The following is a 56563-nucleotide window of genomic DNA, read 5'->3' on the forward strand; positions in this document are numbered from 1 at the left end:
TCCCGTGTGGTGATCCACTGCCGCGTAACTAGCCCTGCCTCTTTTTCTCGCCCCCACCCCCCCCCCCCCCGCAGACCCCCCCCACCAGAGCCCCCCCCCCCCCCCCGGGGCCGGGCAGGTGCTGCGGTCAGCTCGACGGCGGCACGGGCCCGTACACCGGCTGGACCTCGGCCATCTCGAGGTCGGCGGTCGCCTGGATGAGCGCGAGGAGCTCCGGGTCGGCACCCGGTGCGAACTCCTCGAACCGCTCCTCCGCGATCGTCATCGGCACACCCGCGGGGGCCTGCTCGGTCGCGTCGAGCTCGGTGCCGTCGTTCGAGGGCGACATGCCCCGGAAGATCTTCCCGGCCTCCGACTGGCTGGTCAGGTCGAACGAGTACTGCTTGCTCTGCAGGCCGAGGTCGAGGAGCTTCTTGACCTCGGGGAACTGCTCGGCGTTCGTCTTCGGGATCGGCAGCGTCTTCTTCCAGTCGACGCCGAGGGTCTCGAGGGCCTTCGCGTACGCGTTCTCGTGGGCCTGGTCGCGCACGATCAGGTAGGAGATCGTCGAGCGGGCCGTCTTGTTGTCCGTCATCTCGTAGATGCGGCACTTCTGCAGCCGGCCGGTCGACTCGAGCATGAGGTTGTAGAGCAGGTCGAGCACGAGGTTGCCCGAGTTGTAGACGTAGCTGCCGCTCCACGGGTTGCCCGCCGCGTCCACGGGCAGCGCGCCCTGGGCGGCGACGAGGTAGTGGTGGATGTTGCTCTGGTGCGTCGCCAGCTCGAGCGGCGTCTTCCCACCGGCACCCGGCTCGTCGAGCGGGTCGGTCTTCTTGCCTTGGTAGCGCGGTGAGCCGTCGAGCAGCCGTGAGATCGTCGTGCCGATCAGCTCGACGTGGCTGATCTCCTCGGTCCCGATCCCCTGGAGCAGGTCCTTGTACGGCTTCCCGGCGGGACCGCGGAAGTTGATGCTCTGGAACAGGTACTGCATCATCGTGCGCATCTCGCCGAACTGTCCGCCGAGCCCCTCCTGCAGCGCGTTCGCGGCGGCGGGGTCGGGCTCGTCGGGGATGATCTCGTTGATCAGGCGCTGAACGTGCAGGTACATGCGGGTGTCCTCTGTCCGAGGCGGTGCGGCCACGCGTCTGGACCACCCTGGCGACGCTAGGCGCGGGTGGGTCGGGTCGCCACCGGGGGCGGGCCCGGTGACGGCGCCCGCGCCCTCCCCATCGGGCTGACGTGACTGCACCTCCGGGCACCGGCCCGGGCGGGACGGCGTGCGCTGCCTAGTGTCGTGAGCGGTCCGGTGAGATGTCCCGGACCGCCGCCGCGGAGGCTCGGAGGCGGACGCCCCGACGGTGGCCGGAGCCGACCCAGGGGGACCCGATGCACCTCACCTCGACGGCGGGCCTCGCGCTCGCACTGACGCTCTCGGTCGGACCGGTTCCCGGACCGACGACCAGCCCGACGCCGGACCCCAGCCCGCAGCCGGTGCGGTGCGGCGCGACGCTCACGCAGGACACGACGCTCACCGCCGACCTCGTCTGTGCCGAGGGCGACGGGCTGCGGCTGGTGGGGCCCGTCACGCTCGACCTCGGCGGGCACACGATCCGCGGGCCCGGGACCGGCACGGGCGTCCTGTTCGACAACGCCGCGAACCAGGTGGTCCGCGGTGGGACCGTCGAGGGCTGGGGCTCGGGGCTCGCCGGGGGCAACGACTTCCCGGACGGCAGCGTCGTCCCGAGCGCGGTCACCGCCCTCGTGCTGCGCGGGAACGGCGCGGGCATCACCGCCTACAGCGCCGAGCTCGACGTCTCCCGGTCACGCTTCGTGGAGAACGGCACCGGGCTCCACGTGGCGCTCTACTCCGACGTGCGGGTCGACCGCTCGAGGTTCGCCCGCAACGACCTCGCGGTGCACAGCGGTGCGCAGGTGAGCGTCACGGACTCCTCGTTCGTCGACAACGGCACCGCGCTCGACGCGCTCGACGGCGGGATCGAGGCGACGTCGTGCCGATTCGCGCGCAACGCCACGACCGCCTACGAGCAGCTCGGGGGTCTCGTCCTGACCGACAGCACGATCACCGACAGCCAGGTCGGCGTCACGGGCACGATCCTCGGGTACGTCGTGCTCACGTCGAACACGTTCCGTCGCAACGTCGTCGCGGTGGACGCGGCGGACACGATGACGCTGCGACGCAACCTCTTCGTCGAGAACGGGACCGCGGTGCGGGCCGTCGACCCGAACGAGACCGGGGCCTACGCGGACCTCGACGGCGACACGTTCCGGCGCAACGGGGACGCGATCTACGCCACCGGGCCGTCCCGCATCGCGAACGTCACGGCCGTCCGCAGCTCCGGGTGGGGCATCTACGCGCCGAACGGGGTCGACGGCGGTGGGAACGTCGCGCGCGGGAACGGCAACGAGCCGCAGTGCGTCGGGGTGGTGTGCGCCCCGAGGTGACCCCGGAGCGCGCACCGGCGGCCGGCGGGGGCGGGCCGGCGGGGGCGGGCGGGCCGGCGCGGGCTGGCGGGCGCGGGCTGGCGGGTCTGCGCGGGCTGGCGGCTCGGCGCACGCGGGGCGAGGATGCGCGTGCGGCGGGCCCGTCGCGCCGCCCGAGGAGGACCCGTGGAGCGTGCCGCCAGTCCCGAGCCGGACCGGGGGCCGAGCTGACGCGCTACGTCGGGCTCGACCTCGCCTGGGGGTCCCGCGCCCGCACCGGTCTGGCCGCGCTCGACGAGCACGGGCGGCTGGTCGCGTCCGGCGCGGTCCGCACCGACGACGAGATCGCGGCGTTCGTCGCCGCGCACGCGCCCGGCGAGGTGGTCGCCGCGGTCGACGCCCCGCTCGTCGTCCCGAACCTCACCGGGCGACGCCGGTGCGAGTCGCTGGTCACCGCCGAGTTCGGGCGGTTCCACGCGGGCGCCTACCCGGCGAACCGCAGCAACCCGCTGTTCGACCCGCCGCGCGCCCAGACCCTCGCCGGCCGGTTCGGCTGGGCCACCGACCCCGGTGTCGAGCCCGGCGCCGGCACGTCCGTCGCGATCGAGGTGTACCCGCACCCCGCGACGGTCCTGCTCTTCGGGCTGACCACCGTCCTGCCGTACAAGGCCCGGCGCGGGCGCGACCTCGAGTCCCGGCGGCCGGCGTTCCGCGCGCTGCTCGACCACCTCGAGCGGGTGTGCGAGGACCCGCTGCGGCTCTCGGCGTCGCCGCGCTGGGCCGAGCTGCGGGCCGTCGTCGTGGGGGCGGTCCGGGCGAGCGAGCTCGAACGCGTCGAGGACGAGATCGACGCGGTGCTGTGCGCGTACCTCGCGTGGCTGTGGGGCACGCGGGACCCGCGCATGCGCGTGCTCGGCGGCGCGGACGAGGGGTACATCGTGGTGCCGGGGACGGTCGGGGGACGTGCGTGATCGCGGTGCTGCGCCGTCCCGTCAGTCGTCGAACACGTGCCAGCAGATGCCGCTCCGGTGGCGCTGGTCGTCGAGGACGAGCTCGCGCAGCCCGGCGGGGACCTGCTGCCGCTGCCAGTCGCGCTCCGCCACGCGGGCGGCCTCGCCGGTATCCGGCGGGGACGCCGCGACGACGGCGCGGATCGCGTAGGCCGCGGCCCCGAGCGCGTGCGCCGCGACGTGCGCGACGGCGACGGCCTGACCCGCGGCGAGCGCCGCGAACCGGGCCGGGTCGGGCAGCCCGCGCCCGGCGGCGTTCGCCACGAACGACGTCCGGTGCGCCGCACGCATCGGCACGGCCTCATCCTGCCTGCTCGACGGGCCACCGGGTCGGTGAGCGCGCGGGTCCGGGACGCGTCGCGGTCACGGACGAGCCGGGGTCACGAGCGCGCCGGGGTGAGCCCGAGCGACTCGTGCAGCCCCCGGTAGACCGCGGTGCGCAGCTCGATCGCGTACGGCTCCAGCGCAGGCATCCCGAGGCTGCGGGCGACCTCGATCTCCGCCTCGATGTCGTACGGCACGCGGACCACCTGGATGCCGAACGGGTCCTGCTCGGTGCCGCCGGGGACGCCCTCGAGGACCACGTACGACGCCGTCGGCTCGTCGAGCGGATTCCCGACGCTGCCCGTGTTGAACAGGGTCCGGCCGCGGAACGTCTCGATGTACGCGTCGTGCACGTCGCCGTACCCGACGACCGTCGGCTCCGGCCCGTCCCCGGTGAGCTCGGTCGCGGCGAACATCCCCGCGAACTCCTCCTCGGTGTGCCGGAACCGCACGCGCGTGTAGACGCTCTGCGCCGAGGCGTGGAACAGCCGCACCCGCCGCCCGCTCAGCTCCAGGTCGTGCGAGAGCGGCAGCGTCACGAGCCACTCCCGGTCCTCGTCGGTCAGCTCCTCGTGCCACCACACGAACTCGGGGTCCCGGTCCGGGTCCGGCCGCGGCAGGAAGTCGTCCCAGTTCCCCCGGACCGTGACCGCGCAGTGCTCGCGGCTCAGCGCCACCGCCCGCGACCCGCGGGGGCCCTTCCCGGCGACGTCCCCGAGGTTCAGCACGGTCGCGATGCCGCGGGCGTCGATGTCGCGCAGCACCGCCTCGAACGCGGTCACGTTCCCGTGGACGTCGGACACGACGGCGAGGCGATCCAGCTCCGGCACGGGCGCGACCCTTTCGCGGGGGAGTGAGCGGCCAGCGTAACCAGCGCGTCGGCGCGGTCCACCCGGTCCGGGACGCCGTCGCGGCACCGACGCGGCCTCAGCCCCCCGCCCCCGAGTCGCGCAGCGCCTGCACCACCGAGGCCCACCGGTCCCGGTCCGCGAGGCCGAGGTCCTCGAGGTGGTGGAGCAGGGCGCGCGCGTCGCGGGCAGCGTCCTGCTCGGGCGGGTCGAGGAGCTGCTCGTAGCGGACGTCGAGCGCGAACGACGGGCGGGACGCGTGCATCGCGACGCGGTCGAGGAAGACGGCGAGCTCGCGCGCGCGGTCGTCGTCGGGGTCGCGGGAGACGGCGACGTAGTCGAACCAGCCGCGCCACAGCTCGCCCTGCGCGGCTTCCTCGCTGAGCGTGAGGACGGTCCCGAACAGCGGCTCGCCGTCCTCGCGCGGGTTGCCGAGGAAGCCCCGGATCTCGTAGGCGAGCCGCAGGAAGTTGTCGTCCTGCATCGACGCGCCGACCACGAGCACGTGCTGCGTGAGCAGCAGCGACTGCACGAGCGCGCCCATCGGCCGGAACGAGGAGTCGAACCCGACGACGTCGCTGCGGCTCAGCACGATCGACGCCGGGTCCTCGCTGTCGCCGTGCATCTTGAGCAGCCACGGTGCGTGCGCGGCGACCCGGTGCGTCGGCAGGACGCGGATCGGCAGCGCACCGTCCACGTCGCCGACGGCGAGCTCGTACAGGCGGTCGTAGTTCGTCGTCACCGCGCGGCGGCAGCGCAGCGACGCGAGGAGGGCGTGCCCGACACCGTAGCGGGACGTGGATCCGACGTGGTGCGCGATGCGCTGCGCGAGGTCGGGCAGACGCATCCGCAGCAGCTCGGCCTGGTCGAGCGGGGACGCGAGCCGGGCCAGGGCGGTGCGCGTGCCCTCGGGGTCGTCGGTGTCGCCCGCGAGCAGGTCGATGAGCTGACGCCAGCCCGGCAGGCCGGCACCCATGCCGACGCCGGCCGCGATGAACAGCGCGAGGGAGCCGTCCCGGGCGCGCTGCGCGAGGGCACGGGCGCGCTCGTCGTCGACGCCCGCGGCGGCGTCCCCGAGCCCGGACCGCCGGTGGTCCTGGAACGCGGCGTAGTCCGAGGCGTTGCGGGCGACGACGACGACGTCGATCCCGGTCGCCTCGGCGGCCGAGCGGCACGCGGCGAGCTGGGCGTCGATCACGAGCCCGCGCAACGACCCGAAGTCCCCGCCGCCGACGCCCAGGGTCGGCAGGGCGACGAGCACCCGGCTGCGCCCGCGGCCCGGGCGGACGTCCGAGCGTGCGACCGCGCGGAGCACGTGCTCGACGCGGTCGGCGAGGGCGTCGGCCGCGTCCCTGCCGTCGAGCGTCGGGTCGCGCACGGAGTCGACGAACCACGTGGGGAGGACGGGCGTGCCGGTGCGCGTCGCGCGGGCGCGGCCGTCGCCGTCGGGCCAGCCCTCGGGGCGGAGGGCGCGGACGGTGTCCGGGTCGGGTCGCTCGGCGGCGCCCGGACCGGCGTCGTCCACCGCGTCGTCCCCTGCGTCGTCCCCCGCGAGCCCCAGGACCGGGAACCACGGGCGCTCGACGGTGAAGCCGCGGTCGGTGGGGAGCACCATCGCGTCGGCGTCGAGGTGGGCGAGGTTGCCGGGGATCACGAAGACGTGACCGGGGCTCGACGTGCTGCCGTGCGGAGCGGGCGGCGTCGGCGGTGCGGCTGCCATGGACCGACGGTACGTGAGCCGGCGGGGCTCCGCCGACGCGTCACTCGCCGCCGGTGAGCCCTCGCGCCCGCACGAGCACCGCGTCGAGCATCGCGGGCGTGAGCCGGCCGGTGAAGGTGTTCTGCTGGCTCACGTGGAAGCACCCCAGCAGCGTCAGGGTGCGGCCGTCCGGACCGTCGAGCACGACCTCGGCGCCGTGCCCGAACCGGGGTCGCGGTCGCGGCACGTGCCAGCCCTGCTCCCCGAGGGTCGCGAGCAGCGCCTGCCAGCCGAACCCGCCGAACCCGCCGAGCACGACGACCACGTCGGGGTCGACGAGCTCGAGCTCGCGACCGAGCCACGGCCCGCACGTCGTGCGCTCGGCGGGCGTCGGGGCGTTGGCCGGGGGAGCGCAGCGGACCGGCGCGGTCAGCCGGATCCCGGTGAGCGCGAGGCCGTCGCCGCGGTGCGTCGAGGTCGGCTGGTTGGCGAAGCCGGTGCGGTGCAGGGCGGCGAACAGGAAGTCGCCCGAGCGGTCGCCCGTGAACATCCGCCCCGTGCGGTTCGCGCCGTGCGCGGCGGGGGCGAGGCCGACGACGAGGATGCGGGCGCCCGGGTCGCCGAAGCCCGGCGCCGGGCGGGCCCAGTACGTCTCGTCGCGGAACGAGGCCCGCTTGACCCGGGCGACCTCCTCGCGCCACGCGACGAGCCGGGGGCACGCGCGGCAGTCGACGACGAGGGAGTCGAGCGTCGCGACGTCGGGGGCGGTGCGGGCGAGCAGCGGGTAGGTGACGTCGCCGGTGGCCGGGCGCTCGTCGGGCCGGGGGCGGGGCGGCAGGTCGGTCCGGGACTCGCCGGAGGTGGAGCTGGCGAGCGGCGTGCGCGGGCCGTCGGCGGGCGTGCGCCGGCCGTCACCCGGCGGGCCGGCCGTCGGGACCCCGCTCACTCGAACCGGCTCGGGTCCCCCGCCCCGACGCGGACGACCTCGGGCGCACCCTCGGACCAGTCGACGACCGTGGTGGGCTCGGTGCCGCACTCGCCGGCGTCGACGACCGCGTCGACCAGGTGGTCCAGCTCCTCCTTGACGAGCCAGCCCTCCGTCATGGGCGCCTCGGTGCCGGGCAGGATCAGGGTGCTCGAGAGCATCGGCTCGCCGAGCTCGCGCAGGATCGCCTGGACGACGGGGTGGTCCGGGATGCGCACCCCGACGGTCTTCTTCTTCGGGTGCGCGAGCCGCTTCGGCACCTCGCGGGTCGCCGGGAGGATGAACGTGTACGGGCCCGGGGTCGCGGCCTTGATCGCCCGGAACGCCGAGTTGTCGAGCTGCACGAGCTGACCGAGCTGCGCGAAGTCCGAGCAGACGAGCGTGAAGTGGTGCTTGTCGTCGAGCTGGCGGATCGAGCGGATGCGGTCCGCGCCCGTGGGGCTGCCGATCCGGGCGCCGAGCGCGTACGACGAGTCGGTCGGGTAGGCGACGAGCGCGTCGTCGCGCAGCATCGCGACGACCTGCCCGATCGACCGGGGCTGGGGGGTGGTGGGGTGCACGTCGAAGTACCGGGCCATGCGGTGAGCCTAGGGCGCGGGTGACGGCCGGGCGAGGGCCGCGGCGGTCAGCCCGGCGGCGTGCCCGCTCCTCCCCGAGGAGGAGGTCGGGCCGTGCACCGGATCGTCCGCGCGCAGGTGCTGCGCCCCCGCACCGCGTCCCTAGCGTCGACGACGGAGGGGCCGCGCGACCGACGCGGCCCGGGACGACGGGAGCGACGCATGATCCAGGTGGAGGCGCTGACCAAGCGCTACGGCCCGACGACGGCGGTCGACGGGCTCACGTTCACCGCGCGGCCCGGGCTCGTGACCGGGTTCCTCGGCCCGAACGGTGCCGGGAAGTCGACCACGATGCGGGTCGCCGTCGGGCTCGAGCGGCCCACGGCGGGGACCGTGACGGTCGACGGCCGGCGCTACGCCGACCTGCCCGCACCGCTGCACACGGTCGGCGTGATGCTCGACGCCCGGTCGGTGCACCCCGGGCGCTCGGCGTTCCGCCACCTGCTCGCCCTGGCGCGCACGCACGGGATCGGGCGCTCGCGGGTCGACGAGGTGATCGGCATGACGGGGCTCGAGTCCGTGGCGCGGCGCCGTGCCGGCACGTTCTCGCTCGGCATGGGCCAGCGGCTCGGCATCGCCGGTGCGCTGCTCGGCGACCCGGGGACGCTGCTGCTCGACGAGCCGGTCAACGGGCTCGACCCCGACGGCGTCCTGTGGGTGCGCGGGCTCGTGCGCGACCTGGCTGCCGAGGGGCGCACGGTGCTGCTCTCGTCCCACCTGATGCACGAGCTCGCGCTGTGCGCGGACCGCGTCGTCGTCATCGGCCAGGGCCGGCTGCTCGCCGACGCGTCGGTCCAGGAGCTCGTCGACGGCACGGAGCGCGCGGGCACCGTCCGCGTCCGCACCACCGAGCCCGACGTGCTCGCGGGGACGCTGCTCGCGGCGGGCGCCGACGTCACCGCGCAGGGGTCCGGCGTGCTGCACGTGCGCGGCGCGACGGTCGAGAAGGTCGGTGCCGCCGCGCGCCGGTGCGGCGCCACGGTGCTCGAGCTCGCGACGGACCACGGCTCGCTCGAGGACGCCTACCTCCAGCTGACCGCAGGGTCCGTGCAGTACCGCGGCCGCACCGCCGACGAGGCGACCGGCCTGACCGCCGCAGGGGGCACCCGATGACCGCGACCGCCGCCGTCCCCGCCGCGGCACCGGCGCGAGCGAACCCGGCCCGGCGGGGCCCGGGCGTCGCGCGGGTCGTCGCCGCCGAGTGGAGCAAGCTCACGAGCCTGCGCTCGCCGGCGGCGATCGCCGTCGTGACCGTGGCCGTCTCCGGGGTGCTGACGTGGCTGTCCGCGAACGCCTCGTCGACCGACCCCGGGTTCGACCCGATGGGCTCGGTCGCCACCGGGCTGCCGCTCGCGCAGGTCGGGCTGCTCGTGCTCGGCGTCCTGGTCGGGACGGGGGAGTTCAGCACCGGGACGTTCCGCACGACGTTCACCGCGGTGCCGCGCCGGCTCCCCGTGCTCGTCGCGCAGCTCGTCGTCACGGCGGCCGCCGCGGTCGTGGTGTCCGTGCTGGCCGTCGCGGCCGCGGTGGTGGGCCTGCTGCCCGCGGCCGGGTCGCGCGCGATGACGCTCGACCTCGCCGGCGGGGGGACGCCGCAGCTCCTGGCCGGCATGACGGTCCAGCTCGTCGCGATGGCGCTGCTGGGGCTCGCGCTGGGGGCGCTGCTGCGCCGCACGGTGCCGGCCGTCGTCGCGGGCGTCGTGCTCGTCCTGGTGCTGCCCGTGGTGCTCGTGCTCGCGTCCGACCCGGGGATCGGCGGCGCCCCGCCGGTCGGGGTCGCGGAGGTGGCCCGGCCCGAGGTGACCGCCGTGGGGACGGTGACGGCGGTGCTGCCCGGCGGGGCGGTGACGTTCCTCGTGCCCGACGCGGGGACGTTCGACGGTGCGCCGGACCTCGGGGTCGGGGGCGGCGTCGCGGTGCTGGCCGTGTGGGTGCTCGTCCCGCTCGGTGTCGCTGCGGTGCGGCTGCGCGCGCGTGACCTGGTCTGAGGGCGGACCGTCGATGAGACGGCCGCGGACGAGCCCGCCACCACCCCGGCCGACGACGCCACCCCGGGCGGCGCCACCCCGGGCGGCGCCACCGGAGCGGGACCGGCACGCGTCGTCCGACCTCCCCCGCGCGGTCACCTTCCCCCGGGTGCTCGCCGCGGAGTGGACCCGGCGCACGAGCGTGCGCTCGACGCTGTGGCTCCCGCTCGGCACGGTCGTCGCCGCGCTGACGCTCGCGTACGCGCTCGGGCTGTTCGTTCGGGCCGGCGACGAGCGCTCCGGGGTGTCGCTCGTCGTGGCGGGTCACGTGCTCGCCCAGCTCGGCGCCCTCGTGCTCGGCGTGCTCGTCGGCACCGAGGAGCACACCACGGGCACCGCGACCACGACGTTCGCCGCCGTCCCGCGTCGGCTCCCGGTCCTCGGCGCGCAGGCGCTCGTGACCGCGACGGTCGGGCTGGTCACGGCCGTGGCGGCGCTCGGGGCGTCGGCCCTCGTGACGTACGGGCAGCGTGCCGCCGCCGGGCTGCCGCTCGACCTCGGGGACGGCGGCACGGCACGGGCGCTGGCCGGCTACGTCGTCGCGCTGACCGGCGTCGCGCTGCTGGGGCTCGGCCTCGGGGCGCTGCTGCGCCGGTCCGCGGCAGCTCTCGTCAGCGGGTTGCTCCTGCTCGTGATCGCCGACCAGATGCTCCTGGCGAACCCCGGGAGGGTGACCGACACGCTGCGCGCGCTCCTGCCCGGTGCGGGGTCGCGCCTGCTCCTGGACGACGCGGGCCTCGCCGCCCTCGACGCGGCGACCCAGGGCCCGCACCTCGGGCCGTGGGGTGGCGGGCTCGTGCTCGCCGCCTGGGTCGCCGCGCTCCTCGCCGCCGCCGCCTACCGGCTCCGCCGCCATGACGTCACCTGACGGCGGGGCGGGCCGCCCCGACCCCCGATGGGAGAGTGGGACCGTGACGAACCTGCGCCCGCACGGACGCACGGCGTGGAGCCGCGACGCGGACGCGACCCCCGTGCTGACGGAGACCCAGGTGCAGCGCCGCGGCGCGCTCGCGCGGGTCGTCGCCGCTCGCCCGTGGACCGCCGACGTGACGGTCGCCGGGGCGGTGCTGCTCGCAGCCCTGGTCACGGTCGTCGTCGCGCTCGCGACCGTCGAGGGGTCCGTGGGCCTCGGGCTGTACCCGCCGGACACCCCCGCGCTCCGGCTGGTCCCGGGGTCGTGGCTCGCCGGCGCGGGGGCCGGCGCCGTCGTGCTGCTGGCCCGCCGCGCGTGGCCGCTCACCGTGACCGCGGCCCTGACCGTGCTCGCCGTGGTGTCGCTCGCGACGACCGGGGTGCTCGGCGTCCTCGGGCTGTGCCTCGCGTGCGCCCTGCACGCCGTCGCAGCCGCGCGGCCGGCGCGCACCGCGTGGGTCGTGGGCGGTGCCGTGCTCGTCGTGGTCTCGGTCGCGCTGTGGCGGTGGGAGGACGTGGGGCTCGCCGAGATGCTCCTGTGGAGCGACCCGATGCTCCCGGAGATCGACGACCCCGTGCACGACCTGACGGAGCCGCCGTTCTCGCCCGGTCGGCGCTCCGCCTCGGTCACGCTGCTGCTGGCCCTGCTCGCGCTGGGCGTCGCGACCGGCTCGGGGGTGCGTGCCCGCCGGCTGCACGCCCGCGACCTCGTCGAGCGCTACGCCGCGCTGGCCCGCGACCGCGACGCGAGCGCGGCCCTGGCCCGTGCCGCCGAGCGGACCCGCATCGCGCGCGAGATGCACGACGTCGTCGCGCACAGCGTCTCCGTCATGGTCGCGCTGTCCGACGGGGCGCGGGCCGCCCTGGACCGGGCCCCGGACCGCTCCCGCGACGCGCTGGCCGAGCTCTCCCGCACCGGGCGTTCCGCGCTCGGCGACATGCAGCGCGTGCTCGGGGCGCTCGACCCCGCGGACGACGGGACCGACGCGACCGCCGGGACCGACGGGCCCGGCGGCGCGCCGCGGCCGCCCGCGCCCACCGAGACCGACCTCGGGACCGTCGTCGAGCGCTTCCGTGCGGCCGGGCTGCCGCTCACCGTGAACGGGCTCGACACCCTCCTCCCCGAGGACACGACGCTGCGCCTCGCGGTCGTGCGGATCGTGGCGGAGGGTCTGACCAACGTGCTGCGGCACGCGCCCGGGACCCCGTCGGTGCACCTCACGGTCCGGCGCACCGGCTCCGCGGTCGAGCTCACGGTCCTCGACGAGGGCGGCACCCGGCCCGGGACCGGCGGCGGCACGCACCGGGGCATCCTCGGGATGCGGGAGCGGGCCGCGCTGCTCGGCGGCCACGTCGACGCGGGCCCGCGGCCGGAGGGCGGCTGGCGCGTGCTCGTGCTGCTGCCGTGGCACCACGACGGGGGAGGGGACCGCGCATGACGACGGTGCTGCTCGTGGACGACCAGGCGCTCCTGCGCATGGGCTTCCGCCTCGTGATCGAGTCCGAGCCGGACCTCGAGGTCGTCGGTGAGGCGTCCGACGGCCGGGTCGCGCTCGACCAGGTCGCGGCGCTCCGGCCCGACGTCGTGCTCATGGACGTGCGGATGCCCGGCATGGACGGCATCGAGGCGACGCGACGGCTCGCGCTGGAGCACCCGTCGTCACGCGTGCTCGTGCTGACGACGTTCGACGTCGACGAGTACGCGTTCGCCGCGCTGCGCTCGGGGGCCAGCGGGTTCCTGCTCAAGACCGCCCGGCCCGAGGAGCTCGTCGAGGCCATCCGGACGGTCGCGTCGGGCACGTCGGTCGTCGCGCCGCGCGTGCTGCGGCGGATGCTCGACCTGTTCGCCCCGCACCTGCCCACGGGATCCGGCGGCAACGCCGGGGACCGCCTCGACCCCCGTCTGCAGGCGCTCTCGCCCCGCGAGACGGACGTGCTGCGGTGCATGGCCGAGGGCCTCTCCAACGCCGAGATCGCCGAGCGCCTCACCGTCTCCTCGACGACGGTCAAGACGCACGTCGGCAACGTGCTCGCGAAGCTCGAGGTCCGCGACCGCGTGCAGGCGGTCATCGCCGCCTACGAGTACGGGCTCGTGGAGCGCGGCGGCGACGCGTGGCCCGCCGGGAGCCGCTGAGCGTCAGCGCGCGCGGCCGAGCAGCGCGACGAGGAACTCCGCGGCCGGTCCGAACGGGCGCAGGTCCCAGGTGGCGAACCGCTGGTCCACGACGAGACCGGCCTGCGCGGCGTCGGCCGTGAGCTGCTCGAACGCGTAGCCGCGGCCCGCGCCGAAGCCGATCGCCAGGCGGCCGTCGTCGCGCAGGTGCGCACCGACCCGGCGCAGCACCTCGACGTGCGTGCCGGGCGCGACGAACGTCAGCACGTTGCCGGCCATGACGGCGACGTCGAAGGGCTCGCGCACGCCCGCCGCCGGGAGGTCGAGCTCCGCGAGGTCGCCCACGCGCCAGTCGCCGCCCGGGTGGTCCTCGCGCGCGGCCGCGACGAGCACCGGGTCGACGTCGACGCCGACCACGGTGTGCCCGCGCCGCACGAGCTCCCCGCCGACCCGCCCCGGCCCGCAGCCCGCGTCGAGCACGCGCGCGCCCCGCGGCACGAGCGCGTCGACGAACCGGGCCTCGCCCGCGAGGTCGTCGCCCGCGGCGGCCATCGCCCGGAAGCGCTCGACGTACCACTGCGAGCGGTCCGGGTTCGTGGCGCCGACGGTCTCCCAGAGGGTCGGCTCACGCATGGGTGCGGGGCGCCGGCCACCGCTCGACGTCGCCGTGCGCGAGCTCGAACCACACGCGCTTCGCGGCCTCGCCCGCGGCGGGCTCGATGCCCCACCGGGTCGACAGCTCGTCGACGAACATGACGCCCCGGCCGCCCGTGGCGTCGGCCGGCGGGTGCCGCAGGATCGGCTCGGTGCGCGCCCCGTCGGTCACCTCGACGCGGGTGCGCTCCCCGTCGACGTCGACGCACAGGTGCACCGGCGGGTCCGCGTGCGCGACCGCGTTGGTCACCGTCTCGCTGACCAGCAGCACCAGCACGTCCAGGGCCTGACCCTCGACACCGGCCTCGACGAGGCGGTCCCGGGCCCAGCGGCGTGCAGGTGCGACGGCTCTGACGTGCGGGCTGACGTGAGTCTCGGCGTGCATGACGTTCTCCCCCGGCGCAGTTGCTTGACGCACGTCCACGGTCGGTCACCCTGCCCGGTCCGGCAACCCGAGGGCGTGCCCGTCTCGCGCGCCGGATGGTGCCCGTGGGCCGCCCGGACGGGGGTGCGTGGAACGATGAACACGTGCAGAACAGCCCCGAGCCGCGCCCCGGCCCGCCCGACGGGTCGACGCGCAGCCGCCGTGACCTGCGCCGATGGCGGCAGTACCTGGCCGACGAGCGTGCCGAGGCCGCGGTGTACCGCGACCTCGCGTCGCGCCGCACCGGTGAGGAGCGCGACATCCTGCTCGCGCTCGCCGAGGCCGAGCGCCGACACGAGGACCACTGGCTCGAGCTCCTGGGCGACGACGTCGGCCGCCCGCTGCGGGGCGACGTGCGCACCCGCGTGCTCGGCTGGCTCGCGCGGCGGTTCGGGTCGGTGTTCGTGCTGGCGCTCGCGCAGCGCGCCGAGGCCCGCGGCTCGTACGAGAAGGACGCCGACGCGACCGCGCAGATGGCCGCCGACGAGCGGATCCACGAGGAGGTCGTGCGCGGGCTCGCGACCCGGGGGCGCAACCGCATCTCGGGGACGTTCCGCGCGGCGGTGTTCGGCGCCAACGACGGCCTGGTCAGCAACCTCGCGCTCGTGCTCGGCATCGGCGCCTCGGGGGCCTCGCAGGCCACCGTGCTGCTGACGGGCCTCGCGGGCCTGCTCGCGGGCGCGCTGTCGATGGCCGCGGGCGAGTTCGTCTCGGTGCGGTCCCAGCGCGAGCTGCTCGAGGCGTCCGCGCCCGGGCCGCACGCGCGCGCCGCGCTCCCGCACCTCGACGTCGAGGCCAACGAGCTCGCGCTGGTCTACCGCGCGCGGGGCATGACGGAGGAGGCGGCACAGGGGCGTGCGCGGGAGGTGCTCGCGTCGTTCGGCACGGTCCCGACGCCTGCGCTCGGCGTGCCCGCGCTGTCGCCGTCGGGGGCGGGCGCGAGCCTGGCCGCAGGCGACGACGAGGACGAGCACGAGACCGTCGGGACGGCGTTCAGCGCCGGGGCGGCGAGCTTCTGCTTCTTCGCGTCGGGTGCGCTGATCCCGGTGCTGCCCTACCTGTTCGGGCTCGACGGGTGGCCCGCCGTGGCGATCGCGTCGGCGCTCGTCGGGCTCGCGCTGCTCGGCACGGGCGCGACCGTCGGGGTGCTCTCGGGCGGCCCGCCCGTGCGCCGGGCGCTGCGCCAGCTCGCGATCGGGTACGGCGCGGCGGCCGCGACCTACGCGCTGGGGCTGCTGTTCGGCACGACGGTCGGCTGACCCGCACGGCCCGGGGCGGTCCCACCCGTCCGGCCGACGTGCGTCAGTGCTCGGTCGTGAGCCGCACGCCCTCCTCGGTGGCCTCGACCGCGGCGACGCCCAGCAGCTCGCCGGTCGCCGTCCGCAGCACGAGCCGGTCGGTCGCGGCGCCGAGCAGCTGGGTGCGCGCGGTCTGGAGCTGCACCACGAGCTCGTAGGCGCTGAGCGACCCCCGCTCGCCGGACGGCGACCCCCACCCGACGACGGACCCGAGCGTGCCGACCGACCCGAGCGACTCCCCGGGCGCCGGGCGTCCCAGCGGCGGGGTGGGCAGCACGGGTGCGAGGGACGGCGTGGGGGCAGGCTCGCCGGCCCGCAGCGCCGCGGGGACCGGCGTGGGCGTGGGCGTCGTGGGCGCGACCTCCGTGGGCGCGGTCGGCGAGGGCCCGCCCCGGACCGGCGTCGGCGTCGCGCCCGCGGTGCCGGTGTGCGCCTCGAGCGCCGCGACCACCCCGGCGCGCAGCGCCTCGACCTGCGCCGACTCGTAGCCGCTGCCCGACGTGCGGCTCGGGAACGTCGCCGTGCGGAGCTCCCGGAGCAGCATCTGCGCGGCGCCCGCCGACCCGGCGCGCGCGGCCTCGAGCGACGCGAGCGTCTCGGCGGCCAGGTCGAGGTAGAGGTCGACCTGCGCGGCGTCGTAGCCGTCGCTGCGGTACGTGGTGCTCAGGCGGCGGCGCCGGAGCTGCTCGGCGGTGATCACGGGGGCTCCTCGGGGCAGGGCGGTCGGCGGTCCGGTCAGCGGGTCAGCGCACGTGCACGACAGCCCCGCCGGGCACGACCTCGACGCCCGTGACCCGCAGCTCGGTGCCGTCGGGCCGGCGGACGACGAGCACGTCGCGGGTCGGGCCGAACAGCGTGGCGCGGGCGCGCTGGACCTGGACGAGGACGTCGTAGGCGCCGAGCCCCTCGGGCGCCCCGGTGAGGTCGACGGCCCGGGCGGCCGGGACGGGCGGGGGCGCCGGCGAGGGCGCGCCGGGCGGCGGTCCCGCCGGGGCGCTCCCGGCCCCGGACCGGGCGGCGGGCTCGTGCACGACCGGCGCCTGCACGACCGGCGTCTGCGCCACCGCCGTCTGCACGACCGGCGCGTGCACCGCCGCCGTCCGCGCCACCGCTCGCGGGGCAGCCGCCGGTGCCGACGCCCGGGCCTGAGCCGCCGCTGCCGTGCCGCCGCCGCTGAACCGCAGCACGTACTCGTCGAGCGTCGCGACGACCTGGGCGCGGAACGCGTCGACCTCGGCGGCCAGGTAGCCCTCCACGCTGCGGCTCGCGGGGAGCGGAGCGGTGCGCATGTCGCGCGGCATGAGCAGCGGGGCGCCGCCGGCCCCGACGGTGCGCCCGCGCTCGAGCGCGTCGAGGGTGCGGCCGACCTCGTCGAGCAGGTGGTCGACGGCGGCGCGGTCGTACGACGCGGCGGTCCGCGTCGTCGTGAAGCCGACCTGGCGGGTCTGGGCGGCGGTGATCACGTGCGGCTCCCGGGTGAGGACGGCCGGCGGCTCCGGTCGCGGCGTGATCCTCCCACCGCGACCGGCGCAGCCGGGGCGTTGCCGGGTGCGGGTCGCCCGGTCGGCCGTCCGTGGGCGCCGCGCCGCTCCGCCGCCCGACGAGGACGCGCCGGGCCGGGGCGGCGCGCCCGGGCCGCGCGGCGGTCAGTCGCCGGTGGAGCCGTCGGGCGTCCCGGGGGCGCCGTCGGGTGCGGTGCCGTCCGGTCCGGCGTCGTGGCCGTGCGGGCGGCGGCGGATGAGGACCGCCACGACGACGCCGAGCGCGACGAGGACCGCAACCGTCCCGGCGAGCAGCGCGTTCGTCGCCGAGGCCTCCGCCTCCGGGTCGCGCTCCGCCGGCTCGGCCGACTCGGAGGCCCCGGGTGCCGTCGTGGTCGGCGACGGTGCCGCGGTCGGCGTCGGGGTCGCCGTGGGCTCCGCCGTCGGCGTGGCGGCGGGTCCGGTGGTCGCGGACCCGGGTGCGCCGCCGACCACCGTCGGACCCTGAGCCGTGAACGTCAGCTGCCCCTCGATGGGGTGCCCGTCGGCGGACGTGACGCGCCACAGCACCGAGTAGGGCCCGGCGGGCAGCTCGCCGCTCAGGCCCTGCGCGACGCTGGCGTCGGTCAGGACCGCGTCGCCGCTCGACACGACGGTCCCGTCGGGCGCCCGGACCTCGACGACCGTCCCGAGGGCGACCGCGGGCTCGTTGAACGTGAGCGTGACCTGGGCGGGTGCGGTCGCGGGCGTCGAGCCGTCCGCGGGGTCGGACGAGACGAGCGTGTTGTGCGCCGCGGACGGGCCGGCGCCGAGGACGGTCAGCGCGACCCCGACGAGGGCCGAGAGCGCGAGCCCGAGCATGGCGCCCGGCGCCCGGGACAGCGCCCGGGGCGGGGTTCCGAGCGGCGCGCCGGCGCGTGCCGGCACTCCTGTCCGTCGGCCGTCGGGAGCGGTGCGGGGGTAGGGCGTGGGGCGGCCGGGCGCGTGCGGGAGCATGCCCCGACCCTAGGCCGGGCTCACCCGCGAGACGGACTTTCGTTTCCGGGTAAGGACAGGCTAACCTCACGCTCGTGACCTCCGACGACCTCGCGCCCGCGCTCCAGGGCACCGCGCTCCGCCTCGGCTACCACGGCCGCACCGTGGTGCAGGAGGCCTCGCTGCGCCTGCACGCGGGTGAGGTGACCGCGCTCGTCGGGCCCAACGGCTCGGGCAAGTCGACGCTGCTGCGCTCGCTCGCGCGCCTGCACCGCCCCGACGCCGGCCAGGTCGCGCTCACCGGATGCCCCGACGCGCTCGCGCTCTCCGCGCAGGACTTCGCACGCCGCGTAACCCTCCTGTCCCAGCACCGCCCGACGCCGAGCGGCGTGAGCGTGCGCGACGTCGTCGGCTACGGCCGCCATCCGCACCGCGGCCGCTGGCGCACGCAGGACCCGGACGGCCCTCGCGCGGTCGCCTGGGCGATGGACGTCACGGGCACGACCGCCATGGCCGACCGCGGCGCCGACGAGCTCTCGGGCGGCGAGCTCCAGCGCGTGTGGCTCGCGACGTGCCTCGCGCAGGACACCCGGGTGCTGCTGCTCGACGAGCCCACGAACCACCTCGACCTGCGCTACCAGGTCGAGATCCTCGACCTCGTGCGCGACCTGGCCGACGACCACGGCGTCGCCGTCGGCGTCGTGCTGCACGACCTCGACCAGGCCGCCGCCGTCGCGGACCACGTGGTCCTGCTGCGCGCGGGCGAGGTCGTCGGCGCGGGCGAGCCCGTCGAGGTCCTGACCTCCCCGGCGCTCAGCGAGACGTACGGGCTGCGCGTCGACGTCGTGCACGACCCGGTCACGGGACGCCTCACGACGCACCCCGTCGGCCGCCACACGACCCGCACGCGCGCCCGCGCGCCGGAGCTCGCCGTCGCGAACTGACGCCCCGGCTCGCCGGAGCACCCCCGGACCACCCCCGAAGACCCCCGCACCACCACCCCCACCCCGAGGAACCCATGCGATCCCTGCGCTCCCCCCTGCCCGCGCTCGCCCTGACGGCGGCCACCGCGCTTCTGCTGACCGCCTGCGGCAGCACCGAGACTCCCGCCGGCGCCGAGGAGACCAGCACGTCGCCCGGCGCGGGCCCGGTCACCGTGACCGACGACCGCGGCGAGGTCGAGCTCGACGCGCCCGCCGAGAAGGTGGTCTCGCTCGAGTGGGGCCTCACCGAGAACCTGCTGTCGCTCGGCGTCACGCCGGTCGGTGCCGCGGACGTCGAGGGCTACAACACCTGGGACCAAGTCGTCCCCCTCGAGGGCGACGTGACCGACGTCGGCACGCGCGGCGAGCCGAGCCTCGACGCGATCGCGGGCCTGGGCGCCGACCTCGTCGTCACGACGACCGACCTGCCGGAGAACGTCATCGCGCAGATCGAGGAGACCGTGCCCGTCATCGCGCTGCGCGGCTCGGACGCGAGCGACCCGATCGGCCACATGCGCCGCACCATCGAGGTGCTCGGCGAGGCGACCGGCCGGTCCGACGAGGCCGCCGACGTGCTCGCGGAGTACGACGCCGCGGTCGAGGACGGCAAGGCCGCGCTCGCCGAGGCCGGGCTCGAGGGCTCGTCGTTCACGATGGCCGACGGCTGGGTCGCGGACGGCACGGTCTCGGTCCGCATGTTCACCGAGGGCGCGTTCCTCGGGGCGCTCGGCCAGGAGATCGGGCTCGTCAACGGCTGGGAGGGCGAGGGCGACGCCGACTACGGCCTCGCGGTGACCGACGTCGAGGGCCTCACGCAGCTCAGCGACGCGCCGTTCCTGTACCTCGCGAGCTCGAGCGAGGCGGACCCGTTCGGTGAGGCGCTCGCGACCAACCCGATCTGGACCGGGCTGCCGTTCGTCGCCGCCGGCAACGTGCACCGCCTGCCCGACGGGATCTGGCAGTTCGGTGGCCCCGCGGCCGCCCAGGCGTGGATCGAGGCGACCGTCGAGGCGCTGACGGCGGCATGACCACCGCGAGCGTGACACCGGCCGGGGGAGGGGCCGCCACCGGCGCCCCCCGCGTCGACGCCCCCGGGTCCGCTGCGGCGCCGGCCGGACGTGCGCCCCTCGGCGCCGTCCCGGCCCTGCGCGTCGCGGCGGTGCTGGCGGCCGGTGTCACGCTCGTCGTCGTCCTCGGGCTGGTCGACCTGACGCTCGGCACGTCGGGGATCGGCGCGGGCGACCTGCTCGGGCTGCTGACCGGGGGAGCGGGCGGCGAGGCGGAGCAGACGGCCGCGGTGCTCGTCGCCTCGCGCCTGCCGCGCGTGCTGTCGGCGCTGCTCGTGGGCGTCGCGCTCGGCGTCTCGGGCGCGATGCTGCAGTCCGTCGCGCGCAACCCCCTCGCGTCGCCGGACACGCTCGCCGTCAACGCGGGCTCCTACCTGCTCGTGACCGTCGCGGCCGTCACGGGGCTCACGCTGCCGTTCGCGGCGACCGGTGCGGTCGCGTTCCTCGGCGGGCTCGGCGCGGCCGCGCTCGTCCTGCTGCTGAGCCGCGGCGGTGCGTCGGGGCCGACGCGGCTCGTGCTCGCGGGCTCCGCGGTGATGCTCGCGCTGTCCGCCCTGACGTCGCTCCTGCTGCTGCTGTTCGAGCAGGAGACCATCGGGCTGTTCGCGTGGGGCAGCGGCTCGATCGTGCAGTCCGGCCCCGAGAAGGTGGTGCAGGCCGCGCCCACGGTGCTGCTCGTCGCGGCGTTCGCCGTCGTGCGGGCCCGGCGCCTGGACCTTCTCGCGCTCGGCGACGACACCGCGACGGTCCTCGGGCTCGACGTGCGCCGCACCCGCGTGGAGGCGGTCGTCGTCGCCGTCCTGCTCGCCGCGGTCGCCGTGACGGTCGCCGGCCCCATCGGCTTCGTCGGGCTGTGCGCGCCCGCGATCGCGCGGCTCGTCGCCCCGCTCGCGCCCGGGCTGCACCGCCACCGGCTCCTGCTGCCCCTCGCGGCCCTCGCCGGCTGCGTCGTGGTGCTCGCGGCCGACATCCTGCTCCGCACGTGGCTCCCGGGGACCGACGGCGTCGCCGTGCCGACGGGCGTCGTGACGAGCGTGTTCGGCGCCGTGGTGCTCGTGGCCCTCGCGCGTCGCATCCGCGACAGCTCGCCCGTCTCGGCGCCGAGCACGAGCCGTGGGCGCGGCCCGGCGTCGCGCCGTCGCTTCCTCGTCGTCACCGCGGTCCTCGTCGTGCTCGTCGTCGCGACCGTGATCGGCGGGCTCCTGCTCGGTGACACCCTGCTGCTCACGGGCGACGTCGCGCACTGGCTGTCGGGCCGCAGCGGGCCGGGCGTGACCGCGGTGCTCGACCAGCGTGCGCCGCGTGTGCTCGCCTCGCTCGTCGCGGGTGCCGCGCTGGGGCTGGCCGGGACCACGGTCCAGGCCGTGTGCCGGAACCCGCTCGCCGAGCCGGGGCTGCTCGGCGTGACCGGCGGCGCGGGCGTCGGCGCGGTCGCGCTGCTCGTGCTCGTGCCCGGCGTCAGCATCTGGGCCGTGACCGGCGCGGGCGGGCTCGGGGCGCTGCTCGCGTTCGCGCTCGTGTACGGCCTCGCGTACCGCCGCGGGCTCAGCTCCGACCGGCTCGTGCTCATCGGCATCGGCGTGAGCGCGGGCACGACGGCGCTCGTGACGATCATCGTCGTGACGTCGAGCCCGTGGGACTCGACGCTGGCGCTCACCTGGATGTCGGGGTCGACGTACGGGCGCTCGTTCGCGCAGTCGTTCCCGGTGCTCGCGATGCTGCTGCTCGTGACGCCGTTCGTGGTGCGGGCGCGCCGCGACCTCGACCTGCTCGCACTCGACGAGGACGTGCCGCGCGTCCTGGGCGTCCCGCTCGAGCGGACCCGGCTGGCGCTGCTGCTCGCCTCGGTGCTGCTCGCGGGCTCCGCGGTCTCGGCGATCGGGGTCGTCGGCTTCGTCGGCCTCGTGGCACCGCACGCCGCCCGGGCGCTCGTCGGTGCCCGGCACACCCGGGTCGTGCCCGTCGCGCTGCTGCTCGGCGCGGTGCTCGTGGGGGTGGCCGACGTGCTCGGGCGCACGCTCATCGCGCCCGCGCAGGTCCCGGCCGGGCTCGTGACCGCGCTGATCGGGACGCCGTACTTCGTGCTGCTGCTGTGGCGCACGCGGGCGTGACGCGGTCCGTGTGACGCACGCCACTCCGCAGCCCGGGAATGCCGGGTTAGGGTAGCCATACCTCGCGGAGGGTTGCCTTACCTTCGAGTCACCTCCGCCCGCGGGGCCCGTCGATCTGGAGTGCATGTGACCGAGCTGCTGGTGGCCCCGACCATCGCACCCTTCCGGGCCTTCGCCGTGCGCGTCACGCGCATCGAGGACCTCACGCCGAGCTTCCGCCGCATCACGTTCACCGGCGACGACCTCGACGTGTTCGCGGACAACGGCCGCGACCAGCGCATCAAGCTGATCCTCGCCCGCACCCCCGGCGACGGCACCACGGCCGCCGCCTGCGGCGCCGCGCTCGACACGCTGCTGGCCGGCGACGGCGGCCTCGACTGGTTCACCGCGTGGCGCGAGCAGCCCGACGCCGTCCGCCCGGTCCTGCGCACCTACACGATCGCGGCCGTCCGCCAGGACCTCCGCGAGATCGACGTCGACGTCGTCCTGCACGGCGACCTCGGCCCCGCGTCCCGCTGGGCCGGCAGCGCCCGGGTCGGCGACACGCTCGGCGTCTGCGGGCCCGACGCCCGCCACCCCGGCCCGCACGGCGGCATCGAGTGGGCGCCGCCCGAGCATGCGCTCGCGCTGCTGCTCGCGGGCGACGAGACCGCGGTCCCCGCGATCCGCGGCATCCTCGCGTCGCTGCCCGCCGACGCCCGCGGCGAGGCCGTCCTGGAGATCCCGCACGCCGCCGACGTCCTCCCGCTGCGCGCCCCCGCCGGTGTGCGCGTCACGTGGCTCGCCCGCGAGGACGCCCCGCACGGCTCGGCGCTCGTCCCCGCGGTGCAGGCGGCAGCCGGCCGGCTGCTCGACGCACCGGTGGGCGGCGCCGCGTCCGTCGCCGGCGCCATCGAGGACGTCGACGTCGACGCGCAGATCCTCTGGGAGGTCCCCGTCGACCCCGACGGCGAGCCCCTGACCCGCTCGACCGAGCTGTACGCGTGGCTCGCGGGCGAGGCCGGCGCGATCAAGACGCTGCGCCGCCACCTCGTCGCCGAGCGCGGCGTCGACCGCCGGTCCGTGGCGTTCATGGGGTACTGGCGCGAGGGGCGTGCCGAGGGGGCGTGACCCCTCTGCCGCCCGAGGTGTCGCAGGACTGCGACACCCCGGCGACAGCGCCGCGACCTGCGGTGCGGGCCCGTCGCCTACCGTGACGGCCATGTCGCTCCGCAGGTCCGGAACCCCGCTCCTCACCGTCGCGTCCCTGCTGCTGCTCACCGCGTGCGGCACGGGCGCCGCCGACACCGGTCCCGACCGCGCCGGGTCCGGGCGCACGCCCTCCCCGAGCGCCACCCGCGAGGCACCCGAGCCGACACCGACCGTCCCCGCCGTCGCCGGGTACGCCGCGGGAGAGATCCCCCCGGTCCCGCTGATCGTGCTGCCCGACCTGTCGATGCTCGACGCGTCGCTCGCGGGCTTCGCGCTGGACGTCGCGGCCGCGGTCGGCGACGTCCCCGGCGTGACCGTGACCCCCACGCACTGCGACGCGAGCGGCGTCGCGGAGGTGGGGCGCGGGGCCCTGCTCGCGTACGGCGACGGGTTCGGGGTGTTCACGGCGCCCGACGGGTCCGTCGTGAACTACGGCGACGGCTCCGGCACGTACACGCTGAACGGGACGACGGTCACGGTCTACGGCGACGGGTCGGGGACGTACGAGGCCGGCGGCGTCTCGGTCGTCAGCTACGGCGACGGGTCCGGGAACTACGACGACGGCACCACGCACGTGTACGTGCACACCGACGGCTCGGGCGGCTGGAGCCGCGGCGACCGGTCCGTCGTCAACTACGGCGACGGCGCCGGGCTGCACACCGACGGCGACGTCAAGGTCGTGAACTACGGCGACGGCTCGGGGCTGTACTCCGACCCGACGCTCACCGTGCAGAACTACGGCGACGGCACCGGCACCGTCGACGGGCTGCCCGTCGAGATGGCGCCGCTCCCGCCGGTCCCGCGCCTCGGCCCGTTCCCCTCGATGGGCACCATCGCGCCCGTACCGTCGTGCGGCGCGACGCTGACGCTCGACGCCGGCGTGCTGTTCGACTTCGGGTCCGCCGAGATCCGGCCCGACGCCGACGCCGCGCTCGACGCGCTCGCCTCGGCGCTCGCCGGGGTCGCCGCACCCGCCGGGTCGGTCGAGGGGCACACCGACTCCGTCTCGTCCGACGAGCTCAACCAGCGGCTGTCCGAGGACCGGGCGCGGGCCGTCGCGGAGGCGCTCGCGGACCGGGGGGTCGGGACGGCGTTCGACGTCGTCGGCCACGGCGAGCACCGGCCCGTCGCACCGAACGAGGTCGACGGGCAGGACAACCCCGCGGGCCGCCAGCTCAACCGGCGCGTCGAGATCCTGCTGCCGGGCGTGACGACGTGAGGGCCCGCCGTGCCGTGCCGGCCCGACCGCGGCGTCGGGCCCCCGGCGGCGGAGCTCGGGAGGGCCGCCCGGCCCCGGTGGCCCGGGGCGCCGTCGTCGCGGTCGTCCTCGCGCTGACGCTCGGAGCGTGCAGCGTCGAGGTCGTCGACGACGCGCGGCGCCCCGCCCCGACCGGTGACGCGGCACGGCCGACGACGTCGCCGGGCACGGGACGGGACGACGGCGCCGCAGGCTCCGCCGAGCCGGACGACGCCGCCGACGACGGCTCGGACGGCGGCTCGGGCGACGGCTCGGGCGACGGCTCGGGCGACGGCCCGGCGGGCGGCGGCGGGCCCGCGGCGACGGACCCGGCAGGCTCGGGCGCCGTCGCTGGGCCCGGGCTCCCGGGGCTGCCGACCCGCGACGAGCTGCGGGCCGTGACGACCGCGCAGACGGCGTGCGGCGGGGCGGAGCTGACCCGCGAGCGGGCCGGCGACGCGGTCGAGGTCACGGACGCCTGCGGGACGCTCACGGTCACGGGCGCGGACTCCGTGGTCGTCGCCGGCGACGTGGACCACCTCGTGGTCGCAGGTGCGGGAGCACGCGTCGCCGTCCGCAGCGTCACGACCGTCACCCTCGCCGCGGCCGCCGTCACCGTGACGTGGGAGGCCGGCGCCCCGGTCGTCACCGACGACGGGTCCGGCAGCGTGTACGGCGCGGTCGGTGCCGGATGACGCGCCCGCGCCACCGGCCCGCGTGCGCCCGTCCGTACCCGTGTCCGGGCCCGGACGCGCCGACCCACCCGCACGCGCCGACCGGCCCGCACGCGCCGACCGGCCCGGACGCGTCGACCCGCCCGCACGCGTCGACCGGCCCGCACGCGCGGGCCCGCCCGCACGCGTCCGCCCGCCTCCACGCATCGACCCACGCACACGCGCGTCCCCGCCTCGCGGCAGCCGGGCGGCCCGTCCCCACACCCAGGAGCACCCGATGACCCAGCCCCCGTCCGCCCCCGCGCCGTACCCGTACCCCTACCCGCCGGTCTCCCGCCCGACCAACGTGCTCGCGGTCGTGACGCTCGTGCTGGCCCTGTGCGGGTTCGCGATCATCCCCGTCCTCACGGGCCACGTCGCGCTCCGGCAGATCCGCGAGCGCGGCGACGGCGGCTCGACGGCGGCGGTCGTCGGGCTCGTGCTCGGCTACCTCACGTTCGCCGCGCTCGTCGTCGGCCTGCTGCTCGTCACCGGGGTCGTGGTCTGGGGCGGGCGGCAGTGAGCGCACCGCGCGTCCTGCTCGTCGACGACGAGGAGGCGATCCGCGTCGGTCTCGCGTCGTTCCTGGTGCGCAGCGGGATGGACGTCGAGACGGCCGCCGACGGGGAGGCCGCGCTCGCGGCGCACGCCCGGTGGCGTCCCGACATCCTCGTGTGTGACGTGCTCATGCCGCGGCTCGACGGGCGGTCGGTGGTCCGGCGGCTGCGCGCGGCGGGGGACTGGACGCCGGTCGTCCTGCTCACCCAGGTCGGGGAGTCGTCGGAGCGCTCCGCGGCGCTCGAGGAGGGCGCGGACGACTACCTGAACAAGCCGTTCGACCCGCAGGAGCTGCACGCCCGCGTGCGCGCGGTGCTGCGCCGGGCCGTGCCTGGGCAGCCGTCGCTCGCTGCGGCGGAGCGCCTCGTCAGCGGCGACCTCGTGCTGGACCGGACGGCCCGGCGCACGTGGCTCGCGGGCCGGGAGGTCACGCTGACCCCGAAGGCGTCGCTGCTGCTCGACTACCTCATGACGCACCCCGACGAGCTGCACACGCGGGAGCGGCTGCTACAGGCGCTGTGGGGGTTCGAGCTCGCCGTGAGCAGCCGCGCGGTCGACCACCGGGTCGCGGAGATCCGCCGGGTGCTCGGGGACGACCCGGCGGCGCCGCGCTACGTCGAGACGGTGCAGTCGCTCGGGTACCGGTTCTGCGGTCCGGTGCAGCGGGCGGGCCGCCCGTGACGACGCCGCCGCCCGGCGCAGGAGAGGTGCCGGCCGGGCGCGCCGCAGTGCCCGCCGGGCTCGCGTCCGGGCCACCACGAGCGCCCGCCGGGGTCCCCGCACCTGCGCGAGGTCCCGCGGCCCCCCTGCCCGGGCCGTCGGCACCCGCGGCGGGGCCCTCAGCCTCCGTGGCTGGGCAGTCAGCGCCGTCCGCCCGGCGTCCCGGGCGGCGTGCGGCGACCGTCGTCGCGCTCGTCCCGGCGGTCGCCGGGCTGCTCGGCGCGGCCGTGGTGCTCGCGTCGGGGCGCGCGCTGCGGGTCGTCGTGAGCGCGGAGCTGCCCGTCGCGCTGGCGGTGACGGGGGTGCTGGTGACCGCCGGGGCACTGGCCGCCGGGTGGATCGCGGCGCGACGCCGCCGCGCCGTGGCCGCCGCCGCAGAGGCGGGGGAGCGCGCCGGCCGCGACGACGAGCGCGCCGCGCACCGCCGGTTCCTGCTCCGCCTCGACCACGAGCTGAAGAACCCCGTCACCGCGTTGCGGGCGGCCCTGCCCGGCGTGGTCCCCGACCCCGCGTCGCTCGACGCCGACCAGGCCCGCGCGCTCGACACCCTCCAGCAGCAGACGCACCGGCTCTCGACGCTCGTCGCCGAGCTGCGCAAGCTCGCCGAGCTCGAGACGCGACCGCTCGACCAGGAGGACGTGGACCTCGCGCAGGTGGTGCTGGACGCGGTCGCGGACCTCGGCGACCAGGCGGCCGCGTCGGGGGTCCCGCGCGCGATCACGGTGACGCTGCCGCAGGCGCCGTGGCCGCTGCCGCGCGTGCGCGGGGACGCGGACCTGCTCTACCTCGCGGTCCACAACCTGCTGGCCAACGCCCTGAAGTTCTCGCCCGCGGGCTCGGCGGTCGAGGTCCGCGGCTCCGACGACGACGGCGTCGTGGTCGTCGAGGTCGCCGACTCCGGCACGGGCATCCCGGAGCACGAGCTCGACGCGGTGTTCGACGAGCTCGCGCGCGGCGAGCAGGCGCGCGGCACCCCCGGCTCGGGCCTCGGGCTGCCGCTCGTCCGGGTCGTCGCGCAGCGGCACGGGGGTACGGTCACGCTGCGCTCGCGGCCGGGGCAGGGGACGAGCGCACGGCTGCGGCTCCCCGCGCTGTGAGCGCCGGGGCCGGCTGCGGGTCCGTCGCGACCGCAGCGACCGTGACCCCGCGGCGGGAGCGACCCTCGACGACCGACGCGATGTGCCCCGCGACCCTTGTGGACCGTCTCGCGGCGCGAGTAGACACGAGAGCCTGACGCGCGGCGTCACGCCGTCGGGCTCCCACGGCGGCGCTGGCGTCGGTGGAGAGGGAGTGGTCCGCCCATGGCTCTCACCCGGGTCGCCGCGGTCCAGGCCGCGCACGTGCTCCTCGATCAGGAGGCGTGCCTCGCGAAGGCGCTCCACCTGGTGGAGGAGGCCGCCGCCCAGGGGGCGCGGCTCGTCGTCTTCCCCGAGGTGTTCATCCCCGGGACGCCCGTGTGGATCGACTCGCGACCCATCTGGGACGGCGACGAGGACTGGTACGCGCTGCTCGTCGAGAACGCCGTCGTGGTCCCGGGACCGGTGACGCAGGCGCTCGGCGCGGCCGCCGCGGCCGTCGGGGCGTACGTCGTCATGGGCGTGCAGGAGCGGGACCCGCACGGGTCGACGATCTACAACACGACGCTCTACCTGGGGCCGGACGGGACGCTGGCCAAGCACCGCAAGCTGGTGCCGACCGGGTCGGAGCGCACGGTGTGGGGGAGTGGCGACGGCTCGACGCTGCCGGTCGTCGACACCCCGTACGGCCGGCTCAGCGGGTTGACGTGCTGGGAGAACTACATGCCGCTCGCGCGCTTCCACCTGTACGCGCAGGGCGTCGACATCTGGGCGGCGCCGACGCTGGCCCCCGGGGACGCCTGGGTCGCGACGCTGCGGCACATCGCCCGCGAGGGACGCTGCTACGTCGTCGGCGTCAACCCGTGCACGCACGTCGACCAGCTCCCTGCGGGCCTGCCGCACCGGGACCGGATCTGGACCGTCCAGGACGGGGACGGCGGTTGGGTCGAGCCCGGGAACAGCGTCATCGTCGGGCCGGACGGCGCGCTGCTCGCGGGCCCGCTCCGCCACGCGGAGGGCATCCTGACCGCTGACGTCGACCTCGCGCAGGTCCACGCGGCCCGGCGCCTGTTCGATCCCACCGGGCACTACAACCGCCCCGACATCTTCCGCCTGAGCGTCGACACCCGCCCGCGACCGGCCGTCACGATCGACGACGCGTAGCCGCGTAGCCGCAGAGCCGTGAAGCGGCTGGGCCGCAGGGCGGTTGAGCCGCAGGGTGGCTGGGAGGCAGAGCCGCAGAGCCGTGAAGCGGCTGGGCCGCAGGGAGGCAGGGCGGCTGGGCCGCCGGGCCGCTGGCCCGCAGCCGTGCCGGGCCTGCGCCCGACGGGCGTCGCCCGCCGGACAGCCCCGTGCCGGGCCAGGTCCACCGCGGCCGGCTCGCCTCGTACGATCGCCCGGTGCCTCCCCGCTCGCCGCTCCCGGCACGCCACGGACTCGACGCCGCCCGCCTGCGCACCCCGGACCGCGACCGCGCGACGCCGGACCCCTGGCCGACGATGGGCGTCTGGCTGCGCCACCGCCTCCCCGAGCACGTCGACGTCCCGGCCATGCTGGTGCAGGGGCGGTTCGTCGACGAGGACGGCCGCGCCGTGCGGGACGACGCCCCGTACGTCCCGGCGCGGTACGTGTGGTTCCACCGCGACCTGCGCGACGAGCCGGTCGTGCCGGGGCCGATCCACGTCGTGCACCGGGACGAGCGGCTCGTGGTCGTCGACAAGCCGCCGTTCCTCTCGACGATCCCGCGCGGCGGGCACGTGATGCAGAGCGTCGTCGTCCGGCTCCGCGCGGAGCTGGGCCTGCCCGAGCTGTCGCCGCTGCACCGGCTCGACCGGGTGACGTCCGGGCTGCTCCTGCTCGCGACGGAGCAGCGGTGGCGGGGTGCGTACCAGTCGGCGTTCGAGCGGCGCGCGGTCGACAAGACCTACCGGGCGGTCGCGCCGCTGCGCGCCGACCTCGAGCTGCCGGTCGTCGTGCGCAACCACATCCACAAGGAGCGCGGGACGTGGTGCGCCGAGGTGGTGCCGGGCGCGCCGGTCAACGCCGAGACGCTGGTCGAGGTGGAGCGAGAGGTCGGGCGGGACGCCGCGCACGAGGTCGACGGCGGCGGGGTCCCGGGCCGCCCGGCGGTGGGCGCGGCCGACGCGGGGACGGAGCGGCTCGCCGTGTACCGCCTGACCCCGCGCACGGGACGCACGCACCAGCTGCGCCTGCACCTCGCCGGGCTCGGCATCCCGATCGTCGGCGACCCGCTCTACCCCGTGGTCCGGGACGTGCCGGTCGACGACTTCCGCGACCCGCTCCAGCTCCTCGCCGCCGAGGTCGCGTTCACCGACCCGGTCGACGGGCGGCGCCGCGAGTTCCGCAGCGTCCGTGCGCTCCCGCTGGCCGCGGAGGCGTGACCGCCGGCCGCGAACGCGTGACCGCTGCACCACCGCGCGCGGGCCGCCGCCGTCAGGTCAGGTCCAGCAACCCGGTCAGCGCGTCGTCGATCCGCTGCATGTCCGCGAGCGGCAGGAAGCCGACGAGGTCGCCCAGGCGGGCCTGCGGGTCGACGGCAGTCAGGGCGTCGCACAGGGCGAGCGTCTCGCCGTGGCCGGGGACCTCGATGCGTGGGCGGAACACGTACGGGTTGGCGCGGGTCGACGTCGGGACGACGAGCCAGGTGCTGAGGTGCTCGAGCCGGGAGGCGAGCACCACGACGGCGAACCGCTCGTCCGCTCGCTCGTGCCCGCGCGTCGTGCCGGCCTTCCGCCGGTAGACGTCGCCGCGCATCAGCCGTGGAGGTCGCTCAGGGCCGAGGCCACCTCGGCGCGGTCCTGCGGGTCGGCGGCGGCCGCGCGGGCGTCGATCTCGGCCTGCCGGCGCCACTGCTCGCGGCGCAGCAGCGCGATGCCGTCCCGGATCACCGCCTCGACGGGCACCCCGCGCTCGGCGCTCAGCGCATTCAGCTCGTCGCGCGTCGTGGTGCGCACGCGCACCGTCGTCGTCGCGGCCATGCCGGTCAGTCTACATCGTGTCTACACGCGCGTGTGGGCGCGCGTCGATGAGGCCGCCCGGCGACGCTCACGAAGCGAAAGCCGCAACGACTTGCGCCCGCGCGCGGTCTTTCATCTCCTCGCCGGGGTAGTACCGCTGGAAGACGTCCTCGGCCTCGCCGACAGTCGAGATGCGGCACACCTCGAGGAGCGCGGCGATGTCCCCGCTGTCTCGACGGCCGCGGCCGGCGTTGAGCTTCATCGCGAGCAGCATGTCGGCCGGCGCGACGAGGATCTCCACGGCGGCCCGACCGACGACCGGCGTCCACCGGGGTTCGCCCGAGAACGGCCAGAACTGCACGACAGCGTTGTTGACCCAGTCGGCCTGCCAGCCGCGAGCCTCTGCGACTGCCCTCACGTGAGCCATGACCGCGGTCTGGTTCCCGTAGACGGCGACGTCGATGTCCGTCGTCGACTCACGGTTCCCGACCCGGGAGATCGCCAGAGCGGCGCCGCCCACGACGCAGATCCGCGTGGCGACGTCGCCGTCGGCCAGTCGCGCGGCGAGGTCCGTGAGTGCCCCGAGAATCGCCTCGCGGTCGAAGAGCTGCGTCATGCGGAGGCCAGCTCAGCCGGCGCCAGGTAGACCCGCCGTCGGGCGAAAGCCGCAGGGGCGGCGTCCCGGTCGTGGGCGCGCGCGTACGCCGAGTCGTCCACGAACCAGTCGGACCCGAGGAAGCGTGACGGCGCCTCGACCCACGCCGGGACGGGAAGCTTGCGCGCCGTCAGCAGGTGCTCGACGAGCCCGGCGATCAAGGCGTCGAACGGCGCTGACCCGGTGGGTGCGGGCTCCGTGAGGCACAGAGCGACCTGGACGCCGGCGTCCTGCGAGCGCAGGGTGTCATGGAGCTGGAGGAACGTCCGAAACGCGCCTTCGGGGTCGTCGGTGAGGAGGTGCCGCGCGATCTCGTCCGCGAACACCGCCACAGGGGCGGCCAGTGTCGGCACGCTGATGAGACGGTGCCCGACCGCGGCGAGCAGGCGGTCCAGCACGCCGACCGACGGGTCGCGGGTTCCCTTCTCGATCGCGATTATCGCGGGCCGGTCCGTGCGCGCGGCGACTGCGAGCTGGCGCTGGCTGACGCGTCGCGCGGCACGCCCGGCGCGAAGGAGGGTGGCTGCCGTTGTCATCTTCGCTCCTCGGGGATGGTAGTGGATACGCTACCGCGCGACGTCGGACCCGCCGCTCACGCGACCGGGTGCAGCGCGTCGTACCTCCGGAACCCCGGGTGCCGCCACGCGAACAGCGCCACCCCGACGACGCACGCGAGCCCGCCCAGCACCGCGGCCCACCCGACGCCGGTCACGTCCGCAGTCCCGCCGAGCACGAGGTCCCCGAGGCGCGGGCCGCCCGCGACCACGACGATGAAGACGCCCTGCAGCCGCCCGCGCATCGCGTCCGGCGTCGCCGCCTGGAGGATCGTCGACCGGAAGATGCTGCTGATCGAGTCGGCCGCGCCCGCGAGGACCATGCACGCCGTCGCCGGCCACAGCACCCACGTGGCGACGCCGCCGGGACCCGGTCCGGGCGCGAGCTCGACCACGACGCCGAACGCCGCGACCGCCGTGCCCCACCCGAGCACCGCCACGACCACGGCGTACCCCTGCCGCCGCACGCGCCCGATCGGGCCCGACAGCAGCCCGGCGAGCGCCGAGCCGGTCGCGACACCCGCGAGCAGGATGCCGGCGGTCGTGGCGCCGCCCCCGAGCACCGTCGCACCGATCGCCGGGAAGAGCGCGCGCGGCATCGCGAGCACCATCGCGGTCAGGTCGATCGCGAACGTCGCGCGGATGTTGGGTCTCGTGGCGAGGAACCGCAGACCCTCGGCGACGGAGGCCAGCCCGGCGCGGCGCACCTGCCCCTCGGGCGGCAGCGAGGGGAGCGCGACGAGGGAGGCGACGGCACCGACGAGCAGCACGACCTCGACGGTGTACGCCCAGCCGTACCCGGCGCGCCCGACGAGCAGCCCGGCGAGGAGTGGCCCGAGCGCCATGCTGATCCCGAAGGACAGCCCCGAGAGCGCGTTCGCCGCGGCCAGCAGCCGGGTGCCGACGAGGCGCGGGACGATCGCCGACCGCGCGGGGGAGTTGATCGCGAACAGGCCGTTCTGCAGCGCGACGAGCACGTAGAGCACGCGCACGTCGTCGAGCCCGAGCCACGCCTGCACCGCGAAGCCGGCGGCGACGAGCCAGAGCCCGGTGGACGTCGCGAGGATCACGCGCCGCCGGTCGTACGCGTCGATGAGCGCGCCCCCGTACAGACCGAGCAGCACGAGCGGCACGAAGCCCGCGAGCCCGACGAGGCCCACGCTCAGGTTCGACCGCGTCAGGTCCCAGACCTGGAGCCCGACGGCCGTCGTCGTCAGGCCGGTGCCGACCGCGGACAGCGACGTGCCGAGCCACATCCGGCGGTACGGGACGCTCACGCGCAGCGGGGTCAGGTCGACGAGCAGGCGGGGCACCCGGCCCATCCTCTCCCGCGGCCTCGCGCTGCGTGGCGTCAGGCCAGCGGCACCGTGAACCACACGCGCTTGCCGTCGCGCGTCGGCAGCCAGCCCCAGCTGCGTGCGAGGCGCTCGACGACGCGCATGCCCTGCCCGCCGACGCGGGCCGCGTCGACGCCGAGCACCACGGGCGGGCTGGGGTTCGCGTCGGTCACGCAGACGGTGAGCTCGCCGCGCGTGCACGCCATGTCGAGGTCGATCGCATCCGTCACCCGCCCGTACTTCACGGCGTTCGTGACGACCTCGCTGGTGAGGAGCTCGACGACGTGCAGCGTCGCGTCGGACGCGCCGTGCTGTCGGGCGAGCCGGACGCTCCACTGCCGGCCGAGCCGGGCGGAGCTGAGCAGTGCGGGGACGTGCATCGAGCTCCTCGCTCCCGTCGGGTGAGTCCACCATGCGTCCCGCGGCCCGATCGCGCCGGGTGGGTGAAGGTTCACCTACCGACGCCCTGGGCCGCGCCGCCCGGGCGGTCCGCCGCGACGAGGCGGACGGCGACGAGCGCGACGTCGTCCTCCTGCTGCCCGCGGGAGAGCCGCTCGAGCACACCGTCGACGAGCCCGTCGAGGTCCCGGCCCGCGAGCTCCGCGACGGCGTCGAGCAGGAGCGCCATGCCCGCCCGCACCGACCGGTCGCGGCGCTCGACGAGCCCGTCCGTGTACAGCAGCACCGTCGTGCCGGGCTCGAGCGCGAGCTCCTGGTCCGTGCGGGGCCACGCCGAGGACATCCCGAGCAGCAGGTCGTTGGTCCGCGCGTCGAGCAGCTCGGCCGTGCCGTCGGGCCGCAGGACTACCGGCGCGGGGTGGCCGGCGTTCGACCAGCGGAGCACGTGGGGGCCGCCGTGCCCCGGCTCGGGCTCCTCGACGCGGGCGACGACGGCGGTCGCGGTCGTCCCCACGCCGAGCCCCTGCATCGCGGCGTCGAGCGTGCCGAGGATCGCGGCCGGCGTCGCACCCGTCGCGTACGCGATGCCCCGCAGCAGCGAGCGCACCTGGCTCATGTCCGCAGCGGCCGTGATGTCGTGGCCCATGACGTCCCCGATGACGAGCACGGTCGACCCGTCGGGCTGCCGGAACGCGTCGTACCAGTCGCCGCCGACCTCCGCTGCCTCGGCCGCCGGCTGGTAGCGCACGACGACCTGCATGTGCTCGGGCTGGACGGGCGGCGTCAGCAGGCTGCGCTGCAGGCCCTCGGCGATGGTGTGCTGCTCGCTGTACAGGCGCGCGTTGTCGACGGCCAGCCCCGCACGCTCGGCGAGCTCGAGCGCCGCGAGCAGGTCGGTGCCGCCGAGCCGGGGGCGGCCGGCGCCGCGGCACAGCGTGATGAGTGCGCTCGTGCGGCCGCGCGCGCGGAGGGGCAGCACCGCGGCCGTCTCGGGTGCGAGCTCCCGGACGAGGGCCCGGGCCTCGGGGGAGCCCAGGTGCTGCGCCATCGACTCGGCCGCGGGGGCGGGGATCAGCGACGGCTCCCCGGTGGCGGTCGTGTGCGCCACGGACGACGACGCCAGGTCGAGAGTCTCCAGGCGGATCGCCGCGTAGCGCTCGAGCGTCGCCCGCATCGCGGGGTCGACGTGCCAGGTGCCGACGTCGCGCAGCCCCTGCTCCTCGACGCGCGTGACGATGCACCAGTCGGCGAGCGCCGGGACCACGTGCCGCCCGACGCTCGCGAGGGCCTCGTCGATGTCGAGCGTCGCGCCGAGGTCCTGGCTCGCGCGCGCCAGCAGCTCGAGGCGGCGGGTGGCACGGTCCGCGCTCGCGAGCGCGGTCTCGGCCGCCTCCCGGGCGCTGCGACGCTCGCTGACGTCGAGGAAGTACACCGACACCCCGTCCACGGTCGGCCAGGCCCGCAGCTCGTACCAGCCGTCGAGCGGTGCGGGGTAGTACGCCTCGAACTCCTGGGGCCGGCCGGACCGGACGACGTCGCGGTAGTGGGTCTCGAACGGCGAGCCGACCGCCGCCGGGAAGAGCTCCCAGATGTCGCCGCCCAGCAGCTCCTCGCGGCGCCGCCCGAGCAGGCGCTCGGCCTCCGCGTTGACGTAGGTGAAGCGCCACTGCGCGTCGAGCGAGTAGAACGCCGCCGACATGGTCTCGAGGACGCGCGTCAGGCGGGCGTCGGAGTCGCGGCTGACCGTGGTGTCGTACGCGACGCCGAGCACGCGCACCGCGGTCCCGTCGGGCCCGGCGACGGCGGTCCCGCGCGCCTGGACCCAGCGGGTCACCTGCCCGGGGAGCACGACGCGGTACTCCGACTCGTACGTCGAGCACGTGGCGACCGCGTCATCGAGCGCCCGCCGGACGCGTGGGACGTCGTCGGGGTGCAGCCGGGCGTGGAACGCGCCGATCGTGCGCCCGAACTCCTCGCGCGTGTAGCCGAAGATCTCGAGCAGCCGGTCGTCCCACACGAGCGTGCCGGTGCGCAGGTCCCAGTCGAAGCTGCCGACGCCGCCGGCGCTCACGGCGAGCTCCCACCGCATCCGGTCGTGCTCCAGGTCGCCCGAGACCGCGGAGCGCGGAGCACCCCTGCGGCGCCGGTCGGGGAGCTGCGCACGGGACGGCGCGGCAGTGGCGACGGGGTCGCTCGCCGGACGTCCAGCCGCGCTCATGGTGCCTCGGTCCTGAGTGCGCCCTGCCGGGTGCGCCCGCCGTGGTGGTCGACCGCGCGGCTGCCGCACGCGAACCGCAGTGCGCTCAGACTAGGGGCACACGCACCGGCCGGGTCCGAGGCGTCTCGGCGCGGGCTGGACACCGCGTGCGGAACCGTCCGGCGGGCGCCGTCGTCGCCCTGACCGAAGGCGCCGGTCGGCGCGCGTGCAGACGACGTCGCAGCGGCCGCTGGCGCACGGACGACCCGTCTCCGGTGACGCTTTCCGGCCGACTTTCCCGGTCCGCCGTCCGGGATGTCCGCATACCGACCGGTTGGTACGGCTACCGCGAAGGCGCCTCGGCGGGTGACGATGAGGCGGTGCGCCACCACCGCACCGGGGTACCCCTCAGCCTCGCAGCCGTCCTGAAGGGCTTCGCAGTGAACCGACTCCTCGCACGACCCGGGCGCAGCGTCGCGCCCGCACGCCGGGTGCCGCTCGTCGCCACCCTCGGCCTCGCCCTCGCGGCGGGAGCGCTCGCCCCGTCCGCGTCCGCTGCCGCGGGCGACCCGGCCACGGTCGAGGCACCGCCCGTCGTGAGCCAGCGGGCCATCGACGAGCACGCCGCGACCGAGCCGCAGCTCACCGTCGACGCCCCGGCCGCCGTGCCGCCCGTCACCGTCGCCGCGAGCCCCTACGAGCGCGGCCCCGCGCCGACCGTCGCCTCGATCGAGGCCGCCCGGGGGCCGTTCGCCGTCGCGCAGACGACCGTGTCCCGGTTCACCGCCAGCGGCTTCGGCGGCGGCACGATCACGTACCCGACGTCGACGGCCGAGGGCACGTTCGGCGCCGTCGCGATCTCGCCCGGGTACACGGCCGCGCAGTCCAGCATCTCGTGGCTCGGGCCCCGGCTCGCCTCGCAGGGCTTCGTCGTCCTCACCATCGACACGAACTCCCGCTACGACCAGCCGTCCTCACGCGGTGACCAGCTCCGGGCGGCGCTCGCGTACCTCACGGGCAGCAGCAGCGTCCGCAGCCGCATCGACGCGAGCCGGCTCGCGGTCATGGGCCACAGCATGGGCGGGGGCGGTGCGCTCGAGGCCGCGAAGGACGACCCGGCCCTCCAGGCGGCGATCCCGATGACGCCGTGGAACACCGACAAGACGTGGCCCGAGGTGCAGACCCCGACGCTGATCATCGGCGCGCAGAACGACTCCGTCGCCTCGGTGACGACGCACGCGGAGCCGTTCTACGAGAACCTCCCGGCGAGCCTCGACAAGGCCTACCTCGAGCTGCGCGGCGCGAGCCACTTCGCGCCGAACACCTCCAACACGACGATCGCGCGGCAGAGCATCTCGTGGCTCAAGCGCTTCGTGGACGACGACGAGCGGTACGCGCAGTTCCTCTGCCCGCCGCCCAGCGGCACGGCCATCTCGGAGTACCGCAGCACCTGCCCGTACTGATCCGCGCCGCTCCGGCGTCGCACCCGGAGCAGCCGGGCAACGGCCGGCCCCGGTGACCTCGCGTCACCGGGGCCGACCCGTGCCCGGGCCCCGCGGCGGCCGGGCGTCACGCAACGTCCACCGGGTCCCGGGACGTTCGTCCTTGACGCGACCGGATGTCCGATAGATACGATTGTCACGGCGCGAGAGCGCTCTCACGACCTCGGGGGTGGTCGTGGCCGGGTCCGGCAGCCGCGCCCGAGGTGACGTCGTCACCTGGGGGAGAACCGTCATGAACCGTGTCCCGTCGTCCGTCCCGCAGTCCGTCCCGCCGTCCCTTCCGTCGTCCGCCCGCCGCACCCTCGCCGGCCTGGCCGCGACCCTCGTGCTCCTCGGCCTGGGCCTCGCCCCGGCCCAGGCGTCGTCCGGCCTCACCGCGGACATCCGCGGCACCTGCGTGTGCGACTCCGCCGTCGGGGAGTGGGTCGTCACGTGGGAGGTCACCAACCACCGCGACGTGGCCGGCACGATCGGCAACGTGCGCGCGTACCCCGCGGGCCGGGCGCTCGTCGGCCTCCCGAACCGCATCGAGCCCGGCCAGACGATCCAGGGGACGCAGCGGCTCCAGTCGTGGGAGTACAGCGGGTCGATCGCGTTCGACGTCAACTGGGACGACGGCACCGTGACCTACGACCACACCTGGCCGGTCTACATCAAGGTCACCTGCCACAAGGCCTGACCGGTCGCGGACGTACGTCGGGCCCGGCACTCGCCCCCGGAGGCGCGTGCCGGGCCCGTCGCCGTGCGGACGTCAGATGCCCTGCCACCCCGGCTTCTGCGCCCAGGTCTGCCGGTAGTACTCGCCGAGCTGCAGCCGGCCCGCGGCGGCGTCGTCGACCAGCACGGTGACGTGCGGGTGGAGCTGGAGCACGCTCGCGGGCCACATGGCCGTCACCGGGCCCTCGACGAGGTGGTGCACGGCCTGGGCCTTGCGGTGCCCGTCGGCCAGGACCACGAGGTGCTTCGCGGCCATGACCGTCCCGAGGCCCTGCGTGAGGACGTGGCGCGGCACCGCCTCGACGTCGTCGCCGAAGAACCGCGCGTTGTCGAGCCTCGTCTGCTGCGTGAGGGTCTTGATCCGGGTGCGGGACGCGAGCGACGAGCCGGGCTCGTTGAACGCGACGTGCCCGTCGGTGCCGAGCCCGAGGACCTGCACGTCGACCCCGCCCGCACCGGCGATGGCCTGCTCGTACGCGGCGCACGCCGCCGGGAGGTCCGCCGCGAGCCCGTCGAGGCCGTGCACGCGCGCGGGGTCGAGGTCGACGCGGCCCACGAGGTCGCGCTCGATCACGTTCCGGTACCGCTCCGGGTGGTCGACGGGCAGCCCCACGTACTCGTCGAGCATGAACGCGCGCGCCGCGGCGAACGAGAGACCCTCCTCGGTGTGCCGGCGCGCGAGCTCGTCGTAGACCTTGAGCGGGCTGGACCCGGTCGCCAGGCCCAGCACCGCGTCGGGGGTCCGGCGCAGCAGCGCGTCGATCGCGCCTGCGGCGAGCGCGGCGAGGTCCTCGGTCGAGGGGAGGATGACGACTTCCATCAGCGGACCGCCTGGTTCTCGGGGATGACGGGGGACACGGGGCTGCGCCGCGCGGCGAGCGCCGCACCGACCGCCGCGACCTGGAGCTCGCGCGGCACGAGGCTCAGCCGCTCGGCGACGTGCAGGCTGCGCAGGAACGCGGAGCCCTCGGCCTGGCGGCGCACGGCCGCGGCGACCTCCTCGAGCAGCGGGGCACCGACCTCGGCGACCCCGCCGCCGAGCACCACGTGCTCGACGTCGCACGTGAGGACGAGCATGCGCACCGCGGCAGCGACCGCGTCGACGAACCGGCCCTGCACCGCGAGCGCCTCGCGGTCGCCCGCGGCCGCGGCCTCGAAGACCTCCGCGGGTGCCGGGCGGCCGGTGCGGCTCGGCCACGCGGCGTCGATCGCGGAGCCCGACGCGTACAGCTCGAGGCAGCCGCGCTGGCCGCACGGGCAGGCGGGACCGTCGGCGACGTAGGGCACGTGCCCGATCTCGCCGGCTGCGCCGAGGTGCCCGCGCCGCAGCCGGCCGTCGAGCAGGAGCCCCGCGGCGACGCCCGTGCCGAGAGCGAGGTACGCGAGGTCGCCCCCGAGGCCCAGGAGCTCCGCGGCGCCGAGCGCGGCGGCGTTGAGGTCGTTCTCGACGCCGACGGGCACGCCGCCGAGCCGCTCGCGCAGGAGCGCCCCGAGCGGGACGTCGGTGCCGTCGATGCCGAGGTTCACGGCGTGCGAGACGGCGCCCGTGAACGGCTCGACGACGCCCGGGACGCCCGCGCCGACGCCGGTGAGGTCGTCGACCGTGAGTCCCGCCTGCGCGCAGAGCGCCTCGACCGCCTCGGCGGCCGACGCCACGACGCCGTCGTGCCCGCGCCGCGTCGGCACGCGCACGCTGCTCCGCACGGCCGGGACGGCACAGGGCGTGCTGGCGAGCAGCACCCCGAGCACCTTCGTCCCGCCGATGTCGAGCCCGACCGACCAGTCGGCGCGCTCGCCGTCGCCGGGCGCGGGAGCGTGACCACCGGGTGCCGTGCGCCCGGTCCGCGACGCACCCGCCGCACCGGGCGCCGCGGCCCGGCCGTCCACCTGCGCGCCCACGTCCCCCTGCCCCCCGAGCTCCTCGACCTGCCCCTCCACCTGCACAGTGACGCCCCCGTCCGTCGCTGGACTCACCCCTTCACCGCCCCCGCGACGAGCCCGCTCGTCATCTTGTTCTGCACGAACAGGAAGAACAGGATCACCGGCACCGCGATGAGCGTGGAGCCCGCCATGACGACGCCCCAGTCGGTCGCCCGGTTCGCCTCGACGAGGCCCTGGAGCCACAGCGGCAGCGTGCGGCGCGACGGCTCCGTCATGACGACGAGGGCGAGGGTGTACTCGTTCCACGCCTGCAGGAACCCGTACACGCCCGACGCGACGAGCCCGGGGGCCAGCAGCGGGAAGGTGATCTTGAAGAACGCGCCGGTGCGCGAGAGCCCGTCGACCATGCCGGCCTCCTCGAGCTCGATGGGCACACCGGTGACGAAGCCGCGCAGCATCCAGATCGTGAACGGCAGGATCGCCGCAACGTAGACGATCGTCAGGCCGAGCACGGCGTTGACGAGGCCCCAGCCGTCGAGCATCTGGTACTGCGAGATGAACAGCCCCTCGGCGGGGATCATCTGCACGACCAGGATCGCGACGATGAACGACTTGCGCCCGCGGAACCGGAACCGGGACACGGCGAGCGCCGCGACGAACGCGAACAGGATCGCGGCGACGAGCGTCACGGCGGTCACGGCGAGCGACGTGCGGAACGCCTCGAAGAACGTGGAGTCGCGGAACACGGCCCGGAAGTTCGCGAGCGTGCCGCCGACCGGGAAGAACGTCGGCGTCGGCGTCTGCAGCTGGTTCGACGGCAGGAAGGAGCTCGAGATCATCCAGTAGATCGGGAAGACCCAGACGACCGTGACGAGGACGGCGACCGTCCCGAGCGACCAGCGCCCGACGGCGGCCCTCACAGCTCCTCCTCGCGCAGCATCCGGCGGATGTAGAACGCCGTCAGGGCGAGGGTCAGGACCAGCATGATCGTGGCCATCGCTCCGGCCATCGAGAACTCCTTGGAGAGCGAGTAGATGTAGGTGCCGAGCAGGTGCGTGTCCCGCGTGGGGGCACCGGCCCGCTGCAGCACGTAGACCTGGGTGAACACGCGCAGGTCCCAGATGACCTGGAGCAGCGCGACGACGAAGAGCACGGGCTTGACCATCGGGATCGTGATGAGCCGGAACCGGTCCCACCCGTTCGCGCCGTCGAGCTGGGCGGCCTCCATGGTCTCCGTCGGGACCTGGAGCAGGCCCGCGTAGACCGTGAAGACGACGAACGGCACGCTCATCCACACGACGATGACGGTCGCGACGGCGTAGAAGGACAGCGGCTCGATGAGCCACGAGTGGTACCGCCAGCCGTCGAGCCCGAGCGGCTCGGCGAGCAGCCAGTTGATGACCCCGTACTGCGAGTCGAACAGCCACTGCCACACCGTCATCGTGGCGAGCACCGGCGTGCCCCACGCGAGGAGCATCCCGACCTGCAGGGTCATACGGGCGGCGCGGCCGACCTTGGCCATGAGCACCGCGAGCGCCATCCCGATCACCATGGTGAGCGCGGCGTTGAGCAGGCAGAACGCGATCGAGCGGCCGATGACGGCCCACACGTAGGGGTCGGAGAGCAGCGCCTGGTAGTTCGCGAGGCCCACCCACTCCGCGGGCCGGCCGAACTGCTGGGCCAGGCCGTACTCCTGGAAGGACAGGACGAGCTGGCGGACGAGCGGGTAGCCGAGCCCGACGGCGACCGCGGCGGTCGCGGGGACCAGCAGCACGTAGGCGCCGAGGCGGGTGCGCAGCGGGCGCCGGCGCGGGAGGACGGGCGGCCGGGGCGCGGTGCCGGTGGTCGGCAGGTCGGGGGGTGTGAGGCCCGGGGCCGGCACGACGCCGGGCGGGGGAGGTGCGGCGGGGGCGACCGCTCGGCCGAGACGGGGGCCGGACATGGGTGCTCCAGGGGGTCGGGCGGGGGCCCGGGGGCGCCGCGCACGTGGTGTGCGGCGCCCCCGGGGTGTCCTCGCCGGGTCAGTTGAGCGTGTCGGCCAGGAGCTGGTCGGCCTCGGCGGCGGCGGTCTTGACGTCCGCACCGCTCGCGACCTGCTGGAAGAAGTCCTCCAGGATGCGCGCGCCCTCGACGTCGGCCCACTTCTCGGCGGCCGGGGTGAGCTTGGCGCCCAGCGCGGCGTCGAGCGCGGCCGAGGCGTACGCGTCGTCACCGAGCGACGAGGCGTACTCCGAGTTGCCCGGGATGAGCCCGTTGGAGCCGAGCATGACCTGGAACTCCTCGCTGAAGATGATCTTCAGCAGGTTCTGCGCGAGCGCCTGGTTCTCCGACTTCGCGGGGATCGCCAGGTTCGAGCCGCCCGCGAAGACCGTCGCGGGCGTGCCCGCCGCGGTGCCGGGGAGCGCGAAGACGCCGGTCTTCTCCTCGTTGCACTTCTGCTGCTCGGTGCGCAGCGCCTTGGCCTCCTCGGACTCGTCCTCGGGGTCGACGGCCTTGTTGCACTCGGGCAGGTCGATGCTCCACCGCGCCCACGTCGGGGCCGAGAACATCGCGGCCTCGCCGTTGTTGAACGGGACCCACGGCTCGTTGGAGTCGGCGTCCTTCGGTGCGCTCGTCCCGGTCTGGAACAGCGTCTGGACCTCGGCGAGGGCCTCCTGCGACTCGGGGCTCGACAGCGCGCCGGCCCACTCGTCGCCGTCCTTGACCGCGAGCTCGCCGCCGTGCGTGTAGATCCAGGCGGTGCCGTTGTACCAGTCCTGCCCGGGGAACCAGAAGCCCGAGAAGTTGGGCGTCCCGGCCGGGTTGGCGGCCTGGAGCTTGACCGCGGCCTCGTTGAACTCGGCGAGCGTCGTGGGCACGGACACCCCGGCCGCCGCGAACAGGTCCTTGCGGTAGAACACCGCGCGGGCGCCCGAGTAGTACGGGAGCGCGTACACGGTGTCGTCGACCTTGCCCGCGTCGACGAAGCCCTGGAGCAGCTTCTCGCCGCCGACCTCCTCGTAGAGGTCGCTCACGTCGCTGAACGCCCCGGCGTACGCGAACGTCGGCGTCTGGGTGTTGCCGATCTCGACGACGTCCGGGGTCTGGTCGGCGGAGGTGAGGGCCGTCTGGAGGCGGGGGACGAGGCCGTTCCAGTCCTGCTCCTCGATGACGAGCGTCGAGCCGGGGTTCTCCTCGGCGAACGTCGTGATCAGGTACTCGCGCAGCTCGTCGGACGTGTCGGTCCCGTTGAGCCACAGGCGGATCTCCGCGCCGCCCTCGGGGCTGGCGTCGGTCTCGGCGTCGTCGCCGGCGCCGGAGCTGCACGCGGCGAGCGCGAGCAGTCCCACGGTCGCGAACGCTGCACTACGTAGAATCCTCACGGTGGGGGTTCCTTCCCATGTCGTGTCACGGCGGTGCGGGTCATTGGCGTGGCCGCACCGTCTTGCCGGTCGCTCTCGCTGGTCGGTAGCTCTCGACTGCAGGGCGGGCAGCTCGGGTTCGTCAGCTGAACCCGAGCTGTCCCGACAGCACGAGGACGGCGGCCCCGAGGAGGGTGCCGTCCTCGCCTAGCGGGGTCATCCGCAGCTGGAGGTCGCTGCTGATGACCGGGATGGTGCGCTCCTGCAGGGTCGCCAGCGCGCTGTCGCGCAGGGGGCCGTCCAGGAGCTCGGGGGGGCCGCTGAGAACAACCTCGGAGAGGTTCAGCGCACTCACGACCGGTGCGAGGGCGATGCCCAGGCGCCGGCCGACCGACGCCAGGGCGGCGTCGGTGGCTTCGGGGTCGAGGTCCGCGACGCGCCGGCGCAGGGCCGGCACCGACAGCACGGTCTCGAGGCAGCCCCGGCGTCCGCACGCGCAGTGCGCGGCGCGGCCGAGGGGGGCGGTGCCGTGGTCGTCGCGGTCGTCGACGACGGTGACGTGGCCGAGCTCGCCGGCGGCGTGCCGGTGGCCCTGGACGAGGGCGCCGTCGAGCACGATGCCCGCGCCGACGCCCTGGCCGACGGTGAGCACGAGGAGACCCTCGCCGGACGCGCCGCCGTAGGTGAACTCGCCGAGGACGGCGGCGTTGGCGTCGTTCGCGACGTGCACGGGCAGGCCGAGCCCGGCGCTGAGGGTCGCGGCGAGCGGCACGTCGAACCACTCGCGGTTGGGTGCCTGGAGCACGACGCCCTCGTCGTCGACGACGCCGGGGGAGCCGACGCCGACGCCGAGCACGGGGCACGTCGCGGTGGCGGCGAGCTCACGGGCGAACGCGAGCAGCGCGTCGACCGCGGCGGCTCCGGTGCGCCCGGCGACGGGGGCGGAGCGGCGCTCGACGAGCGTGCCGGACAGGTCGAGGACGGCGCCGTGCATGTGCTCGTCGTCGGTGAGGTCGAGCGCGACGATCTGGAACGCCTCGGTGCGGAGCCCGACGAGGATCGCGGGCTTGCCGACCTTGGCCTCGGGGCTGAGGCCGAGCTCCTCGACGAGCTTCTCCGCCATGAGCGAGGCGATGAGGTCGGAGACGGTGACGCGCGTGAGGCCGGTCGCCCGGGCGAGGTCGGCCCGCGAACCGGGGCCCTCGTGGAAGAGGTGCTGGAGCAGCATGGCCCGGTTGTGGGCGCGTCCGTGCTCCGGGAGGACCTTGTCCGTGGGGCGGAGGGTGCGCGTCGTCACATTTGTTAGTAGACCTTCCTAACAAGGGTGTGTCAAGATCCTCGAGTGGCCGAGATCACATCGAGACCTGCGCTTCACACGACCGTCATCCGCGGCCGCGTCGTGACCCCGGAGCTGGTCCTCGACGACGCGCTCGTGGTGGTCGAGGGCCAGCACCTCGCGTGGGTCGGGCCGGTGTCCGGTGCCCCCGCCGGGGTCGACGTCCCCCCGCGCGACGAGCGGCCCCGCACCCTGCTCCCCGGCCTCGTCGACCTGCACTGCCACGGCGGCGGCGGCGCGAGCTTCCCCGACGCGACCACGCCCGACGAGGCCCGCGCCGCCGTGCGCGAGCACCTGAGGCACGGCACCACCACGCTCGTCGCGTCCCTCGTCACCGCCGCCGAGGCCACGCTCCTCGAACGCACCGCGACGCTCGCCGACCTCGCCGACGCCGGGGAGATCGCCGGCATCCACCTCGAGGGACCGTTCCTGTCGAGCGCCCGCTGCGGCGCGCAGGACCCCGCGCTCATGCTCGACGGCCGCTCACGGCTCGTGCGGGAGGTCGCGCGCGTCGGTCGCGGGCACCTGCTCACCATGACGGTCGCCCCCGAGGTCCCCGGCGTGCTGGGGGAGGGCGGCGTCGTCGAGACCCTCGCCGAGGTCGGCGCGGTCCCGTCGATCGGGCACACCGACGCGTCCGCCGAGGTCGCCGCCGAGGGCGTCGCGCAGTCCGTCCGCGCGCTCGCGGCCGTCGCCAGCCGCTCCGGCCGCCCCACCGTGACGCACCTGTTCAACGGCATGCGCCCGCTGCACCACCGCGACCCCGGCCCCGTCGCCGCGTGCCTCGCCGCCGCCGCGCGCGGGGACGCCGTCGTCGAGCTCGTCGCCGACGGCACCCACCTCGCCGGCGCGACCGTCGCCGCGGTGTTCGACCTCGTCGGGCCCACCGCGATCGCGCTCGTCACCGACGCGATGGCCGCCGCCGGGATGCCCGACGGGTCCTACCGGCTCGGCACGCTCGACGTCGCCGTGACCGACGGCGTCGCCCGACTCGCGGAGGGCGGCGCGATCGCCGGCGGGACGGCGCACCTCGTCGACGTCGTGCGCGCGACCGTCGCCGCCGGGGTGCCGCTCGCCCACGCCGTGCACGCCGCCGCGACGACGCCCGCCACGGTGCTCGGCCGGCGTGACGTCGGGGCGCTCGAGGCCGGGCGCCGCGCCGACGTGCTCGTGGTCGACGACGACCTCGTGCCGGTGCGCGTGCTGCGCGCGGGGACGTGGGTCGACGCGGACCTCGACGCCCGGCACGACGCCGACGCGGCTCGCGCCTGACCCGACCCGCCGGCATGCAGGGCGTCCTGCCGCGCGCACCACGACCGACGGCCGACCGCCCGCACGAACCCGAGCACGCCCCCGACCGAGGAGACCGCCGGATGACCGACCTGCCCCTGGTGCCAGCCCCCCTGAGCGCGACGACCACCGACGGTCCCGGCTACGTGCTCGGCCCCCGCACACGCGTCGTCGCCGGCCCGCACCCCGAGGTCGCGGCGGCCGTCGCGCACCGCCTGTCCCGGCTCGCCGGCTTCGCGGTCCCCGTCACGGCGAACGGCGCCGACGAGCCCGACACCGTCGTGCTGCGGCTCGTCGACGACGCCGCGGCGCTCGGCCTGCCGGACGCGGACCTCACCCCCGAGCGTGCCGTCGGCGCGTACCGGGTCGAGGTCACCGAGCGCCGGGTCACGCTCAGCGCGCTCGCGGTCGACGGCCTGCTGCACGCCGCGACGGTGCTGGAGCAGCTCGTGCAGCGGGACCGCGACGCGCACGCAGGCGCGGACACGGACGCGGACGCCGCGCCCGGCACCGACGCCGCACCGGGAGCCGGTGCCCGGCCGGGTGCCGGACCGGCCGACGCGCCGCGCACCGTGCGCCTGCCCGCCGCCGTCGTCGTCGACGCCCCGCGCTTCGGCTGGCGCGGGCTCAGCGTCGACGTCGCCCGGCACTTCTTCGGCCCCGAGGTGCTGCGCACGGTCGTCGACGTCATGGCGAGCCTGCGCCTCAACGTGCTGCACCTGCACCTGACCGACGACCAGGGCTGGCGCCTCGACGTGCCGTCGCGCCCGCAGCTCGTGGACGTGTCGAGCAAGACGGCCGTCGGCGACGACCCCGGCGGGTACTACACGGTCGACGACCTCGCCGAGCTCACCGCCTACGCGCGCGCCCGCGGCATCACCGTCGTCCCGGAGATCGACCTGCCCGGGCACGTCAACGCGGCGCTGCACGCGCTCGGCGAGCTCACCCCGTCCGGCGAGCCGGCCGACGCGTACACCGGGATCGAGGTCGGCTTCAGCCGCCTGCACGCCGACCTCCCGACGACCGAGCCGTTCCTCCGTGACGTCCTGACCGACGTCGCCGCCATGACGCCCGGCCCGTACGTGCACGTCGGCGGCGACGAGGTGCACACGATGGAGCGCGCCGAGTACGCGCAGCTCGTCGAGACCGCCGCGCGCATCGTCGAGGGCCAGGGCAAGACGGTCGTGGGCTGGCAGGAGGTCGCGAAGGCGACGCTGACGCCGGGGACGGTCGTGCAGCTGTGGGACGAGCGCGACGGCGCGGAGCTCGTCCGCCCGGCGGTCGAGGCCGGCGCGCTGCTGCTGCTCTCGCCCGCGAGCAAGGTCTACCTCGACCTGAAGTACGACGCGAGCACCCCGATCGGCCTCGAGTGGGCCGGCCACGTCGAGCTGCGCGACTCCTACGACTGGGACCCGCTCGCGGTCGTCCCCGGTGTCCCCGAGAGCAGCGTCGTCGGGATCGAGGCCGCGATCTGGACCGAGACGGTCCGCACGCCCGACGACCTGTTCTCCCTGCTCCTGCCGAGGCTCGCGGCGGTCGCCGAGGTCGCGTGGACGCCCGACGACCGGCGCTCGTGGGCGGACTTCGCGGTGCGCGTCCGGCACCTCGCCGGGTCCTGGGACCGCGCGGGGCTGCGCTGGTACCGCTCGCCGCAGGTCCCGTGGTGACGGCGCCCTCCTGAGAGGCGGAAACGGACAGGTCTCCCTAGGCTCGGCTCTTCGGGAGACGTCCGCTCCCCCCAGGCAGACGGAGGACGGCACATGAAGAACAAGGCAGTGTTCCTTGTCGGCGCTGGCGTCGGGTACGTGCTCGGCACGCGCGCCGGCCGCCAGCAGTTCGAGGTCATCAAGGCCAAGGCGAACCACCTCTGGAACGACCCGCGCGTGCAGTCCAAGGTGAGCACGATCGAGTCGCAGGCGACGCAGTTCGCCAAGGAGCAGGGCTCGACGCTCGTCGACAAGGCGGCGACCGCGGTCAAGGGTGCCGTCGCGAGCTCGGGGCTCACCGGCTCCAAGGGCAACGACTCGTCCACGGGCCACGGCACGTCCGCCGACGACGTCACCTACTCCGCCGACTCGCCCTCCGGCACGCAGTGGGCCGGCGACGTCTCGGGCACGGTCGGGACGACCGGCAGCCCGTCGAGTGACGACTTCACGACGCCCGACTCGCGCGGCACGCACGACGAGCCGACACGCGGGTACTGACGCACCACCGCCGCCCACGCGGCCCGACGAGGCGCCCGGTCACGTGACCGGGCGCCTCGTCGTCTGCTCGGGTGGGCGCCGCGTCACTCCGACCCGCGGAGCCGGCCGACGACCTCCGGCAGGTCGAGCAGCGGCGCCGGCGGCACGCCGTGGCCGGCCGTCCACGCGACCTCGCCGACCCAGCGCTCGACGGCCTCCTCGCCCAGCAGGGCGTCGAGCAGCAGGAACGTGACCTGCCCCTGCGCGTCGTCGGGCAGCGACGCGAACTCGGGGTGGCTGACCTGTACGTGCACCGTGCGGCCCTCGACGACGGTCACGACGGTCGCGGACGCGAGGTCGACGGAGCGGTGCTCGCCGAGGCCGATCGCGACGCCGGACGGGTCCGCGACGGGCCGCCGGAAGTCGTCGTACTCGAACGCGTCGTCGGGGGCCGGCGCCGCGTCGAGCCACCGCCGTGCGACGTCGCGCAGCTCCGGGTTCCCGGCGGCGGTGACGACGAGGACGTGACGCGCGGTGCGCCCGGACCCGGTCTCGAACGCCAGGTCGGGGTCGACGGCCTGGAGGCGCTCGGCGAGCACGGGCCCGAGCCGCCGGACGGCGTCGGCGTCCTCCGCGTCGAACGTCGCGGCGGCCTGCGCACGACCCTCGGCGACCCACCACGCCCAGAATGCCGCGATCCCCTCGTCCTGACGTGCACGGACCTGCTCGGGGGAGGGACGGCGGCGGAAGAAGCCCATGGCCGTGCAGGCTAGCGGCCGGGGGCGACACCCCGGGGCTGATCGCGCGACGCGTCGACGGGCTCGTCGCTGCACCGCCACCACGCCTCCGAGCCGTCCACGTGGAGCAGGTACTCGGGGACGTCGCGACCGTCGGGCCGGGTGAGCCGGGTGGCGGCGCGGAGGCGGTCGTGCGCGGCCTCCCACGCGGCGCTGACCTCGTCGTCGAGCGCGTCCGCGAGCCGTGCCTCCTCCGCGAGGAGCGGGGCGAGGTCGTCGAAGCCGGCGGCCGGCTCGACGCGGGCGCGCAGCCACGGGAAGTCCGCCTCGGTCACGTGCAGCGAGGCGACGACGCGGTCGCCGTGGTGCAGCTGCCAGACCTCGTCGTGCGGAACCATGCGGTCAGGGTAGGTCGGCTGTCGCGCGCGGGCAGGGTGGGCGCGCTGCGCCACCCCGGGTCGAGCCCACGGACGCGCGGACGGGCTCCGCGCGCGGCACCGAGCGCCCGGTGCCCGGGTGCCAGGCGCTCGGTGCCAGACGCTCGGTGCCAGACGCTCGGTGCCGGTCGCGCGGGTGCGGGTCGCGCGGGTGTCGGTCGCCCGGGAGGCGTCGGTGTCAGGCGCGCGCGGGCGCGTCGAGCCCGAGCCCGCGCAGCGCCGCGTCGGCGATCTCCTCGGGCGGGGCGTCGACCGCGATGCTCACGCCGTCCTCGTGCTCGGTGAGCGGCTCGAGCGTGCTGAGCTGCGAGGGGAGCAGCGACGGCGGCATGAAGTGCCCGCTGCGGTGCTCGAGCCGGCCGCCGATCACCTCGGGGGCGGCGGCGAGGTGCACGAAGCGCACCCGGCCGTCGGCCTCGCGGAGCACGTCGCGGTAGACCTCCTTGAGCGCGGAGCAGGTGATGACGGTCGAGCGGCCCGCGGCGGCCTGCTCGCTGAGCCAGTCGCGCATGATCCGCAGCCACGGCCAGCGGTCCTCGTCGACGAGCGGGGTCCCGGCGGCCATCTTGGCGACGTTCGCCGCGGGGTGGTGGTCGTCGGCCTCGGCGAACGGCCAGCCCAGGCGCTCCGCGAGGAGGCGCGCGACGGTCGTCTTGCCCGATCCGGAGACCCCCATGACCACGAGGTGCTGGATCTCAGTCATGCGTGTGCGCTCCTTGACGTCGTCGTCGGCCCTGGCGCCATCCTCGCACCCGAAGCCGGTTCATGAAAGATGATACCAATGTACGTGTCGGGCGTGCACGGTACTCTCTCGCCGGGCCGCGAGGGCCCACCGGCGCGGGCGCTCGATCCCGGCCGGCACCGTGCGAAGGGGCAGGTGAGCGAGGGTGGGCGCCGAGGTGCTGCACAGCTCGGTGCTCGACGCCCTGGGCCAGGAGATCACCGGCGGTGTCATCCAGCCCGGCGCGATCATCACGCTCGACCGGATCCAGCGACGGTTCGGCGTCTCCCGCACCGTCGCGCGCGAGACCATGCGCCTCCTGGAGTCCATGCAGCTCGTCACGTCCAAGCGGCGCGTCGGGCTCGTCGTCCGGCCCGTCGTCGAGTGGGACGTCTTCGACCCGCGCGTCATCCGCTGGCGTCTCCAGGGCAGCGAGCGCGAGGCCCAGCTGCGCTCCCTCACCGAGCTGCGTGCCGCCGTCGAGCCGGTGGCCGCCGGCGCCGCCGCCCGCTACGCGACCGACGGGGACCGCGCCCGGATCGTCGACCTCGCCGCCCGGATGCGCGCGCACGGCGAGGACGGCGCCCGCGAGGTGTTCCTCGACCTCGACGTCGAGTTCCACGGGCTATTGCTGCGGGCGAGCCGCAACGAGATGTTCGCCGCGCTCACGGGCGTGGTGACCGAGGTGCTCGCCGGGCGGACCCGGCACGGGCTCATGCCGGACATCGTCCGTCCCGAGGCGCTCGAGGCCCACGAGGCGGTGGCGCGCGCGGTGCACGACGGCGACCCGGCCGAGGCCGAGCGGGCCATGACCGCGATCATGGCCGAGGTCCGCGACGCGCTGAGCGTGCTCGACGACCTCCCGGGCTGACCCCGGGGGGCTCGCCGGCGCGGCGCTCAGTCCCGCCCGAGCAGCACGTCCAGCGCCTCGCGCACGAGCCGCTCCGCGGTCGCCCGGTGCGGCGCGAGCCAGTCGCCCGTGTACGCGCGCGGGGCGATCTCGATGACGAGCACGAGGCTGAGGTACAGCCGGTAGAGCTGCAGCCGCGTCCGTCCCGCCGCGGTGCCCAGCGCGAGCGCGCCACCGGCGCCGGCGTAGCCCGCGAGCAGCGCCGGCGGGGCCGTCCGCACGCCCATCTGGTCCGCGCCGACCAGCTCGTACAGCGGGTCGCCCCACAGCGAGCGCTCGGTGTCGATGACCCCGACGAGCTCCCCGGTCGCGGGCTCGACGAACAGGTTGCCCGCCCACAGGTCACCGTGGACGAGCACCGGGGCCGTGACCTCGGCGAGCGCGTCGGTGTGCCGGGTCAGCGCGGCGCGGACCTCCGCGTCGGGCACCGGCGTCCCCCAGCGGGCCGCGTCGTCGAGCAGCGCCCCGAGCATGAGGCCGAACGCCTCGGGCCACGTGGGCGCCGTCAGCCCGGACCCCGCGTTGAGGTACCCGAAGCGGTCCCCCGTCACGGTGTGCAGCCGGGCCATGAACGCGCCGAGCTCGTGGTCGACGCGTGCCCCCACGGCGGCGGGAGTCTCGCCGAGGTCGACGAGCGGGACCCCGTCGAGGTGGCTCACGACCACGACGTCGCTCGGCAGCACCGTCCGGGAGAAGTCCGTGAGCAGCACGCGGGGCATGAGCAGGTCCGGCCGGTCGGCGGCGAGCCCGTACACCTCGGCCTCGGTGCGCACGAGGTCGTGCTCGTAGCGCAGCAGCCGGTCGGTCCCGGTCGGCGCGGTCTTCACGACGACGCGCGTGCCGCCTGTCAGCGTGACGCGGTACGTCGTCGCGAACGTGCCCCCGGTGAGGAGCTGCACGTCGGCCGGCACCCCGAGCGGCGCGAGCACGCGCGCGAGGTCGTGGACGGTCTGCGGGGGGACGGCGTCGTCGCGCACGTCGGCGGTCTCGTCGAGCACCCGCCGACCCTAGCGACCGGCGACCGGCGACCGGCGACCGACGCCCGGCGACCGGCGACCGGCGACCGGCGACCGACGCCCGGCGACCGGTGGCGGGACGGCGACGGCCCCGGACCGTGGGGGTCCGGGGCCGTCGCCGTGCTGCGGGTGCTACGCGTGCCGTCCGCGGCGCCGGCGGCGGGTGAGCCCGACGAGCGCACCACCCGCGGCCAGCAGGAGCGACGCGAGCGTCGCGAGCAGCCCGGCGTCCGCGCCGGTGGCGGCGAGCGAGCCGGAGCCCGAGGCCGTGCCGCCGCCGGGCGTCGTGACCGGCGCCGGGGCGGTCGGGGCCGGGGCCACCGGGACGACGGGCGCCGGTGCCGACGGGACCGTGCCCTCGACGTCCAGCGTGACCGTGGCGGTCGACGTGCCGCCCTGGCCGTCGCTGAGCGTGTACGTGAAGCTCACGGTGCCGGTGTACCCGGGCTCCGGGGTGTACACGACCTCGTCGCCGACGATCGCCACGGACCCGTGCGCGGGCTGCGTGACCGAGACGAGCGTCAGCGTGCCGCCGTCGGGGTCGGTGTCGTTGCCGAGGACGTCGATGCGCACCGCACCGTCGCCACGGACGACCCCCGAGTCGGGGCTCGCGACCGGGGCGGCCGGGCTGACGGTCACCGTGACCGTCGCGCTCCGCGGCGCCGTGCCGTCGGTGACCTCGTAGGTGAAGGTCACCTCACCGCTGAACCCGGCGGGCGGCGTGTACGTGAGGACGTCGCCGGCGACCGTGACGGAGCCGCGCGTGGTGCCGCCCGCGTCGACGGGTGCCGAGACGCTGCCGGGCACCAGCACGAGGGTGTCGCCGTCCGGGTCCGTGTCGTTCGCCACGGGCCGGACCTCGACGGCCGTGCCGTACGGCGTGGTCGCGGAGTCGTCGACCGCGACCGGGGCGGCGTTGTCGACCGCGACCGTCAGGGTCCCGGTGTCGGTGCCGCCCGCACCGTCGGAGACGGTGTAGGTGACGGTGACCGTCCCGGCGAACCCGGGAGCCGGCGTGACGGTCAGCGTGCTGTCGCTGTTCACCGTGACGGTCGCGTCGGCGACCGCGACCGCACCCGTGACCGTCAGGGTCTGGGTGGTGCCGGGGATGTTCGCGTCGGTGTCGTTGGCCAGGACCACGATCCGGGCCGCCGGGGTGCCGGACCGCGTCGTGGCGGTGTCGTCGACCGCGACCGGGGCGGCGTTCTCGACCGTGACCGTCAGGGTCCCGGTGTCGGTGCCGCCCGCGCCGTCGGAGACGGTGTACACGGCGGTGACGGTCCCGGCGAAGCCGGGCGCCGGGGTGACCGTGACGTTCCGGCCGTCCGTCGTGGCGGTCGCGCCGGTGCTCGCGGTCACGCCCGTGACCGTCAGGGTCTGGGTCGTGCCGGGGATGTTCGGGTCGGTGTCGCCCGTGAGCACGTCGACCGTGACCGGGGTGCCGGTCGGCGTGGTGGCCGTCTCGTCGTCCGCGACCGGGGCCGCGTTGGCGACCGTGACCGTGACGGTCGCGGTGTCCGTGAGCGAGCCGTCGCCGGCCGTGTAGGTGAACGTGTCGGTCCCCGCCCAGCCGGGCGCCGGCGTGTAGCGCACCAGGCCGTCCACCCGCTCGACGGTGCCGTGCGCCGGCTGCGTCACCGCGGTGACCGTGAGCGCGGTGCCGTTGGCGTCGGTGTCGTTCGCGAGCACGTCGATGTCGACCGCCGTGCCGGATGCCGCGGGCGCGACGTCGTCGACGGCGACCGGGGCGGCGTTCGCGACCGTGACCGTGACGGTCGAGGACGAGGTGCCGCCGTCGGGGTCGGTCACGGTGTAGTCGAACGTGACCGTCCCGCTGAAGCCGGCCGGCGGGGTGTAGCGGACCTGGCCGTCCTCGATCCGGACCGTCCCGCGCGTCGTGCCGCCGGCGTCGACCGGGGTGCCGAGCAGGCCCGGCACGAGGGTCAGGGTGTCGCCGTTGGCGTCGGTGTCGTTCGCCAGCACGTCGACGAGCACGGAGGTGCTCGTCGCCGTGACGACCGGGCCGTCGGGTGCCGCGGTCGGCAGCGCGTTGCTGACCGTGACGGTCAGCTCACCGGTGGCCGTGGCACCCACGCTGTCGGCGACGGTGTACGTGACGGTGATGGTCCCGGCGAACCCGGGGGCCGGGGTCACGGTCAGCGTGCTGTCTCCCGTGTTGACCGCGACGGTCGCGCCGCTGTTCGCGGTCGCGCCCGTGACCCGGAGGGTCTGGGTGGTGCCGGGGATGTTCGCGTCGGTGTCGTTGGCGAGGACCACGACGCCGGTCGCCGGGGTGCCGGTCGCGGTGCCGACGGCGTCCGGGTGGGCGACGGGCGCGGCGTTCGCGACCGTGACGGTGACCGTCCCGGTGGCCGTGAGCGTCCCGTCGGAGACGGTGTAGTCGAACGTGTCCGTGCCCGCGTAGCCGGTCGCCGGGGTGTACCGGACGCTGCCGTCGGGCCGCAGGACCGCCGTCCCGTGACCGGGCGCCGTGACCGCCGTGACCGCGAGCGCGTCGGCGTTCGGGTCGGTGTCGTCGCCGAGGACGTCGATGTCGACCGCGGTGTCCGTCGCCGTCGAGGCGGTGTCGTCGACCGCGACCGGCGCACCGTTCACCGCGATCTGCACGGTCGCCGGTGCGCTCGTCGCACCCAGGGCGTCGGTCACGCGGTACTGGAAGGAGTCGGGACCCGTGTACCCGGCGGCGGGCGTGTACGTGCCCGTCCCGTCGGCGTTCAGGGTCACGGTGCCGTGGCTGGGACCCGTCACGAGCGTCGCCGTGAGCACGTCGCCCTCGGCGTCGGTGTCGTTCGTGCCGAGCGCGAGCGACACGTTCGCGCCGGCCGCGACCGTGTAGGTGTCGTCGTTCGCGACGGGCGCGTTGTTCGTCACCGTCAGGGTGACGGTCGCCGTGTCGGAGCCGCCGCGCGGGTCTTCGACCACGTACGTGAAGGAGTCGGTCCCGCGGAAGCCGGCGGGCGGGGTGTACCGGACCTCGCCGCCCACGAGCGCGACGGTGCCGCCGCGCGTGCTCGTGGGGCTCACGGAGCGCACGGCGAGGGTGTCGCCGTTGGCGTCGGTGTCGTTGGCGAGCACCGCGACCGCGGTCGTGGTCGACGCGAGCACGCCGGCCGCGTCGTCGACCGCGTCGGGGGCCGTGTTGACGACCTCGACCTGCACGACGGCGGTCGCGCGGTTCCCGGCGGTGTCCTCGATCGTGTAGGTGAAGACGTCACGGCCGGCGAAGTCGTCGCGCGGCGCGTACGTGACCGTGCCGTCCGGGGCGACGGTCAGCTCGCCGCCCGCGGCGTCGGTCACCCCGACGACGCGCAGCGCGTCCCCGTCGGGGTCCGAGTCGCCGGCGAGGACGTCGACGTCGAGCGTGCGGGCGCCCGGCGCCGGGGTCAGCGAGACGATGTGCGACGACGCGGTCGGCGGGGTGTTGCCCGCGACGGGGGTCGTGACGACGGGGCTGAGGACCGCGTTCGTGGCCGAGGAGGACGACGCGTCGGTCGTGTGCCCGCGGTACGTCAGCGCGGCGGCGTTGACGAGGCGCTGGCCGTTCGTCGCGTCGGCGCCGACCCGGACCCGGAACGTCACGAGGTGCTGCGCGGACCCGGTCGACATCGGGATGGACCCGCCCTGCGCCGGCGTGGCGCCCGCACCGAGGTACGCGAGGACGTGGCCCTGGCCGAGTGCACCGGCGGGCACGTACTCCCCGAGGTCGTCGCCCGCGGCGTCGGTGAGCGGCACGCCGTCCACCGTGAGGGAGCCCGGGACGTAGGACGTGCCCGTCGGGATCGCGTCGAAGAAGCGGCTGACGGACGCGGTGTCGAGGCCGATGTTCTCCACGGGGACCGTGTACGTGAGGGTGTCGCCGAGCAGGACCTGGCCGCCGTCGTCGTCGACCACGGTCTTGGTGCCGAGGAGCTTGGGGTCGTACAGCTCGGTCGAGAACGTCACGACGCCCGGGAAGTACTGCTCGCTCGTCGTCGTGAGCGAGATGCGCGCGCTCGTGGCGCTGTTCGGCAGGACGCCGTTGGCGCTGAACAGGTCGGCGTCGAAGCCGAGCTGGTTCGCGAGCGCCGGGGTGCGTCCCACCACCTGGGCGCCACGGTCGCTGATCGTGGAGTTGAAGACGTTGGTCGACGGGTTGAGCGCGTTCGAGATCGGGGTGGTGTTGAGCGTGAACGTGTCACCGGTGAGGCCCATGTCGCCCTCGTAGGACACGGCGCCGACGGTCGTGCGGACGGGGCCGCTCGGCGGCGTGAGGAAGCCGCTGACCGTGAACGTCGGGAGCGGGTCGCCGTTCGCGACCGACGCGAGGCCCGTGAACACCGTGAGGTTGCGCGCGGGGGCGGACGGGTCGGCGACGGCCACGACGAGCGACCAGCCCGCGTAGTTGTTCGTGACGCCCGCGGCGGACTGCACGTTGCCGAGCGTGTAGGTCCCGCCGCCCGCGGCCGCGACGACGTCGGTGACGTCGACCCACGACTGGTAGGCGGTGCCGTTCGCGTCGGCCGGGGCGACGGCCACGTCGGCCGCGCGGGCGGTCACCGCGGTGGGCGTCCCGCCGGGCACGGTGAGGACCGCCTGATCGCGCAGCGCCGGGTTGTTGCCGGCGGCGACGGTGCCGCGCGTGCGTCCGCCCCAGACGAGCGCCGCGAACAGGACGCCGCCCCCGGGCGGGAGGGTGAGCGTCGCGGACGACGAGTTGACCGTCGCCGCGTTCGTGTCCACGTCGACGTACCGCATCGTGTAGTCGTTGTTGCTGTAGTTGCCGCTCGTCGCTGCGCGCGCCGTGACGCACGAGCCCGCGCCGATCGCGCCGCCCGCGGTGCTGCACGTCATGAGCGTGTTCGCCGCGACGAGGATCTCGCCGTTGGTGTTCGCGGAGAAGACCGGCGTGAAGTCGCGGATCGGCGCGG

At 75.8% G+C, this 56563-nt stretch carries 53 protein-coding genes and 1 pseudogene (1 of these 54 running past the window's edge); 25 read left to right on the forward strand and 29 right to left on the reverse strand.

The annotated features are described in order from the left end of the window. Nucleotides 1-127: 127 nt before the first annotated feature. Nucleotides 128-1087: a manganese catalase family protein gene (locus ACWFNE_RS13380; RefSeq protein ID WP_452122924.1), complete on the reverse strand. Its 960-nt coding sequence runs from the start codon at nucleotides 1085-1087 to the stop codon at nucleotides 128-130. A 278-nt stretch (nucleotides 1088-1365) separates the two neighbouring features. On the opposite strand from ACWFNE_RS13380, the gene ACWFNE_RS13385 reads away from it, so the two are divergent. Further along, nucleotides 1366-2442 (forward strand): hypothetical protein, encoded by a 1077-nt coding sequence (locus tag ACWFNE_RS13385; protein ID WP_452122925.1) that lies wholly within the window; start codon nucleotides 1366-1368, stop codon nucleotides 2440-2442. Continuing rightward, on the forward strand, nucleotides 2439-3392 hold the full coding sequence (locus tag ACWFNE_RS13390) for a DUF429 domain-containing protein (RefSeq protein ID WP_452122926.1): 954 nt from the start codon (nucleotides 2439-2441) through the stop codon (nucleotides 3390-3392). The genes ACWFNE_RS13385 and ACWFNE_RS13390 overlap by 4 nt, the downstream gene beginning before the upstream one ends. Nucleotides 3393-3413: 21 nt before the next feature. Here the strand turns inward: ACWFNE_RS13390 and ACWFNE_RS13395 are convergent. From ACWFNE_RS13395 to ACWFNE_RS13415, 5 genes and pseudogenes are all read right to left on the reverse strand, one after another. Further along, nucleotides 3414-3731, reverse strand: a pseudogene (locus ACWFNE_RS13395) (putative immunity protein); the annotation flags it as partial. An 80-nt stretch (nucleotides 3732-3811) separates the two neighbouring features. After that, a complete protein-coding gene (locus ACWFNE_RS13400) occupies nucleotides 3812-4585 on the reverse strand; it encodes a metallophosphoesterase family protein (protein WP_452122927.1) in 774 nt (257 codons plus the stop codon). A 97-nt stretch (nucleotides 4586-4682) separates the two neighbouring features. Then, nucleotides 4683-6323, reverse strand: a complete 1641-nt coding sequence (locus ACWFNE_RS13405) for an SIR2 family protein (RefSeq protein WP_452122928.1) — start codon at nucleotides 6321-6323, stop codon at nucleotides 4683-4685. Nucleotides 6324-6363: 40 nt separating this feature from the next. Beyond that, nucleotides 6364-7248: a uracil-DNA glycosylase gene (locus ACWFNE_RS13410; RefSeq protein WP_452122929.1), complete on the reverse strand. Its 885-nt coding sequence runs from the start codon at nucleotides 7246-7248 to the stop codon at nucleotides 6364-6366. Then, nucleotides 7245-7865 (reverse strand): L-threonylcarbamoyladenylate synthase, encoded by a 621-nt coding sequence (locus ACWFNE_RS13415; protein ID WP_452122930.1) that lies wholly within the window; start codon nucleotides 7863-7865, stop codon nucleotides 7245-7247. The genes ACWFNE_RS13410 and ACWFNE_RS13415 overlap by 4 nt, the downstream gene beginning before the upstream one ends. Nucleotides 7866-8066: 201 nt before the next feature. Between ACWFNE_RS13415 and ACWFNE_RS13420 the strand changes: the two genes are divergently transcribed. The 5 genes from ACWFNE_RS13420 (at nucleotide 8067) to ACWFNE_RS13440 (ending at nucleotide 12977) form a co-directional block, all read left to right on the forward strand. Further along, nucleotides 8067-9017, forward strand: coding sequence for an ATP-binding cassette domain-containing protein (locus tag ACWFNE_RS13420; protein WP_452122931.1), 951 nt, complete (start codon nucleotides 8067-8069; stop codon nucleotides 9015-9017). Beyond that, entirely contained in the window at nucleotides 9014-9892 is an 879-nt protein-coding gene (locus ACWFNE_RS13425; RefSeq protein WP_452122932.1) for a hypothetical protein, read from the forward strand. Before ACWFNE_RS13420 ends, ACWFNE_RS13425 begins: the two co-directional genes overlap by 4 nt. A 148-nt stretch (nucleotides 9893-10040) precedes the next feature. Further along, nucleotides 10041-10799, forward strand: a complete 759-nt coding sequence (locus tag ACWFNE_RS13430; protein ID WP_452122933.1) for a hypothetical protein — start codon at nucleotides 10041-10043, stop codon at nucleotides 10797-10799. 43 nt (nucleotides 10800-10842) lie between these two features. Beyond that, nucleotides 10843-12282 (forward strand): sensor histidine kinase, encoded by a 1440-nt coding sequence (locus ACWFNE_RS13435; protein ID WP_452122934.1) that lies wholly within the window; start codon nucleotides 10843-10845, stop codon nucleotides 12280-12282. Continuing rightward, the gene (locus ACWFNE_RS13440; protein WP_452122935.1) at nucleotides 12279-12977 is read left to right on the forward strand and encodes a response regulator transcription factor; all 699 of its coding nucleotides are present in this window, start codon (nucleotides 12279-12281) and stop codon (nucleotides 12975-12977) included. Before ACWFNE_RS13435 ends, ACWFNE_RS13440 begins: the two co-directional genes overlap by 4 nt. Nucleotides 12978-12980: 3 nt before the next feature. On the opposite strand, the gene ACWFNE_RS13445 is transcribed toward ACWFNE_RS13440, so the two are convergent. Beyond that, complete coding sequence (locus ACWFNE_RS13445; RefSeq protein WP_452122936.1) at nucleotides 12981-13589, reverse strand: class I SAM-dependent methyltransferase; 609 nt, start codon at nucleotides 13587-13589, stop codon at nucleotides 12981-12983. Then, on the reverse strand, nucleotides 13582-13995 hold the full coding sequence (locus ACWFNE_RS13450; RefSeq protein ID WP_452122937.1) for an ATP-binding protein: 414 nt from the start codon (nucleotides 13993-13995) through the stop codon (nucleotides 13582-13584). The genes ACWFNE_RS13445 and ACWFNE_RS13450 overlap by 8 nt, the downstream gene beginning before the upstream one ends. Before the next feature lie 95 nt (nucleotides 13996-14090). On the opposite strand from ACWFNE_RS13450, the gene ACWFNE_RS13455 reads away from it, so the two are divergent. After that, entirely contained in the window at nucleotides 14091-15293 is a 1203-nt protein-coding gene (locus ACWFNE_RS13455; protein WP_452122938.1) for a VIT1/CCC1 transporter family protein, read from the forward strand. Nucleotides 15294-15336: 43 nt separating this feature from the next. Here the strand turns inward: ACWFNE_RS13455 and ACWFNE_RS13460 are convergent, their stop codons facing one another. The 3 genes from ACWFNE_RS13460 to ACWFNE_RS13470 form a co-directional block, all read right to left on the reverse strand. Further along, nucleotides 15337-16032 (reverse strand): DivIVA domain-containing protein, encoded by a 696-nt coding sequence (locus tag ACWFNE_RS13460; protein ID WP_452122939.1) that lies wholly within the window; start codon nucleotides 16030-16032, stop codon nucleotides 15337-15339. 43 nt (nucleotides 16033-16075) lie between these two features. After that, nucleotides 16076-16795, reverse strand: coding sequence for a hypothetical protein (locus ACWFNE_RS13465; protein WP_452122940.1), 720 nt, complete (start codon nucleotides 16793-16795; stop codon nucleotides 16076-16078). Nucleotides 16796-16978: 183 nt separating this feature from the next. Beyond that, on the reverse strand, nucleotides 16979-17809 hold the full coding sequence (locus ACWFNE_RS13470) for a copper resistance CopC family protein (RefSeq protein ID WP_452122941.1): 831 nt from the start codon (nucleotides 17807-17809) through the stop codon (nucleotides 16979-16981). Nucleotides 17810-17883: 74 nt separating this feature from the next. Here ACWFNE_RS13470 and ACWFNE_RS13475 point away from each other — a divergent pair, with 74 nt between their 5' ends. The 11 genes from ACWFNE_RS13475 to ACWFNE_RS13525 all read left to right on the forward strand — a co-directional run bounded on the left by ACWFNE_RS13475 (nucleotide 17884) and on the right by ACWFNE_RS13525 (nucleotide 29846). After that, nucleotides 17884-18732, forward strand: coding sequence for an ABC transporter ATP-binding protein (locus tag ACWFNE_RS13475; protein WP_452122942.1), 849 nt, complete (start codon nucleotides 17884-17886; stop codon nucleotides 18730-18732). 74 nt (nucleotides 18733-18806) lie between these two features. Continuing rightward, the gene (locus ACWFNE_RS13480; protein ID WP_452122943.1) at nucleotides 18807-19799 is read left to right on the forward strand and encodes an ABC transporter substrate-binding protein; all 993 of its coding nucleotides are present in this window, start codon (nucleotides 18807-18809) and stop codon (nucleotides 19797-19799) included. Beyond that, a complete protein-coding gene (locus ACWFNE_RS13485) occupies nucleotides 19796-21949 on the forward strand; it encodes an iron ABC transporter permease (protein WP_452122944.1) in 2154 nt (717 codons plus the stop codon). The genes ACWFNE_RS13480 and ACWFNE_RS13485 overlap by 4 nt, the downstream gene beginning before the upstream one ends. A 126-nt stretch (nucleotides 21950-22075) precedes the next feature. Continuing rightward, complete coding sequence (locus tag ACWFNE_RS13490; protein ID WP_452122945.1) at nucleotides 22076-23059, forward strand: siderophore-interacting protein; 984 nt, start codon at nucleotides 22076-22078, stop codon at nucleotides 23057-23059. 91 nt (nucleotides 23060-23150) lie between these two features. After that, nucleotides 23151-24359 carry an OmpA family protein gene (locus ACWFNE_RS13495; RefSeq protein WP_452122946.1) on the forward strand — a complete coding sequence of 403 codons (1209 nt, stop codon included), beginning with the start codon at nucleotides 23151-23153 and terminating at the stop codon, nucleotides 24357-24359. Nucleotides 24360-24436: 77 nt separating this feature from the next. Then, a complete protein-coding gene (locus ACWFNE_RS13500; RefSeq protein WP_452122947.1) occupies nucleotides 24437-25072 on the forward strand; it encodes a DUF3060 domain-containing protein in 636 nt (211 codons plus the stop codon). A gap of 256 nt (nucleotides 25073-25328) precedes the next feature. Further along, entirely contained in the window at nucleotides 25329-25613 is a 285-nt protein-coding gene (locus tag ACWFNE_RS13505; protein WP_452122948.1) for a DUF4190 domain-containing protein, read from the forward strand. Next, complete coding sequence (locus tag ACWFNE_RS13510; RefSeq protein WP_452122949.1) at nucleotides 25610-26329, forward strand: response regulator transcription factor; 720 nt, start codon at nucleotides 25610-25612, stop codon at nucleotides 26327-26329. Before ACWFNE_RS13505 ends, ACWFNE_RS13510 begins: the two co-directional genes overlap by 4 nt. A 167-nt stretch (nucleotides 26330-26496) precedes the next feature. Then, nucleotides 26497-27465, forward strand: a complete 969-nt coding sequence (locus tag ACWFNE_RS13515) for a sensor histidine kinase (RefSeq protein WP_452122950.1) — start codon at nucleotides 26497-26499, stop codon at nucleotides 27463-27465. A gap of 204 nt (nucleotides 27466-27669) precedes the next feature. Further along, a complete protein-coding gene (locus tag ACWFNE_RS13520; RefSeq protein WP_452122951.1) occupies nucleotides 27670-28608 on the forward strand; it encodes a carbon-nitrogen hydrolase family protein in 939 nt (312 codons plus the stop codon). 236 nt (nucleotides 28609-28844) lie between these two features. Next, the gene (locus ACWFNE_RS13525; protein ID WP_452122952.1) at nucleotides 28845-29846 is read left to right on the forward strand and encodes a pseudouridine synthase; all 1002 of its coding nucleotides are present in this window, start codon (nucleotides 28845-28847) and stop codon (nucleotides 29844-29846) included. Nucleotides 29847-29898: 52 nt separating this feature from the next. On the opposite strand, the gene ACWFNE_RS13530 is transcribed toward ACWFNE_RS13525, so the two are convergent. From ACWFNE_RS13530 to ACWFNE_RS13560, 7 genes are all read right to left on the reverse strand, one after another. Further along, complete coding sequence (locus tag ACWFNE_RS13530; protein WP_452122953.1) at nucleotides 29899-30219, reverse strand: type II toxin-antitoxin system PemK/MazF family toxin; 321 nt, start codon at nucleotides 30217-30219, stop codon at nucleotides 29899-29901. Next, the gene (locus ACWFNE_RS13535; protein ID WP_452122954.1) at nucleotides 30219-30443 is read right to left on the reverse strand and encodes a hypothetical protein; all 225 of its coding nucleotides are present in this window, start codon (nucleotides 30441-30443) and stop codon (nucleotides 30219-30221) included. Before ACWFNE_RS13535 ends, ACWFNE_RS13530 begins: the two co-directional genes overlap by 1 nt. 67 nt (nucleotides 30444-30510) lie before the next feature. Continuing rightward, nucleotides 30511-31038: a DUF6036 family nucleotidyltransferase gene (locus ACWFNE_RS13540; protein ID WP_452122955.1), complete on the reverse strand. Its 528-nt coding sequence runs from the start codon at nucleotides 31036-31038 to the stop codon at nucleotides 30511-30513. Further along, complete coding sequence (locus ACWFNE_RS13545) at nucleotides 31035-31613, reverse strand: helix-turn-helix domain-containing protein (protein WP_452122956.1); 579 nt, start codon at nucleotides 31611-31613, stop codon at nucleotides 31035-31037. Before ACWFNE_RS13545 ends, ACWFNE_RS13540 begins: the two co-directional genes overlap by 4 nt. 56 nt (nucleotides 31614-31669) lie before the next feature. Then, complete coding sequence (locus ACWFNE_RS13550) at nucleotides 31670-32944, reverse strand: MFS transporter (RefSeq protein ID WP_452122957.1); 1275 nt, start codon at nucleotides 32942-32944, stop codon at nucleotides 31670-31672. 38 nt (nucleotides 32945-32982) lie between these two features. After that, entirely contained in the window at nucleotides 32983-33348 is a 366-nt protein-coding gene (locus tag ACWFNE_RS13555) for an ATP-binding protein (protein WP_452122958.1), read from the reverse strand. A gap of 71 nt (nucleotides 33349-33419) precedes the next feature. Beyond that, nucleotides 33420-35585 (reverse strand): SpoIIE family protein phosphatase, encoded by a 2166-nt coding sequence (locus ACWFNE_RS13560; RefSeq protein ID WP_452122959.1) that lies wholly within the window; start codon nucleotides 35583-35585, stop codon nucleotides 33420-33422. A gap of 419 nt (nucleotides 35586-36004) precedes the next feature. On the opposite strand from ACWFNE_RS13560, the gene ACWFNE_RS13565 reads away from it, so the two are divergent. Next, nucleotides 36005-37027 (forward strand): alpha/beta hydrolase family protein, encoded by a 1023-nt coding sequence (locus ACWFNE_RS13565; RefSeq protein WP_452122960.1) that lies wholly within the window; start codon nucleotides 36005-36007, stop codon nucleotides 37025-37027. Nucleotides 37028-37298: 271 nt separating this feature from the next. Continuing rightward, complete coding sequence (locus ACWFNE_RS13570; RefSeq protein ID WP_452122961.1) at nucleotides 37299-37745, forward strand: hypothetical protein; 447 nt, start codon at nucleotides 37299-37301, stop codon at nucleotides 37743-37745. Nucleotides 37746-37817: 72 nt separating this feature from the next. Here the strand turns inward: ACWFNE_RS13570 and nagB are convergent, their stop codons facing one another. The 6 genes from nagB to ACWFNE_RS13600 form a co-directional block, all read right to left on the reverse strand. Next, on the reverse strand, nucleotides 37818-38603 hold the full coding sequence (gene nagB / locus ACWFNE_RS13575; protein ID WP_452122962.1) for a glucosamine-6-phosphate deaminase: 786 nt from the start codon (nucleotides 38601-38603) through the stop codon (nucleotides 37818-37820). Beyond that, the gene (locus tag ACWFNE_RS13580; protein WP_452122963.1) at nucleotides 38603-39757 is read right to left on the reverse strand and encodes an ROK family protein; all 1155 of its coding nucleotides are present in this window, start codon (nucleotides 39755-39757) and stop codon (nucleotides 38603-38605) included. The genes nagB and ACWFNE_RS13580 overlap by 1 nt, the downstream gene beginning before the upstream one ends. Next, a complete protein-coding gene (locus ACWFNE_RS13585; protein WP_452122964.1) occupies nucleotides 39754-40584 on the reverse strand; it encodes a carbohydrate ABC transporter permease in 831 nt (276 codons plus the stop codon). The genes ACWFNE_RS13580 and ACWFNE_RS13585 overlap by 4 nt, the downstream gene beginning before the upstream one ends. Beyond that, complete coding sequence (locus ACWFNE_RS13590) at nucleotides 40581-41606, reverse strand: carbohydrate ABC transporter permease (RefSeq protein ID WP_452122965.1); 1026 nt, start codon at nucleotides 41604-41606, stop codon at nucleotides 40581-40583. The genes ACWFNE_RS13585 and ACWFNE_RS13590 overlap by 4 nt, the downstream gene beginning before the upstream one ends. A gap of 79 nt (nucleotides 41607-41685) precedes the next feature. Then, on the reverse strand, nucleotides 41686-42993 hold the full coding sequence (locus ACWFNE_RS13595) for an extracellular solute-binding protein (RefSeq protein WP_452122966.1): 1308 nt from the start codon (nucleotides 42991-42993) through the stop codon (nucleotides 41686-41688). Between the two features lie 154 nt (nucleotides 42994-43147). Continuing rightward, a complete protein-coding gene (locus tag ACWFNE_RS13600) occupies nucleotides 43148-44302 on the reverse strand; it encodes an ROK family transcriptional regulator (RefSeq protein ID WP_452122967.1) in 1155 nt (384 codons plus the stop codon). A 45-nt stretch (nucleotides 44303-44347) separates the two neighbouring features. On the opposite strand from ACWFNE_RS13600, the gene ACWFNE_RS13605 reads away from it, so the two are divergent. From ACWFNE_RS13605 to ACWFNE_RS13615, 3 genes are all read left to right on the forward strand, one after another. After that, nucleotides 44348-45613, forward strand: coding sequence for an N-acetylglucosamine-6-phosphate deacetylase (locus ACWFNE_RS13605; RefSeq protein ID WP_452122968.1), 1266 nt, complete (start codon nucleotides 44348-44350; stop codon nucleotides 45611-45613). A gap of 101 nt (nucleotides 45614-45714) precedes the next feature. Beyond that, entirely contained in the window at nucleotides 45715-47298 is a 1584-nt protein-coding gene (locus ACWFNE_RS13610; RefSeq protein WP_452122969.1) for a family 20 glycosylhydrolase, read from the forward strand. A 93-nt stretch (nucleotides 47299-47391) separates the two neighbouring features. Further along, complete coding sequence (locus tag ACWFNE_RS13615) at nucleotides 47392-47835, forward strand: YtxH domain-containing protein (protein WP_452122970.1); 444 nt, start codon at nucleotides 47392-47394, stop codon at nucleotides 47833-47835. 83 nt (nucleotides 47836-47918) lie between these two features. Here the strand turns inward: ACWFNE_RS13615 and ACWFNE_RS13620 are convergent, their stop codons facing one another. The 3 genes from ACWFNE_RS13620 to ACWFNE_RS13630 all read right to left on the reverse strand — a co-directional run bounded on the left by ACWFNE_RS13620 (nucleotide 47919) and on the right by ACWFNE_RS13630 (nucleotide 49691). Beyond that, nucleotides 47919-48572: a hypothetical protein gene (locus ACWFNE_RS13620; RefSeq protein ID WP_452122971.1), complete on the reverse strand. Its 654-nt coding sequence runs from the start codon at nucleotides 48570-48572 to the stop codon at nucleotides 47919-47921. A gap of 11 nt (nucleotides 48573-48583) precedes the next feature. Beyond that, on the reverse strand, nucleotides 48584-48949 hold the full coding sequence (locus ACWFNE_RS13625; protein ID WP_452122972.1) for a hypothetical protein: 366 nt from the start codon (nucleotides 48947-48949) through the stop codon (nucleotides 48584-48586). 217 nt (nucleotides 48950-49166) lie between these two features. After that, the gene (locus tag ACWFNE_RS13630) at nucleotides 49167-49691 is read right to left on the reverse strand and encodes a gluconokinase (RefSeq protein ID WP_452122973.1); all 525 of its coding nucleotides are present in this window, start codon (nucleotides 49689-49691) and stop codon (nucleotides 49167-49169) included. 184 nt (nucleotides 49692-49875) lie between these two features. Between ACWFNE_RS13630 and ACWFNE_RS13635 the strand changes: the two genes are divergently transcribed. After that, nucleotides 49876-50580, forward strand: a complete 705-nt coding sequence (locus ACWFNE_RS13635) for a FadR/GntR family transcriptional regulator (RefSeq protein ID WP_452122974.1) — start codon at nucleotides 49876-49878, stop codon at nucleotides 50578-50580. Between the two features lie 26 nt (nucleotides 50581-50606). Here ACWFNE_RS13635 and ACWFNE_RS13640 read toward each other — a convergent pair whose 3' ends face one another. Both ACWFNE_RS13640 and ACWFNE_RS13645 read right to left on the reverse strand, forming a co-directional pair. Beyond that, nucleotides 50607-51617: a phosphotransferase family protein gene (locus tag ACWFNE_RS13640; protein WP_452122975.1), complete on the reverse strand. Its 1011-nt coding sequence runs from the start codon at nucleotides 51615-51617 to the stop codon at nucleotides 50607-50609. A gap of 150 nt (nucleotides 51618-51767) precedes the next feature. Next, a protein-coding gene (locus ACWFNE_RS13645) for a beta strand repeat-containing protein (protein ID WP_452122976.1) crosses the window boundary here: on the reverse strand, nucleotides 51768-56563 show its 3' portion. 145 nt of this gene lie beyond the right edge of the window; the window shows 4796 of its 4941 coding nt (coding positions 146-4941); its start codon lies beyond the right edge, outside the window; it ends in the stop codon at nucleotides 51768-51770.

This window comes from Cellulomonas sp. NPDC055163 (assembly GCF_053607065.1).

Coding starts and splice junctions, on each gene's coding strand:
- ACWFNE_RS13380 (WP_452122924.1), bottom strand. CDS start 1,087: ATGTACCTGCACGTTCAGCGCCTGATCAACGAGATCATCCCCGACGAG.
- ACWFNE_RS13385 (WP_452122925.1), top strand. CDS start 1,366: ATGCACCTCACCTCGACGGCGGGCCTCGCGCTCGCACTGACGCTCTCG.
- ACWFNE_RS13405 (WP_452122928.1), bottom strand. CDS start 6,323: ATGGCAGCCGCACCGCCGACGCCGCCCGCTCCGCACGGCAGCACGTCG.
- ACWFNE_RS13415 (WP_452122930.1), bottom strand. CDS start 7,865: ATGGCCCGGTACTTCGACGTGCACCCCACCACCCCCCAGCCCCGGTCG.
- ACWFNE_RS13420 (WP_452122931.1), top strand. CDS start 8,067: ATGATCCAGGTGGAGGCGCTGACCAAGCGCTACGGCCCGACGACGGCG.
- ACWFNE_RS13425 (WP_452122932.1), top strand. CDS start 9,014: ATGACCGCGACCGCCGCCGTCCCCGCCGCGGCACCGGCGCGAGCGAAC.
- ACWFNE_RS13440 (WP_452122935.1), top strand. CDS start 12,279: ATGACGACGGTGCTGCTCGTGGACGACCAGGCGCTCCTGCGCATGGGC.
- ACWFNE_RS13445 (WP_452122936.1), bottom strand. CDS start 13,589: ATGCGTGAGCCGACCCTCTGGGAGACCGTCGGCGCCACGAACCCGGAC.
- ACWFNE_RS13450 (WP_452122937.1), bottom strand. CDS start 13,995: ATGCACGCCGAGACTCACGTCAGCCCGCACGTCAGAGCCGTCGCACCT.
- ACWFNE_RS13455 (WP_452122938.1), top strand. CDS start 14,091: ATGGTGCCCGTGGGCCGCCCGGACGGGGGTGCGTGGAACGATGAACAC.
- ACWFNE_RS13470 (WP_452122941.1), bottom strand. CDS start 17,809: ATGCTCCCGCACGCGCCCGGCCGCCCCACGCCCTACCCCCGCACCGCT.
- ACWFNE_RS13480 (WP_452122943.1), top strand. CDS start 18,807: ATGCGATCCCTGCGCTCCCCCCTGCCCGCGCTCGCCCTGACGGCGGCC.
- ACWFNE_RS13485 (WP_452122944.1), top strand. CDS start 19,796: ATGACCACCGCGAGCGTGACACCGGCCGGGGGAGGGGCCGCCACCGGC.
- ACWFNE_RS13495 (WP_452122946.1), top strand. CDS start 23,151: ATGTCGCTCCGCAGGTCCGGAACCCCGCTCCTCACCGTCGCGTCCCTG.
- ACWFNE_RS13505 (WP_452122948.1), top strand. CDS start 25,329: ATGACCCAGCCCCCGTCCGCCCCCGCGCCGTACCCGTACCCCTACCCG.
- ACWFNE_RS13520 (WP_452122951.1), top strand. CDS start 27,670: ATGGCTCTCACCCGGGTCGCCGCGGTCCAGGCCGCGCACGTGCTCCTC.
- ACWFNE_RS13530 (WP_452122953.1), bottom strand. CDS start 30,219: ATGCGCGGCGACGTCTACCGGCGGAAGGCCGGCACGACGCGCGGGCAC.
- ACWFNE_RS13535 (WP_452122954.1), bottom strand. CDS start 30,443: ATGGCCGCGACGACGACGGTGCGCGTGCGCACCACGACGCGCGACGAG.
- ACWFNE_RS13540 (WP_452122955.1), bottom strand. CDS start 31,038: ATGACGCAGCTCTTCGACCGCGAGGCGATTCTCGGGGCACTCACGGAC.
- ACWFNE_RS13545 (WP_452122956.1), bottom strand. CDS start 31,613: ATGACAACGGCAGCCACCCTCCTTCGCGCCGGGCGTGCCGCGCGACGC.
- ACWFNE_RS13555 (WP_452122958.1), bottom strand. CDS start 33,348: ATGCACGTCCCCGCACTGCTCAGCTCCGCCCGGCTCGGCCGGCAGTGG.
- ACWFNE_RS13560 (WP_452122959.1), bottom strand. CDS start 35,585: ATGAGCGCGGCTGGACGTCCGGCGAGCGACCCCGTCGCCACTGCCGCG.
- ACWFNE_RS13570 (WP_452122961.1), top strand. CDS start 37,299: ATGAACCGTGTCCCGTCGTCCGTCCCGCAGTCCGTCCCGCCGTCCCTT.
- nagB (WP_452122962.1), bottom strand. CDS start 38,603: ATGGAAGTCGTCATCCTCCCCTCGACCGAGGACCTCGCCGCGCTCGCC.
- ACWFNE_RS13590 (WP_452122965.1), bottom strand. CDS start 41,606: ATGTCCGGCCCCCGTCTCGGCCGAGCGGTCGCCCCCGCCGCACCTCCC.
- ACWFNE_RS13610 (WP_452122969.1), top strand. CDS start 45,715: ATGACCGACCTGCCCCTGGTGCCAGCCCCCCTGAGCGCGACGACCACC.
- ACWFNE_RS13615 (WP_452122970.1), top strand. CDS start 47,392: ATGAAGAACAAGGCAGTGTTCCTTGTCGGCGCTGGCGTCGGGTACGTG.
- ACWFNE_RS13620 (WP_452122971.1), bottom strand. CDS start 48,572: ATGGGCTTCTTCCGCCGCCGTCCCTCCCCCGAGCAGGTCCGTGCACGT.
- ACWFNE_RS13625 (WP_452122972.1), bottom strand. CDS start 48,949: ATGGTTCCGCACGACGAGGTCTGGCAGCTGCACCACGGCGACCGCGTC.
- ACWFNE_RS13630 (WP_452122973.1), bottom strand. CDS start 49,691: ATGACTGAGATCCAGCACCTCGTGGTCATGGGGGTCTCCGGATCGGGC.